A 51,634-nucleotide genomic window follows, 5' to 3' on the forward strand; every position below is an offset into this window, starting at 1 on the left:
GTTCGTACCCGGGTCCGGCGGGGCGCGGCGGCTTGTCCGGGGCCTTCGCGGACTCAGGCCGACTGCCGTTCGCGGCCCACTTCGCGCATGCGGCCGAAGGAGTAGACGCAGCCGGCCAGGGCGAGGTCGGAGAGCAGCATGAAGCCGATGGCGTAGGAGCTCTTGGCGCTGTAGACGGCGCCCATGACGAGGGGCGGGACGAAGCCGCCGAGTCCGCCCATCGCGCCGACGATTCCGGTGACGCTGCCGACCTTCGGCGGCGGGGTGACCCGCGCGACCATGGCGAACACGCTGCCGCTGGTGGTGCCGAGACCGGCCGCCATCACCAGGAGGAAGATCGTTCCGCCCGGGACGAGCTGGGGCTCGAAGGCCTGGCAGACCGCCAGGAGCCCCACGAGGCCGAGGGCCCAGGCGGTGACGACGGCGGGGTGGACGCGGTCGGACAGCCAGCCGCCGATCGGCCGGAAGATCACGGTGATGAGCGCGAATCCGGCGGCCCGGGTACCGGCGTCGGTGGGCGACAGGCCGTACCAGGTCTTGAGGTACGTGGGCAGGTAGACGCCGAACGCGACGATGCCGCCGAACCCGATCGCGTACAGGGCCGCGAGCTCCCAGGTGACCCGCAGGCGCCCGGCGTCGCCCAGCCGCTTGCCCAGCGAGGTGGTGGGGACGACGCGGTCGGGACGGTCGGTGAGGAGGAAGAACTCCACGACGGCCATGACGGCCAGGGCGATGGCCAGCACCACGAACGGCAGGCTCTCGCCGTGCTTGTAGATACGGGGGGTGAAGTAGCCGGAGAGGGCGACGCCGCCCATGCCCGCGCCGAACACGCCGACGGCGAAGCCGCGACGGGCGGGCGGGAACCAGGAGTTGACGAGGGGGACGCCGATCGCGAAGGTCGTGCCGCCCAGGCCGAGGAAGAAGCCGACGACGAGGAGACCCGCGTAGGAGTCCTTCACGACGATCAGCAGCAGGACGGGCACGATGGTCAGCGCGCTGACGAGCGGGAACATGAGCTTCGCGCCGAGGCGGTCGGTGAGCGCGCCGACGGGCACCCGTCCGAGCGAGCCCACCAGTACGGGGACGGCGACCATCAGCGACTTCTCGAAGGAGCTCAGCGAGAGCTTCTCGCCCAGGGACGTCGCGAGCGGCGAGATCAGGTTCCACGCCCAGAAGGAGATGGCGAAGCCGATCGTGGCGACGACCAGGTTGCAGTAGGCGGCGCCGGGCACCGCGGGGCTCTCGGTGGTCCGAGGGGTCCGGGCCGTCCGGGCGGTCACTGCACACGCTCCCATCCGGGCCGCTCGGAACGGGTGCCGAGCTGACCGCGTTCACGGCTGCGATAGACGATGTAGGGGCGGAAGAGGTAGGGCACGGGGGCGCTGAACATGTGGATCAGCCGGGTGTAGGGGACGAGGGCGATGAGCAGGCACCCCACGACGACGTGGATCTGGTAGGTGACCGGCACGCCGTCCATCAGCGCGTGGTCCGGATGCAGGGTGAAGACACTGCGCAGCCACGGGGCGACGGTGGTGCGGTAGTCGTAGCCGTGGCCTCCCGCGTGGGTGAGTTTGGCGATCATGCCCAGCAGGATCGCGGCGAGCAGCACGACGTACATGAGCTTGTCGTTGCGGGTGGTGGCGAGGAAGACCGGCCCGTTGGTGCGGCGGCGGTAGATCAGCAGCGCGATGCCGGCGACGGTGGCCAGGCCCGCGAGCGTGCCGGTGTACAGGGACAGGTAGTGGTACGCGGACTCGCTCACCCCGAGCGCGCTGGTCCAGGAGTCGGGGACGAACAGTCCGACGAGGTGGCCGACGAGGACGAAGAGGATGCCGTAGTGGAACACCGGGGACGCGATCCGCAGCAGCCCGGACTCGTAGAGCTGCGAGGAGCGGGTGGTCCAGCCGAACTTGTCGTAGCGGTACCGCCAGATGATCCCGCCGACGAGCAGGACGATCGTGACGTACGGCATGGCTGTCCACAGGAGACTGTCGGCGAGGCTCATCGGGGGACGACCTCCAGCAGCGGGGTGCCGAACGGTGCGAGCCCCACGTCCTCGCGCGGCGGCCCCTTGCGTGCCATGGCCCGGGCGGCGGCACGGTCGCGCGGGGAGGCACCTGGCAGGGTGGCGACGAGCGCCCGCAGGACATCGGTCCAGGGGGACTCGGCGTCGGCGAGGGCGAGGCGCAGCAGTTCCAGCGCCGGGCGGTGCTCGCGCAGGAGGGTGTCGGTGCCGGTGAGGGCGCAGAACTCGCAGACGGCCGGGAGGAAGTCGGGGAGTTCGCCGGTGTCCGCGTACTCCCATCCGTGCTCCCGGTAGATCTCCTTGAAGCGCACCAGGGACCGGCCGCGGCGGCGGGTGTCGCCGTCGGTCCACCAGGTGAGGTACAGACAGCGGCGGCCCGAGAAGTCGAAGGTCCGGACGTAGTCCTGCCGGAGCCGTTCGGGGTCGGTGCTGCCCGCATGGTCGAGGAAGGCGCACAACTCGCTTCTGCCCGGCCCGGGTTGTTCGTCCAGGGCGGCACGCAGGACGCTCAGCCCGGCGTGGAACTCGCCGTCGGGGTAGACCAGGCAGCGGGCGGCCGCCGCGTGGACCACGGCGTGCGGGGTGGTCATCTCTCCTCCTCGTCTCGCTTGTCGTGCCTGTCGTGCCTGTCGTGCCTGTCGTTCTCGTCGTTCTCGGGTGAGGGCGGGGCGGCGCCGGGCTCTCCCGGTTTTCCGGGGAACAGGCCGGCGGGGTGGCCCCGGCCGTCCCAGTTGAGGAGGTTGACGCGGCTGTGGGCGGGGTCGGCGGGCGCGTCGGCGCTCTGGCGGTCGCGCAGGACGTGGAAGTTCTCCACGGACATCGGCCGCGGCCCGCCGGACCCTTCGCCGTAGGGGCCGGAGCCGACCGTGCCGGAGCCGCCCATACCGGGCCCGCCCGCGTAGTCGAGGCTGCACCCGTCGGGCAGGACGGACTCCTCCAGGCGCCGTGCGTCGCCGACGGCGGCGGTGGGGATCACGTACCGCTCCTCGTACTTGGCGAGGGCGAGCAGCCGGTACATCGCGTACATCTCCTCCCCCGACATGCCGACCGACCGGGCGGTCTCCTCGTCGACCGGGGCCGGCCCCGAGGTCTCGCCGGCGAGCAGCCCGGGGCGCATCGCGCCGCGCATGGCCGCGAGCTTCTCCAGCGAGGCGCGGACGGGAGCGGTGTCGCCCGCGGTGAACAGCTCGGCGAGGTACTCCAGGGGGATGCGCAGGGTGTCGATCGCGCCGAAGAGGTTGCCGGTGTCCTCGCCGTCGAAGCCGGTCTCGGTGAGGGCCTCGACGACCGGGGAGAGCGGTGGGATGTACCAGACCATCGGCATCGTGCGGTACTCCGGATGGAGCGGCAGCGCCACCTTGTACCTGCTGATGAGCGCGTGCACGGGTGAGCGGCGGGCCGCGTCGATCCAGTCCTGGGCGATACCGGCGCGTTCGGCCTCCCGGCGTACGACGGGGTCCTCGGGGTCCAGGAACACGCCGAGCTGGGCCTCGTACAGGTCGGTGTCCTCGGGGGCGGAGGCCGCTTCCAGGACCTTGTCGGCGTCGTAGAGCATGACGCCGAGGTAGCGCAGCCGTCCGACGCAGGTCTCCGAACAGACGGTGGGCAGGCCGACTTCGAGGCGCGGGTAGCACAGCGTGCACTTCTCGGCCTTGCCGGTGCGGTGGTTGAAGTAGACCTTCTTGTACGGGCAGCCGGTCACGCACATGCGCCAGCCCCGGCACTGGTCCTGGTCGACCAGCACGATGCCGTCCTCCTCGCGCTTGTACATCGCGCCGGACGGGCAGGAGGCCACGCAGGACGGGTTCAGGCAGTGTTCGCAGATCCGCGGCAGATAGAACATGAAGGTCTGCTCGAAGGCGAACCTGACCTTCTCGGAGGCCTGTTCACGGACCTTGGCCACCATCGGGTCGAGCGCGCCGTGCTCGCTGACGCCACCGAGGTTGTCGTCCCAGTTGGCGCTCCACTCGATCTCGAAGGGCTTGCCGCTGAGGAGCGAGCGCGGTGCGGCGACGGGGATGTCGTCGCCGAGGGGTGCGTCGGTGAGGTCGGCGTACTCGTACGTCCACGGCTCGTAGTAGTCGCTGATGGTGGGCAGTCTGGGGTTGGAGAAGATGTGGGCGAGCTTCGAGAACCTGCCGCCGCCCTTCAGCTTCAGCCGGCCGTTGCGGTTGAGCTCCCAGCCGCCCTTCCAGGTCTCCTGGTCCTCGTAGCGGCGCGGGTATCCCTGTCCGGGGCGGGTCTCGACGTTGTTGAACCACACGTACTCGACGCCGCCGCGGTTGGTCCACGCCTGTTTGCAGGTGACGGAGCAGGTGTGGCAGCCGATGCACTTGTCGAGGTTCATGACCATCGCGATCTGTGCCATGACGCGCATGTCAGTACTCCACCGGTTCGGTGCGGCGCCGGACGACCGTGATCTCGTCGCGCTGGTTGCCGGTCGGCCCCAGGTAGTTGAAGGCCCAGCTCAACTGGGCGTATCCGCCGATGAGATGGGTCGGCTTGAGCAGCAGCCGGGTGAGGGAGTTGTGGGTCCCGCCGCGCTTGCCGGTGGTCTGGGTCCTGGGGGTGGCGACGACCCGGTCCTGCGCGTGGTGCATGTACACCGTCCCCTGTGGCATGCGGTGGCTGACGACCGCGCGGGCCGCGACGACGCCGTTGCGGTTGACCGCCTCGATCCAGTCGTTGTCGCGTACGCCGATCGCCTCGGCGTCCTGCGGGGACATCCAGATGTTCTGGCCGCCGCGGGAGAGCGACAGCATGAGGAGGTTGTCCTGGTACTCGGAGTGGATGGACCACTTGCTGTGCGGGGTGAGGTAGCGGACGGTCACCTCCGCCCGGCCGTCGCCCCCGGTGGAGACCCGTTCGCCGAACAGCCGCCGCATGTCCAGCGGCGGCCGGTAGACGGGCAGCGCCTCGCCGAGTTCGTGGATCCAGTCGTGGTCGAGGAAGAAGTGCTGGCGGCCGGTGAGGGTGTGCCAGGGCTTGGCGTGCTCGGTGTTGAGGGTGAAGGCGGTGTAGCGGCGCCCGCCCGACTCGCTGCCGGACCACTCCGGGGAGGTGATGACCGGCACGGGGGCCGCCTGGGTGTCGGCGTACGTGATCCGCTTGCCCTCGTGCTCGGCGGCGAGGTGGGCCATCGGCTGTCCGGTGCGGCGCTCCAGGGTGCGGAAGCCCTGGGTGGCGAGGTGGCCGTTGGTGGTGCCGGACAGGGCGAGGATCGTGTTCGCCGCCTTGACGGCGGTGTCGAGGAGCGGCCGTCCCACCGCCGGTCCGGCCAGCCGCATGCCGTGCCGGTCGGCGAGCAGCCGCACCTCCTCCGCCACGTCGAACGCGATGCCCTTGACCGGCAGGCCGAGCTTCTCCGCCAGCGGGCCGAGGGTGGCCATCTTCTCGCCGATCGCACCGTAGTCCCGCTCCACGACGGTCAGTTGAGGCATGGTCCTGCCCGGTACGGGTTCGCACTCGCCCTTGCGCCAGTCCAGCGCGACGCCCCCGGGCTGTGCGGTCTCGCCCGGGGTGTCGTGCTGGAGGGCGGTGGCGACGAGGTCGCGGCGCACCCCCAGGTGCTTCGCCGCCATCGCGGAGAAGGCCTGGGCGAGGGCGTGGAAGGCGGCGAAGTCGGTACGGGCCTGCCAGGGCGGGTCGACGGCCGGGGTGAAGGAGTGGACGTAGGGGTGCATGTCGGTGCTGGACAGGTCGTGCTTCTCGTACCAGGTCGCGGCCGGCAGGACGATGTCCGACATGAGGGTGGAGGACGTCATGCGGAAGTCCAGTGACAGCAGCAGGTCGAGCTTTCCCTCGGGCGCCTTCTCGTGCCAGCGCACATCGCGCGGCCGCTCCCCGGGCCCGGCCTCCTGGGCGCCGAGCGAGGAGGTGGTGCCGAGCAGGTGCTTCTGGAAGTACTCGGCGCCCTTCGCCGACGAACCGAGGAGATTGGCCCGCCAAAGAGTCACGATCCGTGGCCAGTTGGCGGGCGCGTCCGGATCCTCTCCGGCGAACCCCAGTTTTCCTTCCCGGAGTTGGTTCACCGCGTATCCGACCGGGTCCTCGTCGCCCGCCTCGTCGCACAGGTCGAGCGGGTTGCGGTCGAACGTCGGGTAGGAGGGCATCCATCCCGAACGGGTCGCCTGGGCAAGGCAGTCGGCGGCCGCCATCCCGGCGAAGGCCCCGCTGCCGAGCGGGGAGGCGAGGGTGTCGGCGCGGTAGTGGTCGTAGCGCCACTGGTCGGTGTTCAGGAACCAGTAGGCGGTGCCGATCGCCTGGCGCGGCGGACGGGACCAGTCGGACGCGGCGGCGAGGGTGGCCCAGCCGGTCGCCGGGCGGCACTTCTCCTGGCCGACGTAGTGCGCCCAGCCGCCGCCGTTGCGGCCCTGGCAGCCGGTGAGCTGGAGCAGGGCGAGGAAGGCCCGGTAGATGGTCTCGGAGTGGAACCAGTGGTTCGTGCCGGCGCCCATGAGGATCATGCAGCGGCCCCGGGACCGCTCGGCGGTGTCCGCGAACTCCCGCGCGGTACGGACGGCCGCCGCGGCCGGGACGGACGTGTGGACCTCCTGCCAGGCCGGGGTGCAGGGGACGGAGGCGTCGTCGTACCCCTTCGGCCAGGTGCCGGGCAGTCCGAGGCGGCCGACGCCGTACTGGGCGAGCAGCAGGTCGTAGACGGTCGTCACCAGACGGCCGCCGACCCGGACGGCAGGGACGCCGGCGACCCGGACCGCCCCGCTGCCCTGGCCGTGCGGCCCGCCGTCGGTGTCGAAGCGGGGCAGCAGCACCTCGGCCGGGACGGCTCCGCCCCGGCCGTACAGGGAGAGCCGGGGCTCCAGGTCCCCGAGTTCCAGGTTCCACCGGCCCTCGCCCGACTCGGTCCAGCGGAAGCCGAGCGAACCGCCGGGGACCTCCGGGCGGCCGGTCCGGTCGTCGAGGACGACGGTCTTCCACTCCGCGCCCTCCGCGGTGTCGCCGAGGTCGCGGGCACGCAGGAACTTGTCCGGGACGTGCCCGCCGTCGTGCTCCCGCAGGGTGACCAGGAACGGCAGGTCGGTGAAGCGCCGGACGTAGTCCGTGAAGAACGGCACCTGCCGGTCGACGAAGAACTCCTTGAGCACGACATGGCCCATCGCGAGGGCGAGCGCTCCGTCGGTGCCGGGGTGGGGGTGCAGCCACTCGTCGGCGAACTTCGTGTTGTCGGCGTAGTCCGGGGAGACGACCACGACCTTCTGGCCGCGGTAGCGCGCCTCGGCCATCCAGTGCGCGTCCGGGGTGCGGGTGACCGGGACGTTGCTGCCCCACATCATCAGGTACGCGGCGTCCCACCAGTCCCCCGACTCGGGGACGTCGGTCTGGTCGCCGAAGACCTGCGGGGAGGCGACCGGCAGATCGGCGTACCAGTCGTAGAACGACAGCATGGGAGCGCCGATGAGCGAGTGGAACCGGGCCCCGGCGGCGTGCGAGACCATCGACATCGCGGGGATCGGCGAGAAGCCCGCGATGCGGTCGGGCCCATGGGCCTTGATGGTGTGGACGTGCGCGGCGGCGGCCAGCTCCACCGCCTCGTCCCAGCTCGCCCGCACCAGACCGCCCTTGCCGCGCGCCCGCTGGTAGCGGCGGCGGCGCTCGGGGTCGGCCTGGATGTCGGCCCACGCGGTGACGGGGTCGCCGGTGCGCGCCTTCGCCTCCCGGTACATCTCCAGCAGCACGCCGCGGACGTACGGGTAGCGCACCCGGGTCGGCGAGTACGTGTACCAGGAGAAGGCGGCCCCGCGCGGGCAGCCGCGCGGCTCGTACTCGGGGCGGTCCGGGCCGACGCTCGGATAGTCCGTCTCCTGGGTCTCCCAGGTGATGATGCCGTCCTTGACGTACACCTTCCACCGGCAGGAACCGGTGCAGTTGACGCCGTGCGTGGAGCGCACGACCTTGTCGTGGCTCCACCGGTCCCGGTAGAAGACGTCACCGCTGCGCCCGCCCTCCTTGGAAAGGGTGCGCAGATCGGCGGAGGTCTCACCCCGCCGGAAGAACCGCCCGGTACGCAGCAGCAGGTCACTGGCCCTGCCGTCCATCCCGCCGGCGCCCGGGGTCTTGGTCGCGGGCACGGATGCTCCTCTCGGCCGGTGCCACCCCAGCGCACCACCGCCGCACGGTGTCCGCACGCGCGCGGAGCCGAAAGGGTGATCACCGCGCGGGCGGAGAGGCGGCTGCCGTCGGCGGATCGGCATCGTCCGTCCCGGGGACGTCCGAGAGTTGTCCTGGTGCTGTCACGCTTCGCGGCGGACTGTTCCGCTCGGTGCGCCGCGCGCGCATGGTCTTCTCAGGCGAGGGCGACGACAGCGCCGCCGACACTCCTCGCGTCCCAGGTGGAGGTGCACCATGTGTTCACACCGGTCCTCGTGCCCGTCCGCGGACGCCGCCGCGCACATCGTCTCGGCCCATCCCGAGCAGGGCTGGAGCCTGCTGTGCAACGGCGCGATCGTCTTCGACGACAGCGGCGAACTGCTCCCCGACGGCAGCGTGATCGCACCCCACCGGGTGTTCGCCGACGACTTGACCGTGGCGGCCTGATCCACGCCGGTCTCCGGTCTCCGTCGCCCCTACGGCGCTACACCAGCACGGCGAAGCCGTCGAGTTCGACCAGCGCCTGTTCGTCCCACAGCCGCACGGCGCCTACGACGGCCATCGCCGGGTAGTCGCGTCCGGCCAACCGCCTCCAGATGCGCCCGAGTTCGGGGGCGCGGGCGCGGTAGTCGGCGAGGTCCGTGGTGTACACGGTGACCCTCGCCAGGTCGGCGGGGGTGCCGCCGGCGGCCTTGAGCGCGGTCAGCAGGTTGGTGAGCGCCCGCTCGAACTGCTCGGGCAGGTCCGCGCCGACGACCGTGCCGCCCGGGTCCAGCGCGGTCTGGCCGGCCAGGAAGACCAGGCGCGACCCGGTGGCGACGACGGCGTGCGAAAAGCCGGTCGGCGGGGACAGTTCGGGCGGATTGACGCGCTCGGCGGTCACTGCACCTCCAGTTGGGCGTACAACTCCTTGGCGATGATGCCTCGTTGGACCTCGCTCGCGCCCTCGTAGACGCGCGGGGCGCGCACCTCGCGGTAGAGGTGCTCCAGCAGGTGGCCGCGCTCCAGCGCCCGTGCGCCGTGCAGCTGGACGGCCGTGTCGACGACGTACTGGGCGGTCTCGGTGGCGAGCAGTTTCGCCATGGCGGCACGCCGGGGGATGTCCGGGGCGCCTTCGTCGTACGCCGTCGCCGCCGCGTACACCATCAGGCGGGCCGCCTCCGTGCGCAGCGCCATCTCGGCGACCTGGTGGGCGACGGTCTGAAGGTCTCTCAGTTTGCCGCCGAAGGCGTCCCGTCGGGCCGTGTGCAGCACGGTCGCGTCCAGGGCGGCCTGGGCCATGCCGACGGCGAAGGCACCGACGCTGGGCCGGAACAGGTTCAGGGTGTCCATGGCGACCCGGAAGCCGCGGTCGGTCCCGCCGAGCACGTCGTCCGCGGTGACGGGTACGGCGTCGAAGCCGAGGGCGCCGATGGCGTGCGGGGAGATCATGTCCAGGGCGGTTCCGGTGAGGCCGGGGCGGTCGGCGGGGACGAGGAACGCGGTCACGCCGCGGGCGCCCGCGCCGGGGGTGGTGCGGGCGAAGACGGTGTAGAAGTCGGCTTCGGGGGCGTTGGAGATCCAGCACTTCTCGCCGGTGAGCCGCCAGCCGGAGGAACCGTCGGGCTCGGCGGCGAGCGCGGCGCCGTCCCGCACGGCACCGTGCCTCGCATCGCCGTCCCGCGCATCGCCGTCCCGCACGGCACCGTGCCTCGCACCGCCGTCCCGCGCATCACCGTCCCGGGCATCACCGTCCCGCGTGCCCCCGTCCGGCACAGCACCGCCCCGCACATCGCCGCCCCGCGCATCGCCGTCCCGCGCATCACCGTGCCGCGCGCCGCCGTCCCGCACGCCGCCGAGCCTCGCGCCGCCGTCCCGCGCATCACCGCCCCGCGCGCCGCCGTCCGGCACAGCACCGCCCCGCACATCGCCGTCCCGCGCATCACCGCCCCGCGTGCCGCCGTCCCGCACGCCGCCGAGCCTCGCGCCGCCGTCCCACGCATCACCGCCCCGCGCATCACCGCCCCGCGTGCCCCCGCCGGAGGCGGCCACCGCGCCCACCTCGGCGGGTTCCGTCGGCCGGGGCGACGCCGTCGCGCGCGCCCCGACCCGTTCCGCCCGCAGGGCCGTCGCCATCGCGGTCGTACCGACCGGTTCCGCCCGCAGGGCCAGCGCCGCCGCGTCCGAGCCCGCGCCGGGCTCGCTCAGCGCGAACGCGGCCACCGCGCTGCCGTCGGCCACCCGGGGCAGCCAGCGCTCGCGCTGGGCGGGGGTGCCGTGGGCGTGCACCGGGTGGGCACCCAGGCCCTGGAGGGCGAGGGCCGTCTCGGCCTCGGTGCAGGCGTACGCCAGGGACTCCCGCAGCAGACAGAGGTCGAGCGCGCCGGCGGTGAACAGGCGGGCCAGCAGGCCCAGTCGGCCGAGCTCCGCGACGAGCGGCCGGTTGACGCGCCCCGGCTCACCCCGGTCGGCGATCGGACGCAGCCGTTCGGCGGCCAGGGCGCGCAGTTCGGCACATCGGACGGTATGTTCCGGTTCGAGCGCGAATGCGGGCATCGCCGGTCCTCTCTCCTGACCTGTACGGCCACTCCCACCCCCGACGGTATCGCGTACCGTTGACTGTCGTCACCAAGGCGATACGCTCCTTGCGCGAGCCCAAACGACGCCCACGACGGCAAGGGGGCGAACCGCCCATGGCCGGCCCGATCCACTCCGCGCACGTCGACACCTTCGCGCGCGACCATCTCCCGCCGCCCGAGCAGTGGCCCGAACTCCACTTCGACCTGCCGGAGCTGTGCTACCCCGAACGGCTGAACTGCGCCGCCGAGCTCCTGAACCACGCCGACCCCGGCCGCCCGGTGTTCCGCACCCCCACCGCCGGGACCTGGACCTACGGGGAGCTGCGCACCCGGGTGGACCGTCTCGCCCATCTGCTCACCGGTGACCTCGGCGTCGTCCCCGGCAACCGCGTCCTGCTGCGCGGCCCCACCACGCCGTGGCTGGCCGCCTGCTGGCTGGCGGTGCTGAAGGCGGGCGCGGTCGCCGTCACGGTGCTGGCACAGCAACGCCCGCACGAGCTGCGCACGATGTGCGAGATCGCGCAGGTCCGGCACGCGCTGTGCGACATCCGGGCCGTCGACGACCTGGCCAAGGCGGAGGTGCCGGGCCTGCGGATCACGACGTACGGCGGTGACGGGCTCGACGACCTGCTCAACCGCCCGGCGCCCGGCACCCCGTACCGGGCCGTGGACACGGCGGCCGACGACGTCGCGCTGATCGCCTTCACCTCCGGCACCACCGGCCGCCCCAAGGGCTGCATGCACTTCCACCGGGACGTCCTTGCCGTCGCGGACACCTTCTCCCGGCAGATCCTCCAGCCCCGACCGGAGGACGTCTTCGCGGGCAGTCCCCCGCTCGGCTTCACCTTCGGGCTGGGCGGTCTCGTGGTCTTCCCGATGCGGGCCGGCGCCAGCACCCTGCTGCTCGAACAGGCCGCCCCCCGGCAGCTGTTGCCCGCGATCGCCGAGCACCGGGTCTCCGTGCTGTTCACCGCGCCGACCGCGTACCGCGCGATGCTCGCCGAGCTGGACGGGCACGACGTGTCGTCGCTGCGCCGCTGTGTCTCCGCGGGCGAGAACCTGCCCGTGGCCACCTGGCGGGCCTGGCACGAGCGGACCGGGCTGCGGGTCATCAACGGCATCGGCGCCACCGAGCTGCTGCACATCTTCATCTCGGCCGCTGACGAGCACATCCGGCCCGGCACGACCGGGGTGCCGGTGCCGGGCTGGCACGCGCGCGTGCAGGACGGGAGCGGGAACCCGGTGCCCGACGGGGAGCCCGGACTGCTGGCGGTGCGCGGCCCGGTCGGCTGCCGCTACCTCGCCGACCCGCGGCAGCGGGAGTACGTGCGCGACGGCTGGAACATCACCGGCGACACCTATGTCCGCGACCCCGACGGCTACTTCCGCTATGTCGCCCGCGCCGACGACATGATCATCTCGGCCGGGTACAACATCGCTGGACCGGAGGTCGAGGACGCGCTGCTGCGCCATCCGGACGTCGTCGAGGCCGCGGTGGTCGGGCGGCCCGACGAGGCGCGCGGACAGGTCGTGGTGGCGTACGCCGTGCTGCGGGAGGGCGCACGGGCGGACGCGGAGGCGCTGCGCGCCTTCGTCAGGGAGGAACTGGCCCCGTACAAGTGTCCGCGCGAGATCGTCTTCCTGGACGCGCTGCCGCGCACGGCGACCGGCAAGCTCCAGCGCTTCCGCCTGCGCACCGAGGGTGACCAGCAGTGATGCACCCGATGGTGCCCCGCGACGGCCGCGACGACCTAAGATGATCAACGTGTCCGAGCAGCACGCCCCCCGGTCCCTCATCGTCACGCTCTACGGCGCGTACGGCCGCTTCATGCCCGGCCCGATGCCCGTCGCCGAGCTGATCAGACTGCTGGCCGCGGTCGGCGTGGACGCGCCCTCCGTGCGGTCGTCGGTGTCCCGGCTCAAGCGGCGCGGTCTGCTGCTGCCGGCCCGTACGGAGCAGGGCTCGGCCGGGTACGAGCTGTCCCCGGAGGCCCGGCAGATGCTGGAGGACGGCGACCGCCGGATCTACGCCACGGCCCCGCCGGCCGACGAGGGCTGGGTGCTGGCCGTGTTCTCCGTACCGGAGTCGGAGCGGCAGAAGCGGCACGTCCTGCGCTCCCGGCTGGCCGGTCTCGGCTTCGGCACCGCCGCGCCGGGCGTGTGGATCGCCCCGGCCCGGCTGCACGAGGAGGCCCGGCACACGCTCCGGCGGCTGCACCTCGATCCGTACGTCGACTTCTTCCGCGGTGAGCACCTGGGCTTCGCGCCCACCGTCGAGGCGGTCTCCCGCTGGTGGGACCTGGCGGCGATCGCCAAGGAGCACGAGGAGTACCTCGACCGGCACGCGCGCGTGCTGCACGACTGGGAGCGCCGGGCGGAGGCCCCGCCCGAGGCGGCCTACCGCGACTATCTGCTCGCCCTGGACTCCTGGCGCCGGCTGCCCTACACCGACCCCGGACTGCCCGTGCGGCTGCTTCCCGCGGACTGGCCGGGCGAGCGCTCGGCGGCGGTGTTCCGGGAGCTGCACGCCCGGCTGCGGGACACGGGCGCGGAGTTCGTGGGTCTCTGACCGGCCGGAGGCCGCGCACCGCCGCAAGAAGGTCCGCGGCGACGACGGGCTCCGCCGCCTCCCGGCCCGCCGCCGCCCGGTGTTCCGTACCTCCTCAAGTACCCAGCGACAGACGGGGCTTGGGGGCGTCCGTGCGTCCGGTCCGCGGGGGCCGGCTGCCCGCGCGGTAGGGGTCGGGCCAGGCGACGCCCGGACCCTCGTACCCCTGCTCGGCGGCGGCGTGCAACGTCCAGTGCGGATCGTAGAGATGCGGGCGGGCCAGCGCGACGAGGTCCGTACGCCCGGCCAGGATCAGGGAGTTGACGTCGTCCCAGGAGGAGATCGCGCCGACCGCGATCACCGGGATGCCGACCTCGTGCCGGATCCGGTCGGCGAACGGTGTCTGGTACGACCGCCCGAAGTCCGGCTCCTCCTCGGCCACCACCTGGCCGGTCGACACGTCGATCGCGTCGGCGCCGTGCGCGGCGAAGGCGCGGGCGATCTCGACCGCGTCCTCGGCCGTGGTGCCGCCCTCGGCCCAGTCGGTGGCCGAGATGCGTACGGTCATGGGCCGTTCCTCGGGCCACACCCCGCGTACGGCGTCGAAGACCTCCAGGGGGAACCGCAGCCGCTTCGCGAGCGAGCCGCCGTAGGCGTCGGTGCGCCGGTTGGTCAGCGGGGAGAGGAACCCCGAGAGCAGATAGCCGTGGGCGCAGTGCAGTTCGAGCAGGTCGAAGCCGGCCCGGGCGGCACGCCAGGTGGCCGCCGTGAACTGCTCACGGATGTCGGTGAGTTGCGCGCGGGAGAGCTGGCGCGGGGTCTGGCCGTCCGGCCGGTACGGCAGCGGCGAGGCGGCCACGAGCGGCCAGTTGCCCTCGGGCAGCGACTGGTCGATGCCCTCCCACATCAGCCGGGTGGAGCCCTTGCGGCCGCTGTGGCCGAGCTGCACCCCGATGGCGGCGCCCGGCGAGCGCGTGTGCACGAAGTCGGTGATCCGCCGCCAGGCCTCGGCCTGCCGGCCGGTGTAGAGGCCGGTGCAGCCGGGGGTGATCCGGCCCGTCTCGCTCACGCACACCATCTCGGTCATCACCAGCCCCGCCCCGCCCAGCGCCCGGGCGCCCAGGTGGACCAGGTGGAAGTCGCCCGGCACGCCGTCGACCGCCGAGTACATGTCCATGGGGGACACGACGACCCGGTTGGGCAGGGTCAGACCGCGCAGCCGGAAGGGGGTGAACATCGGGGGTGTGCCGGGCGGGCAGCCGAACTCGCGCTCCACGGAATCGGTGAAGTGGGCGTCGCGCAGCCGCAGGTTGTCGTGGGTGACCCGGCGGCTGCGGGTGAGCAGGTTGAAGGCGAACTGGCGGGGCCGCTGGCCGAGGTACAGGCCGACGTTCTCGAACCACTCCAGGCTGGCGCGGGCGGCGCGCTGGGTGGAGGCGACGACGGGCTTGCGCTCCTGCTCGTAGGCGGCGAGGGCCGCTGCCGTCGTGTCCTGTTCGGTCAGGCAGGCCGCCAGGGCCAGGGCGTCCTCGACGGCCAGTTTGGTGCCGGAGCCGATGGAGAAGTGGGCGGTGTGGGCGGCGTCGCCGAGGAGGACGACGTTGCCGTGCGACCAGCGCTCGTTGACCACCGTACGGAAGGCGGTCCACAGGGAGTTGCGCGAACGCAGCGGCCGGCCGCCGAGCGCTTCGGAGAAGATCTTGGCGCAGCGCTCGACCGACTCGCCCTCGCCGAGTTCGCCGAAGCCGGCCGCCCGCCACACCTCTTCGCGCATCTCCACGATGACCGTCGAGGCGTCGGGCGAGTAGGGGTAGCCGTGCAGCTGCATCACGCCGTGCTCGGTCTCGGCGACCTCGAAGCGGAAGGCGTCGAAGGCGAAGTCCGCGGCGAGCCAGATGTAACGGCAGCGGTGGCCGGTCAGGCTGGGCCGGAAGACGTCGGCGTAGGCCTCGCGGGTGGTGCTGTGCACGCCGTCGGCGGCGACGACGAGGTCGTACGCCTGCGCCAGCCGGGCCGGGTCGGGCGCCTCGGTGCGAAAGCGCAGCTCCACGCCGAGCGAGCGGCACCGCTCGTGCAGGATCTCCAGCAGCCGGCGCCGGCCCAGTGCGGCGAAGCCGTGGCCGCCCGAGCGGTGGCGCACGCCCCGGTGCACGATGTCGATGTCGTCCCAGCGTACGAACTCGGCCTTGAGCGCCTCGTGGACCACCGGGTCCGCGTGCTCGATGCCGCCGAGCGTCTCGTCGGACAGCACGACCCCGAAGCCGAAGGTGTCGTCGGGGGCGTTGCGCTCCCACACGGTGATCTCCCGGGTGGGGTCGAGGCGTTTGAGCAGGGCCGCCGTGTACAGGCCGCCGGGCCCGCCGCCGACGACGGCGACCTTGCGGACCGGCCCGGCCGTCCCGCCCCTCGCCTCGGCGGTCTCCCTTCCGATGGCCTCGCCGGACACCCCGCGAGGCGTCGCGTCGGCCGTTTCGCGCGTCATCGCGGTGCTCACCTGCCGCGCCACTTCGGAGCGCGCTTCTCGGTGAAGGCCGCGTGGAACTCGGCGTAGTCCTCGCCGTTCATCAGCAGGGCCTGGGTCGAGGCGTCCAGCTCCACCGCCGCCGCCAGCGGCATGTCCAGTTCCGCGGTGAGCAGTGCCTTCGTCTGGGCGTGGGCGAGGGCGGGGCCGTCGGCCAGCCGGCGGGCCAGCGCGTGGGCGGCCTCGGCCGTGCGGCCCTCCTCCGTCAGCTCGCTGATCAGGCCGATCCGCTCGGCCTCGGGTGCGCGCACCGGCTCGCCCAGCATCAGCAGCCGGGTCGCGTGTCCGAGGCCGACGATCCTGGGCAGCAGATAGGCCGCGCCCATGTCGCCGCCGGACAGGCCGACACGGGTGAAGAGGAAGGCGAAGCGAGCGGAGGGGTCGGCGATGCGGAAGTCCGCGGCGAGCGCGAGCACCGCTCCCGCCCCGGCCGCCACCCCGTGCACCGCCGCGATCACCGGGAACGGGCACTCCCGTACGGCCCGGACGACCTGCCCGGTCATCCGGTTGAAGTCGAGGAGCTGGGCGGTGTCCATCGCCAGGGTGGCGCCGATGATCTCGTCGACGTCGCCGCCGGAGCAGAAGCCGCGCCCCTCACCGGCCAGCACCAGCGCCCGTACCGACCGCTCCCGGGACAGCTCCGCGAGCAGGTCGCGCAGGTCGGCGTAGGCGCCGAAGGTGAGTGCGTTGAGCTTGTCGGGGCGGGAGAGGGTGACGGTGGCGACGCCGTCGGCGTGCTCGACGCGCAGATGCCGCCAGTCCGGGGTGCGGGCGGCGGAGCCGGTGAAGGGACTCATGGGGCGGCCTCCTCGGGCGGGAGCGCGGGCACTGCCTGTCCGGTCTCTACCTCATGAAGTTATCACCGATATCTGACTGCCGTCACGAGTGCGCGATAGCCCGATGTGGTGTCACCGTGTGACCGGATGCCGCCTCGTCCGTCACAACCGTCACGGTGGTCACAGGGAATCAATAGCGCGGTAACAATCGGGGCAGTCGTGGGAGACCGGGGGCCGGTCCGGGTAAGCCGCTCGTTGTCGGGGCGCTGGCCCCGGGCGACGCCCGTCGTACGTACCTGACGGAGGGCGCCGTACCATTCCTGAGGATTGAAAGCAGGCCGGCCTGATGTCGATCACGAGGTGGCCTGCGCCATGAACGGACTCGCCTTGCAAGAACGCCCTTCCGCCTCCGCCTCCTGGCGCATCGCGCTGCCGCACACCGCCGCGGCCGTGCCGGTGGCCCGCGCCCTGGTCCGTACGGCGCTGGCCGAGGCGCCGCACGGCGCGGACAGCGACACGGCGGAGCTGCTCACCGCCGAGCTGGTGGCGAACGCCGTGGAGCACACCGCCGGGTCCGCTCCGATAGAGCTGGTGGTGGAGCTGCGGCCGTCCGGCTGCCAGGTCGAGGTGCACGATCCCGACCCGGCGCCGCCGCGGGATCTCACCCGGCCCGGCGTCGCGGCACCGGACCCGTGGCAGGAGCACGGGCGCGGTCTGCTGCTGATCCGCGCCCTGAGCTCGTCCTGCGGTCACCGCCCCACCGACTCCGGCAAGGCGGTCTGGTTCCGCCTGGCTACCGTGCCGCCTCAACGACGTCCGCGGTGACGTCGGCCGCCGGCCCGCCGATCGGCACGACCTCCGCGGCCTCCGTGGCCGCGGGGGCCGCCGCGGTCGTGGCCAGCCGGGAGTGCCGGCGGCCGTAGGCGGCGTACACGGCGAGTCCGGCCGCGAGGAACGCGGCGAACTGGAGCCAGGTCGTCCAGCCCGTCTCGTACATCAGGTAGAGGCAGAAGCCGATGCCGAGCAGGGGCGCGACGGGGTAGAGCGGGACCCGGAAGGTGCGCTTGAGGCCCGGCTCGCGGCGGCGCAGCGCGAGAACCGCCAGGTTGACGACGGCCATCACGGCCAGGGTGCCGATGGTGCACAGGTTGACCACCGCGTCCAGCGAGGCGAAGGCCGCCGGGATCGCGAACACGACCGCGATGATCAGGGTGCCGGCCACGGGGGTCGAGGTCCGGGGCGACACCTTCTCGAAGACGCGCGGGACGAGCCCGTCCCGGGACATCGACATCAGGATGCGGCTCTGGCCGTACATCACCGCGAGCACGACCGAGGCGATGGCGACGACCGCGCCGAAGGCGATGACGGCGCCGCCGACCGTGGAGCCGGTGACCTCGTTGACGACGTACGACAGCGCGGCGGGCCGGCCGCCCACCTCGCCGGCGCCGATCGCGCCGATCGCGGCCAGGGCGACCGCGCAGTACAGCAGGGTCACCACGCCCATGCAGACGAGGATCGCCACCGGGATGTCCCGGCGGGGGTTCTTCGCCTCCTCGCCGGCCGTGGTGATCGCGTCGAAGCCGATGTAGGAGAAGAAGGCGGCCGTCGTGCCCGCGCCGATACCACCGAGCCCGGCCGGGGAGAACGGGGTGAGGTTGCCGTCCTTGAAGGCGCTGTAGCCGATGACGCAGAACGCGAGCAGGATGGTGAGCTTGACCGCGGCCATGGCGGCGGTGGCCCGGGCGCTCTCGCGCACCCCGCGCACCAGCAGCACACAGGCCATCGCGATGACGATCACGGCGGGCAGGTTGACGACCCCGCCGTCGCCCGGCCCGGCGGACAACGCGGCGGGGAGCTGGTGGCCGAACAGGCTGTCGAGCAGTTCGTTGACGTACTGGCTCCAGCCGACCGCGACGGCCGAGATGGAGATGCCGTACTCCAGCAGCAGGCACCAGCCGACCAGGAAGGCGGTGGTCTCGCCGAGTCCGGCGTAGGCGAAGGAGTACGACGACCCGGAGACCGGGATCGCGCCGCCCAGCTCGGCGAACGACAGCGCGGTGAACACGCAGGTGATCGCGGCGAGCACGAAGGAGACGACGACGGCCGGTCCAGCCTGTGCCACCGAGTCGGAGAGCCCGACGAAGATGCCGGTGCCGACGATCGCGCCCACACCGAAGCAGATGAGCTGGAAGAGGCCCATGGTGCGCTTGAGGCCGTGGCCCGCGCGGTCGGCGCCGGATTCGGCGACGAGGAGGGCAGGGGACTTGATGCGAAGCTTGGTCGCGGGAGCGGGCATGCGGGTGGTGCTCGTTTCTGGTGGTGCGGGTGCGACCGCAGGGGTGCCCCCCACCCGGCCGGACCGGGAGTTCGGGGGAGGTCGCGCGACGGCCACGGAAGGGGTGATTCCGGGCCGCCGGTCAGAATAGGGGCAGATGAGCCGGGGGGCGATGACGGGCGCCACAGGCCCTGGGACGGGTCCTAGCGGGCGAGGGTCGCGACCAGGATCGCCTTGATGGTGTGCAGCCGGTTCTCGGCCTCGTCGAAGACGACGGAGTGCTCCGACTCGAAGACCTCGTCGCTCACCTCCAGGTACTCCAGGCCGTGCCGCTCGTGGATGTCGCGCCCGACCTGGGTGCCCAGGTCGTGGAACGCGGGCAGGCAGTGCAGGAACCTCACGTCGGGGTTGCCGGTGGCGCGCAGCACGTCCATCGTCACGGCGTACGGGGCGAGGGCCTCGATCCGCTCGTCCCAGACCTCCTTGGGCTCGCCCATGGAGACCCACACGTCGGTGGCGACGAAGTCGGCGCCCGCGACGCCCTCCGGGACGTCCTCGGTGAGGGTGACCCGGGCACCGCTGGCGTCGGCCAGCTCACGGGCCCGGTCGACGATCTCCTGGGCGGGCCAGTACGCCTTCGGCGCGACGATCCGTACGTCCATGCCGAGCAGGGCGCCGGTGATCAGATAGGAGTTGCCCATGTTGAAGCGGGCGTCGCCGAGGTAGGCGAAGGCGATCTCCGTCAGGGGCTTGCTGCTGTGCTCCGTCATGGTCAGCACGTCGGCGAGCATCTGGGTGGGGTGCCAGTCGTCGGTGAGGCCGTTGTAGACGGGCACGCCGGCGTACCTCGCCAGTTCCTCGACCCCGGCCTGGCTGTCGCCCCGGTACTGGATCGCGTCGAACATGCGGCCGAGGACGCGCGCGGTGTCCCGTACGGACTCCTTGTGGCCCATCTGCGAGCCGGACGGGTCGAGATAGGTCGTCGAGGCGCCCTGGTCGGCGGCCGCGACCTCGAACGCGCAGCGGGTGCGCGTCGAGGTCTTCGCGAAGATCAGCGCGATGTTCCGGCCCTGGAGGTACCGCGTCTCGGCCCCGGCCTTCTTGGCGGCCTTCAGCTCGGCGGACAGCTCGATCAGACCGCGGAACTCGTCCTCGGTGAAGTCCAGCTCCTTGAGGAAGTGGCGGCCGGCGAGGGCGGTCGGGACTGTCGCCATGGGGGCGCTCCAACGGGTGCGGGGGCAGGGACAGGGACGGATGGAATTCTATACGAAATTCAGCATTTCTATACACACCCTGTTCCGCACCCTGTCACGCCCCCGCTCCACCCCGCCCGCGCCCCCCTTCCCACGCCTCCTCCGTACGGCTATACGGCGTCCCGCTCCACCGGGCAGCTCATGCAGCGCGGACCGCCCCTGCCCCGCCCCAGCTCGCTGCCCGGGATCTCGATCACCTCGAGCCCCTGTTTGCGCAGATGGGTGTTGGTGGTGGCGTTGCGCTCGTAGGCGACGACCACACCCGGCTCGACGGCGAGGACGTTGCAGCCGTCGTCCCACTGCTCGCGTTCGGCGGCGTGCACGTCCTGGGTGGCGGTCAGCACCCGGATCTCGCTCAGCCCGAGGGCGGCGGCGATCGCCCGGTGCATGTGCTCGGGCGGATGGTCGGTGACCTTCACCTCCTTCTCGCCGGAGCCCGGTTCGATGGTGTACGAGCGGAGCATGCCGAGTCCGGCGTACTGGGTGAAGGTGTCGCCGTCGACCATGGTCATCACGGTGTCGAGATGCATGAAGGCGCGCCGCTTCGGCAGGTCGAGCGCCACGATCGTGCGGGCGGAGCCGGCGGCGAACAGCTTGTGCGCGAGCATCTCCACGGCCTGGGGTGTGGTGCGCTCGCTCATGCCGATGAGCACGGCGCCGTTGCCGATCACCAGGACGTCCCCGCCCTCGATGGTGGAGGGATAGTCGGCCTGCCCCTCGGACCACAGATGGAACCCCTCGTCGCGGAAGAGCGGGTGGTGCCGGTAGATCGCCTCGAAGTGGACGGTCTCGCGCTGCCGGGCCGGCCAGCGCATGGCGTTGATGGAGACGCCGTCGTAGATCCAGGCGGAGGTGTCCCGGGTGAACAGGTGATTGGGCAGCGGGCCGAGCAGGAAGTCGTCCAGCTCCATGGCGTGGAAGCGCACGGAGGCCGGCTCCTGGTGCGCCTGGAGGAACTCCCGTTTGGTCGCCCCGCCGACGAGGGCCTCGGCCAGCTCGCGGGCGGGCAGGGTCGCGTAGGCGGCGCGCAGATGGTCGGTGGCGAGCGGGCCGTACTCCTTCTCGTCGAAGACGCGGTCCAGGACCAGCTCCCGGGCCTGCGGGATCGCCAGGGTCTCGGCGAGCAGGTCACCGAAGAGATGGACGGCCACCCCGCGGTCGCGCAGCACGTCCGCGAACCCGTCGTGCTCGGCGCGCGCCCGGCGCACCCACAGCACGTCGTCGAAGAGGAGGGCGTCCTTGTTGCTGGGGGTGAGCCTCTTGAGCTCTAGATCCGGCCGGTGCAGGATGACGCGGCGCAGCCGTCCGGTCTCGGAGTCGACATGGAATCCCATGCCTCCATCCTGACCATCGCGGGCCGCCCTGACCCTCCCCTCCCCCAATTCCCCTCCCCTTCTTCTCGTCCCCTTGACGATAAACAGCCTCTCCGTTATCGTCTCGATGACGAGAAAACGGGAGGGGATCGACCATGGCCGACATCACCCGGCGCCTGGGCTGGCGCCATCTGCGCGGCGCGCCGACGGCGCACATCCGGTACCACCGCTCGGGCAGGCCCGTGCACGACGGCCCTGGACTCAGCTTCTGGTTCCGGCCGCTGACGGCCGCGATATCCGAGATCCCGGTCGACGACCGGGAACTGGCCATGACGTTCCACGCCCGCACCTCCGACTTCCAGGACGTCGCGGTCCAGGCGACCGTCACCTACCGGATCGGCGACCCGGCCGTCGCGGCCGCCCGCCTGGACTTCTCGATCGACCCGGACACCGGCGGCTGGCGGGGTGCCCCGCTGGAGCAGCTCGGCACGCTGCTGACCGAGACGGCCCAGCAGCACGCGCTGGACGTACTGGCCCGTACGCCGCTGTCGTCGGCGCTGGTCGACGGGGTGGCGGCGGTGCGCGAGCGGATCGCGGCGGGGCTGGGCGCCGAGCCGCGGCTGCCCGCCACCGGCATCGAGGTGGTGGCCGTCCGGGTGATGGCACTGCGCCCGGAGCCGGAGGTGGAGCGGGCGCTGCGCACCCCGGCGCGCGAGCAGATCCAGCAGGAGGCCGACCGGGCGACCTACGAGCGGCGGGCCGTGGCCGTCGAACGCGAGCGGACCATCGCCGAGAACGAGCTGGCCAGCCAGATCGAACTCGCCCGCCGCGAGGAGCAGTTGGTCGACCAGCGCGGCACGAACGCACGGCGCGAGGCGGAGGAGCACGCGGCCGCCGACGCGGTGCGGGCCGGCGCGGAGGCGGCCCGTGCGGTACGCCTGGCGGAGGCCGAGGCGGCCCGCACGGTCAAGCTCGCGGAGGCCGAGGCGACCCGTGCGGTACGGCTGGCCCGCGCCGAGGCCGAGGGCGCGCGCGAGGTCGGCGAGGCACGGGCGCAGGCCCAGGCGGCCTGGCTGCGGGTGCACGCCGAGGTGGACGTGGCCACGCTGCACGCGCTCACCGGGACGCGGCTGGCCGAGAACCTGCCGCGCATCGACAGCGTGACGGTGTCGCCGGACGTGCTGACGGGCCTGCTCGCCCGGCTCGGTTCGCAGGACCGGGAGTGAGTCTCGCCCCGCGCGCCGTGATCGTCCACCGCACCACGGAGTACGAGGAGTTGGTGGCCCGGCACGGCACGCACGGCCAGGCCGCCTTCTTCCTCGCCTCCCGCGGCCGTGACATCGAGGAGGTCGCCGAACGGCACCGCCGGACCCGGCGGGCCCTGGCCGAGGTCGCCGCGGCCGTACCGCTGACCTGGCGTCAGGCCCGGGTGGAGCGGGCCGACCTGGACCGCTTCCTGTTCGCGGCCGAGGACGTCGTCGTGGTGGTCGGGCAGGACGGGCTGGTGGCGAACGTCGCCAAGTACCTCGCCGGGCAGCCCGTGGTGGGCGTCGACACCGACCCCGGACGCAATCCGGGCGTGCTCGTACGGCACCGGGCGCCGGACACCGCCGCACTGCTGCCGGCCGCCCTCGCCCGGGGCGCCGGTTCCGGCACCGAGGAACTCACCATGGTCGAGGCCGTCGCGGACGACACCCAGCGCCTGGTGGCCCTCAACGAGATCTATCTGGGTGCGCCCGGTCACCAGACCGCCCGCTACCGTCTGGGGCTCGACGGCGACGGGGGTGCCGTCGAGGCCCAGGCCTCCTCCGGAGTGCTGGTGGGAACCGGGACGGGGGCGACCGGCTGGCTCCGGTCGGTGTGGCAGGAGCGCGGCGCGGACCTGCGGCTGCCCGGCCGTACGGAGGAACGCCTGCTGTGGTTCGTCCGCGAGGCCTGGCCCTCGCCCGCCACCGGCACCTCAATGATCGCGGGCGAGCTCACGGCCGACGGCCGGCTGCGGATCACCGTCGAATCGGAGCGCCTGATCGCCTTCGGCGACGGCATGGAGACGGACTCGCTGGAACTGACCTGGGGACAGTCGGTGCGGGTGGGGGTGTGCGGGGAGCGGCTGCGGCTGGTGGGGTGAGCCGGAGCCGCCCGGTGGATGCCCGGCGGGTGGGGCTCACCCGCCGGGCGTTCGGCCCCCACCCGCCACGACCGCGGCACCACGGCTCACAGCCGCGGGTCGACCGGCTCCGACTCCAGGGCCAGCACTCCGAACACCGCCTCGTGCACCCGCCACAGCGGCTCGCCCTCCGCCAGCCGGTCCAGGGCCTCCAGACCGAGCGCGTACTCGCGGATCGCGAGGGAGCGCTTGTGGTTCAGGAACCGCCCGCGCAGCCGGGTCAGGTTGTCGGGGCGCGTGTACTCCGGACCGTAGATGATCCGCAGGTACTCGCGTCCCCGGCACTTGATGCCGGGCTGCGCCAGACGCCCCTCGCCGGTGCGCACCACCGCGCCGAGCGGCTTGACGACCATGCCCTCGCCGCCGCGGCCCGTCATCTCCAGCCACCAGTCGACACCGGCCCGCACCGACTCCGGGTCCCCGGTGTCGACGTACAGGCGCCGGGTGGTGCGCAGCAGTCCGGTGCCGTCGTGCTCGACGAGCCGGTCGAGCAGAGCGAGCTGTTCGTCGTGCGGGAGCGCGGCGAGGCTGCGGCCCTGGACGGCCAAGAGCTGGAACGGCGCCAGCCGCACGCCGTCGAGACCGTCCGTGGTCCAGCAGTAGCGCCGGTAGGCGTCGGTGAACGCGGCGGCGTCCGCGGCCCGTTCACGCTGGCGGGCCAGCAGGCCGGTGACGTCGACGCCCCGGGCGGCCGCGCCCTCCAGCGCGGCCAGCGCACCCGGGAACACCGCCCCGGAGGCGGCGCCCACCGCCGCGTACTGGCTGCGCAGCAGTCCCTGCGCCTTCAGCGACCACGGCATCAGCTCAGCGTCGAGCAGCAGCCAGTCGGTGTCGAGCTCCGCCCACAGCCCGGCCGCGTCGATCGCCGACCGCAGCCGGCCGAGGACCGCCTCGGTGACCGAGGGGTCGTCGAAGAACGGGCGGCCGGTACGGGTGTACAGGGAGCCCGTCGGACCCGCCCCGACGCCGAAGCGCTTCTGTGCCGTCCCCGCGTCCCGGCAGACCAGGGCGACCGCCCGCGAGCCCATGTGCTTCTCCTCGCACACGACCCGCTCGACACCGTCCTCGCGGTACTGCGTGAACGCCTCGACGGGGTGCTCCAGATAGCCCTCGACGTGCGAGGTGGCCGTCGGCGCCATGGTCGGCGGGAGGTACGGCAGCAGCCGCGGGTCCACCGCGAAGCGGCTCATGACCTCCAGGGCGGCGGCCGCGTTCTCCTCGCGGACCGCCACCCGGCCGGCGTACCGGGTCTCGACCGCCCGGCGGCCGTGCACGTCCGCCAGGTCCAGCGGGCGTCCGTCGTGACCGCCCGGCGCCTCGCTGCGCAGCGGCTTCGTCGGCTCGTACCAGACCTGTTCGGCCGGTACGTCGACCAGTTCGCGCTCCGGCCAGCGCAGCGCGGTGAGCTTGCCGCCGAAGACGGCACCGGTGTCCAGGCAGATGGTGTTGTTCAGCCAGGTCGCCGTCGGGACGGGGGTGTGGCCGTAGACGACGGCCGCCCGGCCCCGGTAGTCCTCGGCCCACGGGTAGCGCACCGGCAGGCCGAACTCGTCGGTCTCGCCGGTGGTGTCGCCGTACAGCGCGTGCGAGCGGACCCGGCCGGAGGTGCGGCCGTGGTACTTCTCCGGCAGACCGGCGTGGCAGACGACCAGCCGGCCGCCGTCGAGGACGTAGTGGCTGACGAGTCCGTCGATGAACTCGCGTACCTGCTGCTTGAACTCCTCGCTCTCGCCCGTCATCTGGTCGATCGTCTCGGCCAGGCCGTGGGTGTGCTGGACGTTGCGGCCCTTGAGGTACCGCCCGTACTTGTTCTCGTGGTTGCCGGGCACGCACAGGGCGTTGCCGGAGCCGACCATGGACATCACCCGGCGCAGCACACCGGGGCTGTCCGGGCCGCGGTCGACGAGGTCGCCGACGAACACCGCCGTACGGCCGTCCGGGTGCACGCCGTCGACATAGCCCAGCCGGGTCAGCAGGGACTCCAGTTCGGCCGAGCAGCCGTGGATGTCCCCGACGATGTCGAAGGGGCCGGTGAGGTGGGTGAGGTCGTTGAACCGCTTCTCGGTGACCACGGTGGCGTGGTCGATCTCCTCCGCACCGCGCAGCACATGCACCTTGCGGAACCCCTCGCGCTCCAGGTGGCGCAGCGAACGGCGCAGTTCGCGGATGTGACGCTGGATCACCCGGCGCGGCAGGTCCGCCCGGTCGGTGCGGGCCGCGTTGCGCGCGGCGCACACCTCCTCCGGGACGTCCAGCACGATGGCGATGGGCAGCACGTCGTGCTCCCTGGCGAGCTCGATCAGCTGACGCCGGGAGTCCTGCTGCACGCTGGTGGCGTCGACGACCGTGCGCCGGCCCGCCGCGAGCCGCTTGCCCGCGATGTAGTGCAGGACGTCGAAGGCGTCCCGGCTGGCGCTCTGGTCGTTCTCGTCGTCGCTGACCAGGCCGCGGCAGAAGTCGGAGGAGAGGACCTCGGTGGGCTTGAAGTGGCGGCGGGCGAAGGTGGACTTGCCCGAGCCGGAGGCACCGATCAGGACGACGAGGGAGAGGTCGGTGACGGGCAGGGTGCGCCCCTGTCGGATCTCGGTCATGCCGCCTTCGCCTCCTTCTTGTCGGTGTCCCGCATCCGGAACACGGCCAGCTGGGTCGGCGGCCCCACCTCGGGGTCGTCCGGTCCGACGGGCCTGAACTCCACTTCGTAACTGTGCCGTTCGGCCACGGCGTGCGCCCAGGAGCGGAACTCCTCGCGCGTCCACTCGAAGCGGTGGTCGCCGTGCCGGACGTGTCCGGCCGGAAGGGTCTCCCAGCGGACGTTGTACTCGACGTTCGGGGTGGTCACCAGGACCGTGCGCGGACGCGCCGCGCCGAACACCGCGTATTCCAGGGCGGGCAGCCGGGGCAGGTCGAGGTGCTCGATCACCTCGCTCAGCACGGCGGCGTCGTACCCCTTGAGCCGGTTGTCGGTGTAGGCGAGCGAGCCCTGGAGGAGCTGGACGCGCGCGGCCTGCCGCTCGCCCATCCGGTCCAGCTTCAGCCGCCGGGCGGCGATGGTCAGCGCCCGCACCGAGACGTCCACGCCCACGATCTGCGTGAACCGCGGGTCCTTCAGCAGCGCCTGCACCAACTGGCCCTGCCCGCAGCCGAGGTCGAGGACCCGGGCCGCACCGGACTCGGTCAGCGCGGCGACGATCGCGTCGCGGCGCTGCACGGCCAGCGGGGTCGGCTTCTGCTCCGTCTCGGCCTCGGCCGCCACGGCGTTGTCGATCTCCTCGACCGCGCTGTCGTCGGCCTCCGCGAGCCGCACCAGCTCCAGTCGCTCCATCGCCTCGCGGGTCAGCGACCAGCGACGCGCCAGATACCGGCTGGTGATCAGCTTCTGCTCGGGGTGGTCGGACAGCCAGCCCTCTCCGGCCCGCAGCAGCTTGTCGACCTCGTCGGGGGCGACCCAGTAGTGCTTGGCGTCGTCCAGGACGGGCAGCAGGACGTAGAGGTGGCGCAGGGCCTCGGCGAGGGTCAGCGTCTGCGAGGCGAGGACCAGGTGCACGTACCGCGAGTCGCCCCACTCCGGGAACTCGCTGTCCAGGGCCACCGGCTCGGCGGTCACCGTCCAGCCGAGCGGCTCGAAGAGGCGTCCGACCAGGCCGGGGCCGCCGCGGGCGGGCAGCGCGGGCACCTCGATGCGCAGCGGCAGGGGCTGCCCTGCCCGCTCCGGGAGGGCGGTGCACACACCGCGCATCGCGCTGGAGAACACCGCGCTCAGCGCGACCGCGAGCAGCGAGGAGGCCGCGTACGGGCGGTCGTTGACGTACTGCGCGAGCGCCGCGTCGGGAGCGCCGCCCCGCCCCTTGCCCTTGCCACGCCGCACCAGCGCCACCGTATCGACCTCCAGCAGCAGCGCAGCCGTGCAGCGCTCGTCGTCCGCCTCGGGGTAGAGGACGTGCGCGGTGCCGTAGGAGGTCGAGAACGCCTGCGATTTCCCCGGATGCTTGTGCAGCAGGAATCCGAGATCGGTCGCGGGGCGCTCCTTGGTGCCGGTGGTGCTGATCGTCAGGAACATATGGTCGAGTCTCCCGGGCGAAACGGCTCACGACCACCGGTTTTCCCACGCGGTTGGGCACCGGGGGGGCGTGGCGCCGGGCGACGGCGAGCGCGGTGCGACCGGCGGCCGCACCCGACGTCCGCGCGGGCATGGCGACCGGCGGAGGCGAGTGCGGGGCGACCGGCGGCCGCGGCCGGCGTCCGTGAGTGCGTGGCGCCCGACGGCTTTCCAGGAGCCATGACCGGAGGCAGCGCTGCGTCACTCTTGCTCACTGTGCCAGTGGGACGCAATCTCGCATGACCTTGCGCGTCAATGCCTGTCTGGGAAGGCGCAGTTCGTCTTCGATGCGGTTCCGGTCGTACTCGTCGAGCGTGATTGTCGCGGTGCGTCTCGGGATGCGGGACAGTCGTGCCGTACGCAGGGATTCGGACGGGAGGCCGGCGAGGTCGACCACCGTCCCGATGTCCTCAGGCGCGGTGGTTCTGTCGCACCTCCGCTGTTCGCGCAGACTCTCGGAGTAGCGGGCCGCCTTGTCCCAGAGTTCCCCCTGTGCGGCTGCCGCGGAGCGGCCGCCCTTACGCGTCCGGGTCGCGATGGCCAGGCGATGCACTTCGATACCCACCGCGCGGACCAGCTGCCGGTCCTGCAATGCGGCGATGGCTGCCTCGGTGGAAGCGATACGAGCGGCCAAGTCGTCCGCGTCGAACTCCGCACGGCGCGTGGCCGGCAGGGTGAGCCACTGCAGCAGGCGGGCCGTCGCAGCTGCCGCCGTCCTCGGGATCCACAGCAACCACTCGCCCTTCCGGGTCCGGGCGTTGAAGCGCGCTGCCGCCCCTGCCACATCGCCCGCGCGCCAGGAATGTGCGGAGACACTCGATGGGACGGACGCGTTGTTTCTGGCTCGCATCGTGCGGGCCGCAGCGTTGAGGGACTCGAGTGCGGTACCGACGAATGCGTCGCCTCGGAGATCGTGACCGGAGAGATGGCCCAGCGCGTGGGCAACGGCGGCAATCGGCTTCCGGCTGGGGTGGGCGGCCCAGAGAGGGAGGCCGAGGACAAGGCACCGCTTGCGGCGTACCCCGTAGCGGGTGACGGTGACGGAGAACTCCGGACCGAGCTGGATCGCGTCGATGCGTCGCACCCCGGCCGCGTCCGCCATGCGGTCCACCAGATCGAACAGGGCCGGGGCGTCCGCGTGCCGCAACGTGGGCAGATCAGCATCCAATCTGCCCGGACGGGGGCGCAGCGACAGAGCCACGCCCAGCAGCACAAGGCCCACCAGCGGCTGAACAACCGTGCGCAACCCCAGCACGATCAACAGCACACCACCGATGAACAGTCCCGCCGTCACGAGATGGACCACGGCGGCGACGGTGTACGCGGCGACAGTCGCGCACCTGATCAGGGCAGGACTTTCAGGCGGAATCCGTCGATCACTGTCCATGGGACCCCCTCCGGCGATGAGCGCTCGGTGTCGCTCAGGCGTGCGTCGAGCTGACCAGCACGGCAGCCGACCGGCAAGCGGTCTGAGCAACATCTGAGCTCGGCCACGCCCATCGCGCGCCGCTCTCCGCGAGGTTCCCTGCGGAGGCTCGGTCAAGCGATGCTCATGCACCCATGACATCGGGACGACGGTCCCCTCCGCAGGAATGCGACTTCTACGCGGCCGCGTACCGCCACCAGCAGCAACAACAGGACCGCATGACGTGGATCAATCGACTGCTCCCATGGATGACCTGGCCAGGCGGCGCGAAACAACGACGGGGCGGTCAGCCGCGCGGCGAGAATGCAGCCACGCTCCCGCGCCTTCGACTGTGCCGTCCGGCCCCAGTACGACACGTGGCCACAACTGAGCAACAGCGCCATGCCCCGTGCCGGGCCGGTCCCGCGAGATTGACATGGACGGGCCGCCTGCGGCTGGCGTATCTTCCCTCAGCGCGCGCTCTTCCGCGGGCGAATCCTTTTCTGTGCCTGTGGGGGTCCACCGTCATGTCCGCATCCAGCGATCTCCGTCCGCGGCCCGCGCTGCCCAACCGGGCACCGCGCTCGCCGCGCGGCCTCCTGGCCGGTCTGTCGGCGCTGCTCGCGGCCGTCGCCCTCAGCGACCTGTTCGCCGTCTATGCCGGCGTCCGGGCATACACACTGATCGACGAGGACCGGGGCCTCGCTTTTGCCTCTCAGCAGGAGCTGGACGGCGCCGACGCGCTGTACCAGACGGCAGAACAGCTCCAGATGATCACGTTCCTTGCCTGCGCAGTCGTCTTCATCGTCTGGTTCCACTGGATGCGCCGGGACGCCGGAGTGCTCGGGCCGGACCGGTTCCGCAACGGCCCCGGCTGGGCGATCGGGTCCTGGTTCATACCGCTGGCGAACTTCTGGATGCCCTATCGGGTCGCCGTCGACATGTGGGGGGCCAGCACGCGACTGCCGGCCGCCGGCGAGCCGTACAAGGTCTCTTTCTGGCCGGTGAACCTGTGGTGGGGCCTGTTCGTCACCACGACCCTGTTCAACCGATACGCCTGGCAGCGCCACCAGGACGCCGAAACCCTCGGTGAGGTCCGGGACGCCGTGCTTCAGGTGATAGCGGCCGACATCCTGGACATCGCCGCCGCGGCGGCCGCGGTACATTTCGCGGTCCGACTGACGGCCATGCAGCGACTGAAGGCGGCCGAGGGGCCGTACGGCTCGGCCTGAGCCGATTCGGGGTAGAACCAAAACCCAGATGATTCCGAGCGCTTCAGCCGGCGGGTCCTGGTCGGGGTGCGGGTACGACCACCGTTGATCATCGTGACTCGTGTGAAGTAACGACGAACCGATGGGGGCAAGTTCCATGCCGACACGCTCGCGGCGAAGATGCCCATACGGGCCTGGCGGAAGCTGTCAGCAGGCGCGGGAGCCAAGGGCAACCGCTTCAATGACTGGGCCGTCATCGACCTCCCCGAACCAGGCCCCGGCCACTGGCAGCTGCTGATCCGCCGCAGCCGCCGCGCCGGTGAACTCACCTACTGCCGCTGCCACCCCACCGGACCGCTCCCGCTCACCACCCTGGTCAGGGTCGGTCAAGCAATGTTCATGCACCTACGACATCGAAGCGGAAGCCCCTTCCGCAGGGGTGCGACTTCATCGACTGTCGTACGGCTTCGCGCGGCACATCGGTCAAGTCTGGCTCATGCGGCAATAACTTCGCCGGCTGGGCGGTTGGATGTGGCTCTCAGGTGCGCTGTGGCGTCGTCCGCCCCCATGCGGCCGAATTCAGACTCCTGCACCGATCGCGCGCCGGGCTCGTTCGTACGAGGCGAGAAGAAGTGTGTCAGCGGTGCCGGGAGGGGTCCGACCTCAGGATTCGCTCAGCTCTGCACACAGCGCACTCGTCTTTCCATAGTATCCCTGATCAAGGGCCTGACCAGCCGCTTTCATCTGCAACAAACAGGGGGAAGAGTGCGCCTACTCGCAAGCTCGATAGTTTTCACCAGTGCCATGGTCTTAGGGATATCGACACCGGCGCTGGCTGCCGGCCCGACCGGGTCTCCCGCGACGGCCACCGCGACACCTCAAGACGGCAATTCCGACAGTGACGGTCTGCTCAACTCAGCGCCGCCGGCCACTCCGACGGAGTCCCTGAGCGATGCCCCGACCGACCCTGCGCTTGACGATGAGCCCGACATCTCCGGAGGCACCCGCGAACCTGGGCAGAAATGCCCCGCTTCTGACGACTGCGACGAGAGTCGATGGTTCAAGCCCACTTCTCTCGCCGGCAAGTATCACCAGGCGGTAGGTGCCAGCCAGTCGAACTACAACGGCATTCACGAAAATGAAGACATGGACTTCACTGCGGAAGTCTCGGGGACTGTCGGTGCCAGCTTCACCGGTCAAATCACGACCAAAGTCAGCACTGTGCTGGCCGAAGTGAGCGAGCAGTGCAGCGTCACATTGCATGCTTCGGTGACCGCCAAACTCGGCAACGTGATTCACGTCAAAAACGTTCCTCCGAACAAAACCGTATATGCCCAATACGGCGTGTGGCGTCGCAAATTCACCGGCACTACTTACTACCAACGTCACACCTGCCGTCTCACGGCAAACCACGTGACAGGCTATGGGCCCATGCATGTCGGGTGGTACACATGGGACGCATAGGAGTGGTCATTCCGGTGGCTCTCCTCGCGTTGGCGGGGTGCACCAATGCGACGCCGGCCTCAAGCCGAGCCCCCGAGAGGGAGACGCCAGTCGAAGCAAATTCGTCTGGAACTCCCTCCATCACACCTTCCACCAGCGCAGACCCTGGCGCCGCACCCGAACTTCCAGACGCACAGAAGAGATTCATCGAAGCGGGCGGAAAGACCGGACCTCACTCGTTTCCCGAGATACCTCAAATCCAGAAGGGCACCCTGGAAGTTGCGGTGATCTGTTCGGGCACCGGGACGATCGAGGTCAACGTCGGCTCTCTCGTGAGCTATACCGTCGTCTGCGCAAACGGTGACCCCGGACAATACAACGAAGTGGGCCTTAGTCGCGGCCACAAGAACGTCTCTGTGACGGTCACCAGCAAGACGACCGGGTCCTGGGGGCTATCAGTGGGATGGACCAAAGTCGTCGCTCCGCCCGGATAGCTTCTGTCGCCCAAAGTGGCCCGCCGGTTTCCGGCGGGCCTTTCCGGCTTGCCGGGATCTGGGCTACAGCCCAGAACGGAAGTTCTGGCCGTGCCCCGGCGACGTCACAGCGAAGCTGGCCGGCGAGCTGGTGGCCTGCTACCTGTTCGCGTTCCGGCTGTCGCACTCGGGCAAGGTCGTGACCTCATCTTCGCCTCGGTGAAGATGCGAAGATCCATACCTCCGTCCTGCACTCCACGGGGCCCACCGGTCCCATCGGACCCACCGTCGGCTCTGCGACGTCAGCGCTCCGGCAGTACCTGGTCCCGGTCCGCCAGTTTGCGCAGCATCTCCCGGACCCGGTCCCGGGATTCGTCCGCCGCGTCGATCGCCTCCATGCACTGCCAGTACGTCCCCTCGTCGTCCGCACCGCTGGCGATGCCGACCAGGGCGATACCGACCTCGCCCAGCAGGACGCCGAGGCCGAGCAGCGCCTGACGGGCGTCGTCCAGTTCCGTCAGCTGAGCGGCACGCAACTCCCCGGGATCGAGTTCCGGCGCCTCGAGGACGCCGCAGCCTCTGCCCGCCAGTTCGGTCAACCCCAGTGCCTCACCGCGCAGTTCGGGCGGACCCGAGACCGCCAGCCGGCTGCCGATCGCCTGCGCCAGAGCCTGGGCCTGCCACACCTCCGTCAAGATCTCCGGTACTCCGCTGCTCCCGGCGAGAGCACGTCTGCTCGTCAGGATGAGCCGCACCGCCTCCATGGCCTTCCCCCGTCCGCCGGGACGTGTTGTCAGCACGTCCGCCCGAACTTCGTTGTCCACTACCCAGAGTGAGGTGCCGTGGGACGAAAAGCCAGAGGAAGACGGAAATCTGCGGACAACAAATCGATTTCGAGCAGGCGAACAACTCCGGAGAGTGAAAGCGGATCGAGCGGCTCCTGCATGCCCGGGTCTGCCGCGGTCACCGCTCCCCCGGCGCCGGGAACCGCCCCTCGTTCCGGTCGATCTTCGCGTCCAGCGCCGCCAGCGCGTCGATCCCGAGCACCTCGCACAGTTGCAGCAGATAGGCGAGCACGTCGGCGACCTCGTCCGTGACCCGGTGCGCGGTGTCCGGGTCGTCCATGACGCGCGCCGACTCCTCCGGTGTCAGCCACTGGAAGATCTCCATCAGTTCGGAGGCCTCCACACTGAGCGCGGCGACCAGGTTCTTCGGGGTGTGGTACGGCTGCCAGTTGCGGGCCGCCGCGAACTCGGCCAGTCGGCGCTGCAGTGCGGCCACGTCCAGGTGCTGGGGCTCATTCGTCACGGGTCCAGATGTACCACCGTCACGCCCGCCGTCCCGACGGCCCACGAGGCGTCGCTCACCGTCCCGACGCAGCGCAGATGCCCGCTCCCGCCCGTCCGCACCGCCAGCCGGAGCAGTTCGGCGCGCTGCCGCCCGTCCAGGTCCCGGTCGAAGCCGTCGGCGAGCACCGTGAGCGTCTGGAACGCGGCGGGCACCTCGCCTGCGGGGTCGACCTCGAGCACGCCGGGACCGGTCAGCAGCACCAGGGCGAGGGCGGCGTAGCGCAGTTCGCCGTCACCGAGCCGGCCGAGGCCGCTGCGGATGCCGTCGCCCCGGTCCAGCAACGCGTGGACCGCACCGCCGGACAGCCGTTCGGCGACGACCCCGGCGACGGGTCCCGCGCACCCGGCCCGGACCGCCGCGACGAACTGCCCGTGCCGCCGCCCGCATTCGGCCTGGGTACGCCACAGGACGTCGGCGAGGTTGGCGCAGTCGCCGAGCAGCCGTCCGGGACCGGCCGGCACGGGGGTCCGCATCCGCTCCGGCCGGGGGTCGCAGGGGAAGACGGAGCGCAGCGCGACCACCATCTGTTCGGCGGCGGCGAGCACTTGGCGCTGTCCGTCCGTCTTGCCGGCCACCCGCAGCGGCAGCAGCGCGGTGCCGAGCCGGTCGTCGGGGAGCGGGGCGCGGGTCACCGGCGCGGACCCGGCCGTGTGCCACGCGGCCTGCACGGTGCGCCGTCCGGGGTCGCGCAGGGCGGTCTCCAGCAGGACCAGCCCGCCGGCCGTCAACCGCTCCCCGACGATGCGCAGTTCGGGCTCGGCCTGGACGGCCAGGTCGAGCCGGACCGGTCCCTGCGGCCCGTCCGCCGTACAGCCGATACGAAAGCCGCGGCGCCGCTGGGCGTCCGGCCGGGCCCGTTCGGGTACGCAGGCGGCCGGGTCGGCGAACACCTCGCCGAGTTCGGCGCCGCCACCGAGCCGGGCGAGCGCCTCGTAGGCCCGTAACGCCGTCGACTTGCCGCTGCCGCTCGGCCCGGCCAGGAGGGTGACCGGCCCCAGCGGGAATCCCGCGCGCCGATGACCCGCGAAGGCGGACAGCCGCAGTTCGGTCAGGTGCGGTCGGTCCACAGAGCCCACGGAGGGGCGGGCGGACGGAGAAGGAAGAGAGCCCACAGAGGATGCGGAGGACTCGGAGAACGTGGAGTCGACAGAGGGCGTGCGGGGAGCGGAAGGTCCCGGAGGCAAGGACGGCAGGGAACGCGGAGCCATATCCGGACCGTAGGACTCCGCGGCCGGCGGAACCGTTCCGCCCGGAACGTCTTCCCACGATCGGGGGACCGTCCTCAGTGCTCGGAGACGCCCGCGCCCTCCATGAGCCCGCTCACCTCGGTCCCGGGCGGGGTCAGCAGGAACACGTTCCGGTCGACCCGGTGCATCCCGCTCGCCAGGCCGAAGACGACACCCGTGCTGAAGTCCAGCACCCGCTTGGCGACCTCGGTCTCCGCCCCGGTCAGGTCGAGCAGCACCGGGATGCCCGACATCAGCGTCTCGGCGACCTCGCGGGCGTCGGCGAAGACGCTGATCCTGAGGACGACGAACCGGCGCCGGGTCTCCGTCTCCGCGTCGGGCAGCGCCCGGTGGCCCACGGCGGACGGCCAGGCGTCCCGGCCTCTCAGCGGAACGACCTGGGCGAGACCCTCCCACTGCTCATCGGTGGCGTCGTAACGGCTCACCGGATCCCCCCGATCTCACTCGTAGTCGTTGCCTGCACCAGCCATTCTTACTCCAAGTCACCCGTTCGGCCCAACTACGACACGGTGCGCGACCGGTCGATTCCCGCCAGGTGCGGCCTCTTACCGGCCTCACACCCGTCTCTTCACGTCCGGCGACCCTCCGCTCACCCGGAGCGACTACGGTCCAGTGGCGTGCATTTGGCAGAAAAACAGCTGGTGACACCGGGCCGGCGGACACAGTCGGCGGTGTCCGCCGCTCCGGAATCTCCCGCACCGTGGCACCGCGTACTCACCCTCCTGGCCGATGTGAGTCTCTTCATCGGAACCCGGTCGGTGTGGACGAGCGCGGCGAGCCACCGCCTGGCCGTGGCCGCCGTCATCTCGGTCTGCTACGCGTCGATCCTGGCGTGCGGGGTGCTGGTGCTGGTGGTGCGCCGGACCCGGACGCTGGCCCGGGTGGACCTGTGCGTGCTGCTGACCGCGGTGACCCTCACCCTGTGCGCGTGGAGCATGAACCACAACGGTGGCGACGAGGCGGTCCTCACCACCCAGGCCGCGCGGGCACTGGCCGCGGGCCACGCCGTCTACGGGCAGCCCTGGCCGTGGCTGTTCACCCACGGGGTCGCGGTCACCCCGACGGTGACCGGCGGCTACGACTTCACGTACGGCTATCCGCCCCTCGCCCCGCTGCTGACCGCACCGCTGTTGTGGCTGGGACACGCCGGCACCCCGGCCACCGCCATGACCACCTGCGCACTCATCGTCTCCGCGGCGACCACCTGGCGGATGCTGCCGGTGCCGTGGCGGTCGGCGGCGACCATGCTGTTTCTGGGCTTCGCCTTCCTGCCGTCGTACGCCCGGCTCGGCTATCCGGCGATCCTGGCCCTGGTCCTGCTGGTGCCGGTGGTGGTGCGCTGGCCGCGGATCGGGCAGGGCGGCCGGCTCGGGGCCGCGGGGATCGCCCGGGCCGCCTGTCTCGGCGCGGCCTGCGCGGCGCAGCAACTGCCCTGGTTCCTGGCGCCGTTCCTGCTGGCCGGGATCTACGCGGTGCGCCGCGGCGAACTGGGACGACGGGCGGCCACGGCGGTACTCCTGCGGGTGAGCGGGATCGCCGTGGCCGTATGGCTGCTGATCGACACGTACTTCGTCGTGCGCGAGCCCGGCGCGTGGCTGGACGGCATCGCCCTGCCGCTGACCCAGGGCGCGGTGCTGCACGGCCAGGGCCTGGTCGGTGTGTCGCTGTACCTGACCGACGGCAGCGACCGGCTCGACTGGTACGGGTACGCGAGTCTGCTGCTCGCCGCCGCGCTGCTCGCGCTGTTCGTGCTGTTCGTGCGGCGGCTCGGCCCGGCCGCCACCGTGCTGCCCTGGTGCGCGTTCTATCTGGCGACGCGCTCCCAGGACGGCTACTACCTGATGATGACGCCGCTGTGGCTGGCGGCGGCGATCACCGCGCCCCCGGCGGAGTTCACCCGTGCGTGGCAGCCGCGCCCGCTGCGCCGCCTGCCCGGCAGGCCGACGCGGGCCGCCGTCGCGCTGCTCGTGCTCGCCCCGGCGCTGGTGTGCGCGCTCTGGGCGGCGACCGGGGCGCCGCCGCTGCGGATGCGGGTCATCGCGGAGCGGCGGGCCTCCGCAACCGCGGTGTCCCTGCTGCGGCTGCGCGTCACCAACACCGACGACAGCGCGCTCAGTCCGCACTTCACCCTGACCACGGGCCAGGGCATGAGCAAGTACTGGTCGATCACGCGGGGGCCGGCGACCCTGGCCGCGCACACCACGGCCGAGTACGAACTCCGCCCGCCCGGCGGCCGGTTCGCCCTCCCCCGACCGGGCGTACGGATCCGGTTGCGCGCCTTCACACCCGCGCCGCAGACCCTGTCGAGCGCGGACGTACGGCTCACGCGGGGCGGGTGAGTTCGAGCACGGCCTCCGGCCGGCAGGTCAGGAGGCCCGGGTGAAGCGGAGCGTGGTGGTGACCGTGGTCAGGCCGCGGATCATGCCCAGTTGGTTCCAGCCCATGCCGAACTCCGCCCGGTCCACGGTGAACTCGGCGTCCAGCGTGAGCGCCCCGGCGTCCGCCGCGGTCACCCGGGCCGGGAAGGACAGCGGCCGGCTGATGCCGCGCACGGTCAGCTGACCGGACACCTCCACCGTGTCGCCGTCACCGCCCCGCTCGACGTGGCGTGCCACGAAGGTGATCTCCGGGTGGTTGTCGGCGTCGAAGAGGTCGGCGGACCGCAGGTGGGTGTCGCGCTTGGCGTTCTTGGTGTCCAGGGAGGCGACGTCCAGGGTGAGGGTGCCGGTCGCGGTGCCGTCGGCGGCGACCTCGCCCTGGCCGGCCACAGCGCCGAAGACGCCCTTGACGTTGACCAGGCCCCACATCGTCCGGTGCCGGAGCGCGACGGCGGACGCGCTCGGGTCGAGCTGCCAGAGTCCGGTTTCCACGGCGACGGTCATGATCCTTCTCCAGGTGGTCCAAATTTGGATGTTCGAGATCCGCCACAGTAGCCGGACATCCAAATTTGAACAACCAGCTAATCCAAAAATGGACAACAGGTAGACTCGACCCCATGGCAGTCCCCGATGAGCAGCCCGCCGACCTGCCTGCCGACCTGCCCGAATGCCCGTCCATGCAGGGCACGGGGCTGCTCCCCGCCGAGCTGCGCGCCTGGATGCTGCTGCTCGCCGCGACGGGGGCGGTGGAGCAGCGGCTGCGCACCGTGGTCAAGGAGCGGCTCGACGTCTCGCACGACGAGTTCCTGGTGCTGTGCCTGCTGGCGGAGCAGCCCCGGGAGGGCGTCCGGATGACCCGGATCGCGGACCTTCTGGGCCGCCCCAAGACCCGGCTCACCTACCAGATCGCCTGCCTCCAGCACGCCGGGCTCGTCACCCGCAGGTCGGTCCACGACGACCGGCGCGGCGTCGAGGTCGCCCTCACCGACAAGGCCCGCCGGCTGCTGCGGGAGGCCTCGGACCAGCTCGCCGAGACGGTGACCCAGGCACTCGCAAGCGTCATGGGACCGGAGCAGCGCGAGGCGGCGTGCGGACTGCTGCCCGGCCTCGCCGGGGACGGCCGGGGCGCCACGACACCGTAGGCACCCCGCCCGCCCCTCCGGACACGACTCGCACGACTCAGGCGGCCGCCTCGGCCAGCAGGTCCAGCAGGGTCGCCCTGGCCCGTGCCACCCGGGACCGCACGGTGCCGACCGGACAGCCGCTCAACGCGGCCGCGTCCGCGTACGGCAGACCGAGCAGCTGGGTGAGGACGAACGCCTCGCGCCGCTCGGCCGGCAGCAGCTCCAGCAACTCCAGCAGACCGACGCCCTCTTCAAAACCGGGCAGGTCGCGAGGCTGGGCGCGCTCGACCGCCGACTGCCAGTCCGGTACGTCGCTCAGCCGGGGCCGGGCGGCGGCGTACCGGTAGCTGTCGATCACCGCGCGGCGGGCGATGGACAGCAGCCAGGACCGGGCGGAGGACCGTCCTTCGAAGCGGTGCAGACTGCCCAGCGCCCGCAGGAACGTGTCCTGCGCCAGATCGTCGACCGCCTGCGGATCGGCGCACAGATGGGCGACATAGCGCAGGACATCGCGTTGCAGCGCGCGTACGAGTTGTTCGACCGCCCGCGCGTCACCGCCCCGGGCGGCCAGCGCCCAGGCGGTGACCGACTCGTCGGTCGATATCGCCCTGTCGTTCGTGCCGTACGAGGCGGGCGGGGAGCCGGGCAGGGTGGAGGAGATCACCTGGTGTCCTTCTCGGATCGTCCGGCGCACCACGGGCAGCCCGGGGTGCCCCGGATCCGGACCTCGGCGCATACGACGGCGCGGACGGTCCGGTGAGCGGGGAGACACGGCCGCGGCGCCTGCGCGCACGTACGACCGTGGCCCGGGGCGCACAGGGGCGGCCCCGGGTTGCCGGCTGCCGTCAGGCGGCAGCGGTCCCCGCGGGCGGCCCCCGGGAGGTGATCGCGTGGACGAGAAGGAGAAGACGGGGAGCCCGGTCCGAGCGGGGACGGCCCACACCGAGGCGCGGCCGGTCCGCCGGGGCGGGCAGGGCGAGCAGCAGCCGCAGGGGCGCCGCGAGCCGGCCGGCCACGGTCCGCAGGATGCGGAACGCGGCCTTCTCCCCGTACGCCAGCCAGAGCCCGCACAGCGCGGCGGCCAGCAGGTGGGCGACGAGCATGCCGTACGAGGACGATCCACCGCCCATGAGGGGATCGCCACCGAGGAACTGCCCCATGCGGTCCACATGGTCCATATGGACCGCATGCCCCATCGAGTTCATGCGATCCATGGACCCCATGGATCCCATGGATCCCATGTCCATACCGCCCATGCCCATACCCATATCCATGCGCATGTTCATGTTGATGAGGCTGGCCGTGTCCGCGGACGTCGACTGGGCGAGGGCGAATGCCGAGTGCAGTGCCGTCTGGGCGGCGACGACGGCGGTCACGACCAGCGGCAGCCCACGCTCACGGCCCGTCAGACACCAGCCGAAGGCACCGGTGACGACCACGGCGGCGGTCAGCACCCGACCGGGCACGTCCGAGCCCGACATCATGACGTGGCCCAGGGCGGCGAGCAGCACACAGACGGCCGCGAACACCGCGGCCCGTACCGTGCGCGAACACCACCCCGCCGTCATGCCGCCCCATCCTTGCACCCGGGTTTCAGGTCGTCGGACGTGAATACGGATTTTCCCGGCCGGGACTCGGGTCCGGCTCGACCGTTCTGCTCGGCCGGCCGGTCGGTCCAGTCGGCCGGGTCGGCTCCGACGGTCGGTCGGCTCAGGCGGAGGGCTTCTCGTCGAAGCTCGCGAAGTACGCGGCGGCCATGTCCTCGTCGGCGTGCCCCTGCGCGGCAGCGCGCTCCAGGCGCTCGGCGCTCGCGGCGGCCACGTCGAGCCGGACACCGTGGCGCGCACCGGCCTCGACGATCAGCCGGGCGTCCTTCGCCGCGGTCGTCACCGCGAAGGACGCCGGGGACAGCCGCCCCTCCAGCACGAGTTCGGACTTGGCCCGCAGATAACCCATGTCGAGCGGGCCCCCCGCGATCAGGTCGAAGAAGCTCTGCGGGTCCACCCCCAGCCCCTCCGCCAGGGCCAGCACCTCGCCGGTCGCGGCGGTGGCCGCGATGACCCAGCTGTTGGCGACGAGCTTCAGCCTGCTGGCGCTGCCGGCCGCGCCGTCCTCGCCGGTCCACACCGTACGGGCGCCCACGGCGTCGAACACCGGCGTCACCAGGTCCCGCGCCTCGGCCGGACCGGCGGCCAGCACGGTCAGCTGCCCGGCCTCCGCGGGCTGACGGGTGCCCAGCACGGGGGCGTCGTAGAAGTGCAGGCCGTTCTCGCGGGCGAAGGCGGCCAGCTCGTCGATCGCCTCGACACCGGCGGTGGTCGCCTGCACCCAGGCGGTGCCGGGCCGCAGCGCGGGCGCCGCCCGGCGCATCACGTCCAGGACCGCGCGGCCGTCGTACAGCATGGTCAGGACGACATCGGTGCCCTGGACCGCCTCGGCGGGGTCACCGGCGACGTACGCGCCGTCGGCGGCCAGCGGTTCCGCCTTGTCCCGGCTGCGGTTCCAGACCCGCACGGCATGTCCGGCACGGGCCAGGTTGCGGGCCATCGCGGCACCCATGATGCCGGTGCCCAGGACACTCACGCTGCGCTGGTCAGTCATCTTCGGGGTTTCCTGTTCGTCGGGCCGGGGGGCCACGCGGGTCTCGGACTGTGCGAGTCTCGCACCGTGCGGGTCTCGGACTGTGCAGGTCCTGGGCTGACTACCCCGGGTGGCGCGGACCGCGCCGTCCAGCCACGCCTGGTGGTCGTCGAGCATCGGGGCGGGGCGCCTGCCGGCCAGGCGTGCCACGGCCCGCAACCGAAGGCGGACGGATCACGTCAAGGACTTCGGCAGCCTCCGCACCCACCGCACGGGGAGACACACGATGACGCAAGCGGGTCCGCCGGGCCCTCCGCCACCCCGGTCCGGCGGGATCCTGCTCGGTGTCCTCTTCGGGGGCCTGACCGCGGTGGTCTCCCTCACCGCCATCGGGAGGGTGTGGGCGACGTGCGACATCGGTATCAACGCGGCGGCCGACAGCCTGACCCTGGTCTTCCTCGCCCCGCTCATCTGGATCGCCACGGCCGTCGCGTGGGTCGTCCTGTACGGCACCCTGGGCAGGCGCCACCCCGGCCCGGCACTGACTGCCGGGATCGCCTTCACCGTCTGGTTCACGTGGTTCCTGGTGACCTGGCTGGGGATCGCGGACTCCTACCCCGACCCGATCTGCCCGGGCAACGTCCCGCCCTGGTGGCCGGATCACCTCCCCACCTGACCGTGCGTGGCAGCGTCACGCGTGGCCGTACGGCGAAGCGGCTCGCCGCGCTCACACCGTCAACCAGCCCCGCATCGCCGCCTGTACCCCTGCCTGGAACCGGGTCTGCGTGTTGAGCAACTGCATCAGACGGGTGATGCGGCGGCGGACCGTGTGGACGTGAATGTCGAGGCGCCGGGCGATCGCCTCGTCCTTCAGACCGGAGGCGAGCATGGTCAGCAACTCCCTTTCCTCGTCCGTGATCTGACTGTCCGACACTGATCCGATGGGTACGGCGCGTTCCCAGATCGCCTCGAACAGCGGCACCAGCGCGTTGCTCAGGAGCGAGTCGCTCACCACCAGCGCCGAGGCCGTCGGGTCCGCCGCGTCGGTCGGCGGCAGCAGCGTCACCCGCCGGTCGACCGTGATCAGTTTCGTCGGCAGATCCGTGCCCACCCGGATCTGCACGCCGTGCGCGGAAAGGTCGCCCAGGCCGCGGGCGCGGCCCGGGAAGCGCAGGCCCTCGCGGTCCACCACGGTCCGCACCCGCACCCCGCGCCGCACCGGTTCGGTCACGTCGAGCGGGGAGGGCATCCCGTCCGGTTCGCTCGACGCGTAGGGCGGCCGGTCGAGGAGCGCCACCTCCTCCGTGGCCGAGACGAGCAGCGAGGCCACCCGCGAGGCGATCGCCTCGCCGCCCCGGACCGTCTCGATGCCGAGCGTGGGAGCGCCGTGCGCGGAACTCAGCAGGTGGGCGGCCATCCGGTCCACCGCTCCGGTGAGTTCCTCCAACTCTGCCGATCTGCGCAGCAGTTCGGCCTGGTGCAGATGGATCAGGCTGCGCAGCGCGGTGGCGGGGGCGACCGCGGCGGGCACTGCGGCCGCGCGGCCGGGCCGGGTGAACCCGCGTTCGGAGAGGTGGTCGAGGACGGCGGCCAGCCGCGGGACGGAGAGTCCGACGGACCGGGCGAGGGCTTCCGCGGACGGGTGTTCAGGGACGTTCAGCAGGGCCTCGTAGACCCGGAGTTCCTCCGTTCCCAGCCCGAGAGCCTGCCACTGCGCGTCCAGCCTGCCCCGCTCCACGCCGGAATTCTCACCCGATACGTGCAGGCCACACAAGTGTGCACGTACACAAGTGCACACCTGGAACGCATTGTTCACACCCCTGGTCCGGTACTTGCATGTCCGCATCCGATATCCGTTCACGCGTCAGTGACACCGGAGGGGCACCGTGCGGAGTGCAGCACGCAGGAGATCAGCCAGAGCGGGACAGGGGTCCGGCGGCATATCCGTCGGCCAGGGCACAGCGGCGTTGCTGGCCGCCGCGGGCCTGTTGGTGACGGCCGTGCCGGCCGCCCACGCGGACACCGCCACCACGTCCGCCACGTCCGCCGCGTCCGATGTGACGCCGGGCACCGAGACCGACACCCCCTCGCTCGTCACCGGACTGAACGAGGAGGCCGACGCCGGCGTGTCCGCGGCCGACGCCGCCCGCGACCACATCAAGGCCAGGAAGAGCCGCTACCACATCGCGGACACCTCGGCGAAGGACCTGGCCTCGGCCGGAACCACGACCGACAAGGGCGGCCGGGAGACGGTCCGCCTCCAGCAGAAGTACAAGGGTGTCCCGGTCCTCGGCGGCCAGTACATCGTCCGGATGACGAAGAAGGACGGCAGGCGCACCGTCACCGGCACCTCCGGCAACTACTTCACCGCGCTGAAGCTCGGCTCGGTCACCCCGGAGGTCTCCGAGAAGACCGCGATCGCGCGTGCGGTCGACGCCGTCACCGCGCAGCTCGGCGGCGGCCTGCTCAGGGCTCCGGCCGAGGGCGGGCGGGCCGGTGCGGACGGCACCCTCACCGGCAGCGCCGAGGGCGTGACCGTCCTGCCCCAGGGCGCCGGTGTGCTGACCCGGCACATCACCGTCACCGGCACCAGCCCGGCCGACGGCACGCCCGTACGGCAGGAGGTGTACGTCGACGCCCACTCCGGCTACGCCGTGATGCAGTACAGCGACATCCAGACCTTCGGCTCGACGGGCGTGGCCACCGGCGACACCGGTGCCACCGACGGCACGGCGGCGGCCGGCGACACGGCCGCCACCACGGCCGCCGACCAACTGGTGGTCAAGGGCACGGGCGTTCGCTACAACGGCGAGAAGACCGAGATCAACCTGTACAAGGACACCACGGGTGTCTACCAGATGATCGACTACAGCAAGCGGCCCGCGGACACCCCGTACAAGGGCGAGATGATCGCCACGTACGACGCCCGTGGCCGTGACGTCTCCGCCGCGTCCGGCGTCTGGCCGAGCGGCATCAAGACGTTCCGGTCGGACACCACCGACCTCGGCGCCGACTTCACCGACTCCGGCGCGGTCGACGCCCACTGGGCCGCCGGCAAGGTCTACGACTACTACAAGAACCACTTCGGCCGGAGCGGCATCGACGGCAAGGACGGCTTCATCTACTCCCTGGTCGGCGTGACGTCGAACGGGCAGCCGTACGACAACGCCTTCTGGGACGGCACCAAGATGGTGTACGGCCAGGGCGGCGGCGACTACCGCACCTTCTCCGCCGACGCCGACGTCGTCGGCCACGAGATGACGCACGGCGTCACCGAGCACACCGCGGGCCTGGTCTACGCGGGCCAGTCCGGCGCGATGAACGAGGCAATCTCCGACTACTTCGGCAACGCCATCGACCTGGAGGCCAACGGCCAGTCGATGGACGACCCGGACTCGGGACTCCTCGGCGAGGACCTGTGCACCACCAAGACCCCGCGCGAGTGCGCCCTGCGCGACCTCAACGACGGCGCCACCACGTCGAAGGACTTCATCGGCGTCACCTTCCGCGGTGACAACGGCGGCGTGCACCTCAACTCCACCATCTTCTCCGGCGCCCTGTGGGACATGCGCCAGGACCTCGGCGGCGACCTCGCCGACCAGATCGTCTACCGCGCGCTGTCCGCGTACATGACCCCGCTGGACGGCTTCACCGAGGGCCGCGCCGCGGTCATCGCCGCCGCGCAGGAACTGGGCGTCACCAAGGCCCAGTTGAAGAAGGTCAAGAGCTCCTTCGACGCGCACGGCATCGTGCCCGGCTGGGAGAAGGCGATCGGCATCGACACCGACACGATCCTGTCCGAGGTCAACGTGGCCGGTACCGGTGTGAGCGCGGGCAACGGCACGTACGCGCTCTCCCGTTCCAACGAGGACGGCAGCGAGCCGTACTCGGTGTGGGTCGGCAACACCAGCGGCAAGGGCACGCCGGTGCAGAAGAGCCCCAACAACGGCGACTACAACGTCTACGCCACCACGGACGGCAAGAACGTCGCCTGGGCCGAGTTCGCCTCGACCTCGGTCTACTTCCATGTGCGCCCGGTCGGCAGCGGCGTCGACAAAGTCGTCGGCGGGACCGCAGCCAACGTCTCCGGGCTCGTGCTGAACGGCGACATCCTCGCCTACACCGTGCCGGACCCGTACTACGGCCTCCAGCACGTCTGGTACCTCAACATCAAGACCGGCGACATCAAGCAGGTCAACAACAGCTACGTCGTCGCCACCGCGCTGCCCTCGGTCCGTGACGGCAAGATCGCCTACGCGAAGATGTGGCCCGAGTCCGACGGCTACAAGCTCGGTGTCGAGGTCCTCGACACCGCCACCGGCAGGACGACGCTGATGCCGGTCGACAAGTCCACGGCGGTGGGCATCGGCCAGACCGCCCTCACCGACGACGGCGTCACCTGGATCGAGGACGACGACATCACCGACTCCGGCCAGGCCGCGGTCAGGCGCGCCGGGCTCGACGGCTCGGGACCGACGACCCTCGCCCCGGAGTCCGGCGCCGGCTCGCTGTACGCCTACTCCCTGACGGCCTCGGACGACGCGGTCACCGTGACCACGCTGCCCCCGGCCACCTGGTGGGCCAACGACACGCTGCCGAAGCTGTACCAGGTGGCGTCCGACGGCAAGGGCGGCGCGCAGCGCGTCTCCTGCAACCGCGGCGACCAGGTGTACGCGGCCGCGGACAGCGGGCAGCGCGTGCTCTGGCTGGACGGCACCACCGGCTACACGAACCTCGTGAAGCGGGACCGTCCGGCGGGCTCCTGCTGAGCCTGCCCACCGCGGAACGGGAGCGGCCGGACTCCGATGGGGGAGCCCGGCCGCTCCTTGCGCATCCGCTCGGCCGGTGACCGGCAGAAGCCGGTTCGCGCCCAGGACCCGCCCATGCCGGCCGCGACGGAGGGACCACCGCCGGGACGGTGGTACCGGGCGTCACGGACATCGTTCCGTCGGCAGGCCGCCGACGCTCGCAGCGTCGAACGAGCGTCATGGCCTGACGGCAACCGCCACCGGGCGATGAGGTCCGGCGACCTCGGGTTCTCCTATCGGCGCCGCCAAGGGAATGCCGAGGGCTACTCGGGGCGTCCATATCCGCCGGACGACGACCGACCCACGACCGGCACGCAGCCGGCCGGGACATCGCGACGCTCCGGAGTCGGCCCGCCCGGGGACAAATTCCAGGGAGGCTGGAATGCCGCCTCGGGCTCAGGCGTGGCGTGACTCCCCATCGGAACGAGCGTCAATTGAGCGTCGAGACACCTCGGAGGGCGTCGTTTCGGCGTCAGGACATCGCCCGTAACGTCCGCACCGCACACCGTGCGCACCGGCAGCGCCGCAGGTCAGCGACCCTTCCCCGCAGGCTCCAGGATGGCCACGCACTCCACATGGTGTGTCATCGGGAACAGGTCGAACGCGCGCAGTGTGCGCACCTTGTAGGCGTTGTCGCGGAAGTACCCCAGGTCGCGGGCCAGGGCCGCCGGGTCGCAGGCCACGTACGCGATGCGGCGGGCACCCAGCGACGCGAGGTGTTCGACCGTCTTCCTGCCCGCGCCCGCTCGCGGCGGGTCCAGGACGATGAGGTCGACCTCGGTGATGCCGGTGCGGGGGAGGACGGCTTCGACCTTGCCCTGTTCGATGCGGACGCGGTCGAAGGCGGCGAGGTTGTGGCGGGCGTCCTCGACCGCGCGCTTGCCGGACTCGATGCCGAGGACCGCGCCCGTCTCGCCGAGGCGGTCGGCGAGGGCGCCGGCGAAGAGGCCGACGCCGCAGTACAGGTCGAGGGCCATCTCGCCCTTGCGGGGCAGCAGGCCCTGCATGACTGCCTTGACGAGGGTGTCGGCGGCCATCGGGTGGACCTGCCAGAAGCCGCCGCTGCCGACGCGGTAGGTGCGGCCGTCGGCGCGCTCGCGCACGAACGCGCGGCCGTGGACGCGATGGATGCCGCCGTCCTGTTCGGCGACCCGCATCACGGAGACCGGCCTGTCGAGCTCGACGAGGGGCAGGCGGGCGCCGGGGCGGGGCTCCAGGATCACCATGCGGTCCTGGGAGCCGGTGGCGGCGATCGCGTCCACGGACGCCATGCCGGACCAGTCGCGCTCCTCGATGCCGAGCTCGCTGACGCCCGGCGCGGCGATCATGCAGTGCTCGACCGGCTCGACCTCGTGCGAGCGGTGGCGGCGCAGTCCCGCGTTGCCGTCGGCGTCCACGGCGTACTGGACGCGGGTGCGCCACTGCGGCACCTCGCCGGCGGGAAGCTTGTCGCCCTCGGCCGGCATCACGGTGCCGTCCCAGCCGGCCTCCTCGGGGGTGAGGCCCGCGAGCCGCTGGAGCTGCTCGGCGATCACCTCGCCCTTGAGGCGCCGCTGGGCGCCGGGCTTGGCGTGCTGCCAGTCGCAGCCGCCGCAGCGGCCGGGGCCGGCGTAGGGGCAGGGCGCCTCGACGCGGTCCTTGGAGGCCTCCAGCACCTGGACCGCGTCCGCGCGAAGGAAGCGGGCCCCCTCCTCGCCCTCGGTCACCCGGGCCACGACCCGTTCGCCGGGCAGCGTGTGCCGGACGAAGAGCACCTGGCCCTCGGACGTACGGGCGATGCAGTGCCCGCCGTGGGCGACGGGGCCGACCTCGACCTCGTACTCCGCCCCGACCAGCGACTTCTTCGGTTCTGCCTGCATGGCGGGGTGACTCCACAACATCGAGAGAGGAACGGCCGGACAACAGCCCACCAGTCTACGTGGGTGTCGTCCGGCCGCTCACCACGAGGCGCACACCGGTCGCCCGGCCGCCCGGTCTCCCGGTCGTCCGGTCAGCTCTCGACCGTCGTGGACTCCTTCTGGCGCTCCTCCGCCGGACCGCGTCGGACGGCACCCGGAGCGTTCCACTCCTGCCGCTTGCGGGCCCGGTTGCGGGCCGCCTCGGAGGACTCCAGCTGGTACGGCACCGAGGTCACCATGATGCCCGGCGTGAACAGCAGGCGGCCCTTGAGCCGCAGCGCGCTCTGGTTGTGCAGCAGGTGCTCGTACCAGTGGCCGACCACGTACTCGGGGATGATCACGGAGACCACGTCGCGCGGGGACTCCTTGCGCAGGCCCTTGACGTACTCGATGACCGGCCGCGTGATCTCGCGGTACGGCGAGTCGAGCACCTTCAGCGGTACGTCGATGCCGCGCCGCTCCCACTCCTCGCGCAGCGCCTTGGTCTCCGCCGGGTCGACGTTGACGGTGAGCGCCTCCAGGGTGTTGGAGCGCATCAGCTTGGCGTAGGCCAGGGCGCGCAGTGTGGGGCGGTGGATCTTGGAGATCAGCACGACCGAGTGCACCCGGGACGGCCGCAGACTGTCGTCGCTCGGGCCCTCCGGGGCCGCGATCTCCTCGGCCACCCGGTCGTAGTGGCGGCGGATGGCCGTCATCGTCACGAAGAAGATGAACATGCCGAGCAGGGCGACCCAGGCACCGTGCGTGAACTTGGTGACGAGGACGACGACCAGGACCAGGCCGGTGAAGAACGCGCCGAAGGTGTTGATGGCGCGCGAGCGGAGCATGTGACGGCGCTGGTCGGGGTTCCGCTCGGTGGCCAGGTGGCGGTTCCAGTGCCGGACCATGCCGATCTGGCTCAGCGTGAAGGACACGAACACGCCGACGATGTACAGCTGGATCAGCCGGGTGGAGTCGGCGCCGTAGATGACGACCAGGAGGCTCGCCGCGCCGGCCAGCAGCACGATGCCGTTGGAGAAGGCCAGGCGGTCGCCGCGGGTGTGCAGCTGGCGCGGGAGGTAGCGGTCCTGGGCGAGGATCGAGCCGAGCAGCGGGAAGCCGTTGTAGGCGGTGTTCGCGGCCAGGAACAGCACCAGGGCGGTTGCGGCGGCCAGCACGATGAACAGGAAGCTGCCCTTGCCGAACACGGCCTCGGCGACCTGCGAGATCACCGGGTTCTGCACGTAGCCGGAACCGACCGGGATGCCGTTGTGGATCAGGTCGGTGGCGGGGTTCTCGGCCATCCGGACGTTGGTCGCCGTGGCCAGCGCGATGATGCCGCAGAACATGGTGACGGCGAGCAGGCCCATCATGGCCAGCGTGGTCGCCGCGTTCTTCGACTTGGGCTTGCGGAACGCCGGGACACCGTTGGAGATCGCCTCGACGCCGGTGAGGGCGGCACAGCCGGAGGAGAAGGCGCGCAGCAGCAGGAAGACGAGGGCGAAGCCCGCGAGGCCCTGGTGCTCGGCCTTGATGTGGTAGTCGGCGGTCGGCGCGCTCATGGTGTCGCCGAGGACCAGGCCGCGGAAGGCGCCCCAGGCGATCATGATGAAGACGCCGGCGACGAACACGTACGTCGGGATCGCGAAGAGCGTGCCCGACTCCTTCACACCGCGCAGGTTCATCAGTGTCAGCAGCACGATCACGGCGACCGCGCAGAACACCTTGTGCTCGACGACGAAGGGGACGGCGGAGCCGAGGTTCTCGATGCCGGAGGCGATGGACACCGCGACGGTGAGGACGTAGTCGACGAGCAGCGCGCTGGCGACCGTGAGACCGGCCCGGGGGCCGAGGTTGGTGGTCGCCACCTCGTAGTCCCCGCCGCCGCTGGGATAGGCGTGGACGTTCTGACGGTACGAGGCGACCACGGTGAACATCAGCACGACGACCGCGACGGCGATCCAGGGGCTGAAGTGGTACGCCGACACGCCCGCGATGGACAGGACCAGCAGTACCTCTCCGGGCGCGTACGCGACGGAGGACAGCGGGTCGGAGGCGAAGACGGGGAGGGCGATGCGCTTCGGCAGCAGGGTTTCCCCGAGCCGATCACTGCGCAGTGCGCGCCCGATCAGGATCCGTTTGGGCACGTCGGTCAGTTTGGACACAACAGAGCATCGTAGGCCTTCGAACACAGACTCGCCCACCTGGCACCCCGGATATGCCTCACGGGTGAACTCGGGGACCCGACGGGCTACTGATTCCGCAGGTGGCGCGGCCCCCGTGCCTAGATGTCTGGACCCCTGCCGTCGCCCGCCCCCGGAGGTTCCATGTCCACGACCGCAGAGCTGATCGGCGCCGCCGTGAGCCTTGTCGGCCTCGGATTCCTGACCCTGTGCAGCGTGCGCAGCATCACGCGCCGCTGAGCGCCGCCGGCCGCCGCTCCCGGACGGCGGCGAGCGGCCCGCAACGCGATGACTGCGCGGACCGCACCGCGGGTAGGACCGCGGAGTGACTGCACAGGGGTGCCCCACGCGCACCGCGCGTGTGTAGCTTGGGCGGCGGTCTGAGACCCTGTTCAAGCCATAGTCAACAACCCTTGACCTCGGAAGGACGTCGTGCACATCGTCATCATGGGCTGCGGCAGAGTGGGTTCCGCTCTCGCGCAGACCCTGGAGCAACAGGGGCATACGGTCGCCGTGATCGACCAGGACCCCACCGCCTTCCGACGACTGGGCTCCTCTTTCGGCGGCCGTCGGGTCACCGGCGTCGGCTTCGACCAGGACACCCTGCGTGAGGCCGGCATCGAGGAGGCCGGCGCATTCGCCGCGGTGTCCAGCGGCGACAACTCGAACATCATCGCGGCCCGCGTGGCCCGCGAGATGTTCGGCATCGAGAACGTCGCGGCCCGCATCTACGACCCCCGGCGCGCCGAGGTCTACCAGCGCCTGGGCATTCCGACGGTGGCCACCGTCCGCTGGACGGCCGACCAGATGCTGCGCCGGCTGCTGCCGTCCGGTGCGGAGCCGCTGTGGCGCGACCCCACCGGCGGTGTGCAGCTCGCCGAGGTGCACGCCGCCAGCTCCTGGGTCGGTCACCGGATCAGTGAGCTCCAGGAGGAGACGGGCGTGCGGGTGGCGTTCCTGACGCGCCTGGGCGAGGCGATCGTGCCGACCTCGCTGACCGTGCTCCAGGAGGGCGACCTGGTGCACGTGATGATGCGCACCGACGACGTCGAGAAGGTCGAGGCGGCGTTCGCCGAGGGCCCGAAGGAGGGCGGTCACCGATGAGGGTCGCCATTGCCGGTGCCGGTGCGGTCGGCCGTTCGATCGCGGGCGAGCTGCTGGAGAACGGCCACGAGGTCCTCCTCGTCGACAAGGCGCCGACCGCCATCTCGGTCGAGCGGGTACCGCAGGCGGAGTGGCTGCTCGCCGACGCCTGCGAGATCACGTCGCTGGACGAGGCGGCGCTCCAGCGCTGCAACGTCGTGATCGCCGCGACGGGCGACGACAAGGTCAACCTGGTCGTCTCTCTGCTGGCGAAGACGGAGTACGGCGTTCCGCGGGTGGTCGCCCGCGTCAACAACCCGAAGAACGAATGGCTCTTCAACGAGTCGTGGGGCGTTGACGTGGCCGTCTCCACCCCGCGCCTGATGTCGGCCCTGGTCGAGGAGGCGGTGAGCGTCGGCGACCTGGTCCGGCTGCTGCGCTTCAGCCACGGCGACGCCAACCTCGTCGAGCTGACCCTGCCGGAGGAGTCGGCCCTGGCCGGCACCCAGGTCGGCGATGTGGAGTGGCCGGAGGACACCTCGCTGGTCACCATCATCCGCGGGAACCGCGTCCTCACCCCGACCCAGGAGGACTCCCTGGAGGCAGGTGACGAACTGCTGTTCGTGGCCGCGCAAGCCCGCGAGGAGCAGCTGGAGGACCTGCTGTCGGTGCGCCGCGACGGCAGCACGTCGAGCTAGCGCCGCCGACACCGCTGGTCCACGACGATGGGGGCGCCCGGAGATGTACGGGGGCCCCCAAAAGAGGAAATGTGTGCACGGGTGCCAAACGGGGGTGGCGTACCCCCGGGGCCTCAGAAAGGTGAAGCGTCGG

The 51,634-nt window shown here is 71.6% G+C and carries 39 protein-coding genes and 3 pseudogenes; 15 read left to right on the forward strand and 27 right to left on the reverse strand.

Features of this window, described 5'->3' with window-relative positions; translation table 11 throughout:
- Positions 1-53: 53 nt before the first annotated feature.
- Genes ABT085_RS06885 through ABT085_RS06905 form a run of 5 tightly spaced genes read right to left on the reverse strand, consistent with a single transcriptional unit; the run spans position 54 to position 8,082 of the window.
- The gene (locus ABT085_RS06885; protein WP_351602953.1) at positions 54-1,280 is read right to left on the reverse strand and encodes a nitrate/nitrite transporter; all 1,227 of its coding nucleotides are present in this window, start codon (positions 1,278-1,280) and stop codon (positions 54-56) included.
- Entirely contained in the window at positions 1,277-2,005 is a 729-nt protein-coding gene (gene narI / locus ABT085_RS06890) for a respiratory nitrate reductase subunit gamma (protein ID WP_351602955.1), read from the reverse strand. The genes ABT085_RS06885 and narI overlap by 4 nt, the downstream gene beginning before the upstream one ends.
- Entirely contained in the window at positions 2,002-2,616 is a 615-nt protein-coding gene (gene narJ / locus ABT085_RS06895) for a nitrate reductase molybdenum cofactor assembly chaperone (protein ID WP_351602957.1), read from the reverse strand. Before narJ ends, narI begins: the two co-directional genes overlap by 4 nt.
- Positions 2,613-4,403: a nitrate reductase subunit beta gene (gene narH, locus ABT085_RS06900; RefSeq protein WP_351602959.1), complete on the reverse strand. Its 1,791-nt coding sequence runs from the start codon at positions 4,401-4,403 to the stop codon at positions 2,613-2,615. The genes narJ and narH overlap by 4 nt, the downstream gene beginning before the upstream one ends.
- Before the next feature lies 1 nt (position 4,404).
- A complete protein-coding gene (locus ABT085_RS06905) occupies positions 4,405-8,082 on the reverse strand; it encodes a nitrate reductase subunit alpha (RefSeq protein ID WP_351603033.1) in 3,678 nt (1,225 codons plus the stop codon).
- A gap of 307 nt (positions 8,083-8,389) precedes the next feature.
- Between ABT085_RS06905 and ABT085_RS06910 the strand changes: the two genes are divergently transcribed.
- Positions 8,390-8,581, forward strand: coding sequence for a DUF5999 family protein (locus ABT085_RS06910; RefSeq protein ID WP_351602961.1), 192 nt, complete (start codon positions 8,390-8,392; stop codon positions 8,579-8,581).
- A gap of 37 nt (positions 8,582-8,618) precedes the next feature.
- Here the strand turns inward: ABT085_RS06910 and ABT085_RS06915 are convergent, their stop codons facing one another.
- The 3 genes and pseudogenes from ABT085_RS06915 to ABT085_RS06925 form a co-directional block, all read right to left on the reverse strand.
- Positions 8,619-9,017 carry a RidA family protein gene (locus ABT085_RS06915; RefSeq protein WP_351602963.1) on the reverse strand — a complete coding sequence of 133 codons (399 nt, stop codon included), beginning with the start codon at positions 9,015-9,017 and terminating at the stop codon, positions 8,619-8,621.
- Positions 9,014-9,775, reverse strand: a pseudogene (locus ABT085_RS06920) (acyl-CoA dehydrogenase family protein); the annotation flags it as partial. The pseudogene ABT085_RS06920 and the gene ABT085_RS06915, both read right to left, overlap by 4 nt.
- Before the next feature lie 483 nt (positions 9,776-10,258).
- Positions 10,259-10,669 (reverse strand): annotated as a pseudogene (locus ABT085_RS06925) (acyl-CoA dehydrogenase family protein); the annotation flags it as partial.
- A 137-nt stretch (positions 10,670-10,806) separates the two neighbouring features.
- Here ABT085_RS06925 and ABT085_RS06930 point away from each other — a divergent pair.
- A complete protein-coding gene (locus tag ABT085_RS06930) occupies positions 10,807-12,408 on the forward strand; it encodes an AMP-binding protein (RefSeq protein ID WP_351602965.1) in 1,602 nt (533 codons plus the stop codon).
- A 40-nt stretch (positions 12,409-12,448) separates the two neighbouring features.
- A complete protein-coding gene (locus tag ABT085_RS06935; protein WP_351602967.1) occupies positions 12,449-13,261 on the forward strand; it encodes a PaaX family transcriptional regulator in 813 nt (270 codons plus the stop codon).
- Positions 13,262-13,355: 94 nt separating this feature from the next.
- Here ABT085_RS06935 and ABT085_RS06940 read toward each other — a convergent pair whose 3' ends face one another.
- Both ABT085_RS06940 and ABT085_RS06945 read right to left on the reverse strand, forming a co-directional pair.
- Positions 13,356-15,722 carry a bifunctional salicylyl-CoA 5-hydroxylase/oxidoreductase gene (locus ABT085_RS06940; RefSeq protein ID WP_351602969.1) on the reverse strand — a complete coding sequence of 789 codons (2,367 nt, stop codon included), beginning with the start codon at positions 15,720-15,722 and terminating at the stop codon, positions 13,356-13,358.
- 8 nt (positions 15,723-15,730) lie between these two features.
- Entirely contained in the window at positions 15,731-16,558 is an 828-nt protein-coding gene (locus ABT085_RS06945; protein ID WP_351602971.1) for an enoyl-CoA hydratase family protein, read from the reverse strand.
- 351 nt (positions 16,559-16,909) lie between these two features.
- Here ABT085_RS06945 and ABT085_RS06950 point away from each other — a divergent pair, with 351 nt between their 5' ends.
- Positions 16,910-17,362: an ATP-binding protein gene (locus tag ABT085_RS06950; RefSeq protein WP_351602973.1), complete on the forward strand. Its 453-nt coding sequence runs from the start codon at positions 16,910-16,912 to the stop codon at positions 17,360-17,362.
- Here ABT085_RS06950 and ABT085_RS06955 read toward each other — a convergent pair.
- The 3 genes from ABT085_RS06955 to ABT085_RS06965 form a co-directional block, all read right to left on the reverse strand.
- Entirely contained in the window at positions 17,331-18,833 is a 1,503-nt protein-coding gene (locus ABT085_RS06955; RefSeq protein ID WP_351602975.1) for an amino acid permease, read from the reverse strand. The genes ABT085_RS06950 and ABT085_RS06955 overlap by 32 nt on opposite strands.
- A 182-nt stretch (positions 18,834-19,015) precedes the next feature.
- Entirely contained in the window at positions 19,016-20,026 is a 1,011-nt protein-coding gene (argF, locus tag ABT085_RS06960) for an ornithine carbamoyltransferase (RefSeq protein WP_351602977.1), read from the reverse strand.
- Between the two features lie 149 nt (positions 20,027-20,175).
- Complete coding sequence (locus tag ABT085_RS06965) at positions 20,176-21,399, reverse strand: arginine deiminase (RefSeq protein WP_351602979.1); 1,224 nt, start codon at positions 21,397-21,399, stop codon at positions 20,176-20,178.
- 134 nt (positions 21,400-21,533) lie between these two features.
- Between ABT085_RS06965 and ABT085_RS06970 the strand changes: the two genes are divergently transcribed.
- Together ABT085_RS06970 and ABT085_RS06975 are read left to right on the forward strand one after the other, a co-directional pair.
- The gene (locus ABT085_RS06970) at positions 21,534-22,604 is read left to right on the forward strand and encodes an SPFH domain-containing protein (protein ID WP_351602983.1); all 1,071 of its coding nucleotides are present in this window, start codon (positions 21,534-21,536) and stop codon (positions 22,602-22,604) included.
- Positions 22,601-23,506: a hypothetical protein gene (locus ABT085_RS06975; protein WP_351602986.1), complete on the forward strand. Its 906-nt coding sequence runs from the start codon at positions 22,601-22,603 to the stop codon at positions 23,504-23,506. Before ABT085_RS06970 ends, ABT085_RS06975 begins: the two co-directional genes overlap by 4 nt.
- A gap of 86 nt (positions 23,507-23,592) precedes the next feature.
- Here ABT085_RS06975 and ABT085_RS06980 read toward each other — a convergent pair whose 3' ends face one another.
- The 3 genes from ABT085_RS06980 to ABT085_RS06990 all read right to left on the reverse strand — a co-directional run bounded on the left by ABT085_RS06980 (position 23,593) and on the right by ABT085_RS06990 (position 29,028).
- A complete protein-coding gene (locus tag ABT085_RS06980) occupies positions 23,593-26,136 on the reverse strand; it encodes a polynucleotide kinase-phosphatase (protein ID WP_351602988.1) in 2,544 nt (847 codons plus the stop codon).
- Positions 26,133-27,602 carry a 3' terminal RNA ribose 2'-O-methyltransferase Hen1 gene (locus ABT085_RS06985; protein ID WP_351602990.1) on the reverse strand — a complete coding sequence of 490 codons (1,470 nt, stop codon included), beginning with the start codon at positions 27,600-27,602 and terminating at the stop codon, positions 26,133-26,135. The genes ABT085_RS06980 and ABT085_RS06985 overlap by 4 nt, the downstream gene beginning before the upstream one ends.
- A gap of 250 nt (positions 27,603-27,852) precedes the next feature.
- On the reverse strand, positions 27,853-29,028 hold the full coding sequence (locus ABT085_RS06990) for a M48 family metallopeptidase (RefSeq protein ID WP_351602995.1): 1,176 nt from the start codon (positions 29,026-29,028) through the stop codon (positions 27,853-27,855).
- A 545-nt stretch (positions 29,029-29,573) separates the two neighbouring features.
- Here ABT085_RS06990 and ABT085_RS06995 point away from each other — a divergent pair.
- The 3 genes and pseudogenes from ABT085_RS06995 to ABT085_RS07005 all read left to right on the forward strand — a co-directional run bounded on the left by ABT085_RS06995 (position 29,574) and on the right by ABT085_RS07005 (position 31,721).
- Positions 29,574-30,278 (forward strand): DUF4328 domain-containing protein, encoded by a 705-nt coding sequence (locus ABT085_RS06995; RefSeq protein WP_351602997.1) that lies wholly within the window; start codon positions 29,574-29,576, stop codon positions 30,276-30,278.
- Positions 30,279-30,395: 117 nt separating this feature from the next.
- A pseudogene (locus ABT085_RS07000) lies at positions 30,396-30,641 on the forward strand (IS701 family transposase); the annotation flags it as partial.
- A gap of 420 nt (positions 30,642-31,061) precedes the next feature.
- Positions 31,062-31,721 (forward strand): hypothetical protein, encoded by a 660-nt coding sequence (locus tag ABT085_RS07005; protein ID WP_351602999.1) that lies wholly within the window; start codon positions 31,062-31,064, stop codon positions 31,719-31,721.
- A 754-nt stretch (positions 31,722-32,475) separates the two neighbouring features.
- Here the strand turns inward: ABT085_RS07005 and ABT085_RS07010 are convergent.
- From ABT085_RS07010 to ABT085_RS07025, 4 genes are all read right to left on the reverse strand, one after another.
- Complete coding sequence (locus ABT085_RS07010) at positions 32,476-32,937, reverse strand: DUF6099 family protein (protein ID WP_351603035.1); 462 nt, start codon at positions 32,935-32,937, stop codon at positions 32,476-32,478.
- Between the two features lie 199 nt (positions 32,938-33,136).
- Positions 33,137-33,481, reverse strand: a complete 345-nt coding sequence (locus tag ABT085_RS07015; RefSeq protein WP_351603001.1) for a nucleotide pyrophosphohydrolase — start codon at positions 33,479-33,481, stop codon at positions 33,137-33,139.
- Positions 33,478-34,731 (reverse strand): AAA family ATPase, encoded by a 1,254-nt coding sequence (locus ABT085_RS07020; RefSeq protein WP_351603003.1) that lies wholly within the window; start codon positions 34,729-34,731, stop codon positions 33,478-33,480. Before ABT085_RS07020 ends, ABT085_RS07015 begins: the two co-directional genes overlap by 4 nt.
- A gap of 74 nt (positions 34,732-34,805) precedes the next feature.
- Positions 34,806-35,195, reverse strand: a complete 390-nt coding sequence (locus ABT085_RS07025; protein WP_351603005.1) for a cell division protein SepF — start codon at positions 35,193-35,195, stop codon at positions 34,806-34,808.
- A 246-nt stretch (positions 35,196-35,441) separates the two neighbouring features.
- On the opposite strand from ABT085_RS07025, the gene ABT085_RS07030 reads away from it, so the two are divergent.
- Positions 35,442-37,109 carry a hypothetical protein gene (locus ABT085_RS07030; RefSeq protein WP_351603007.1) on the forward strand — a complete coding sequence of 556 codons (1,668 nt, stop codon included), beginning with the start codon at positions 35,442-35,444 and terminating at the stop codon, positions 37,107-37,109.
- Positions 37,110-37,136: 27 nt separating this feature from the next.
- Here the strand turns inward: ABT085_RS07030 and ABT085_RS07035 are convergent, their stop codons facing one another.
- Entirely contained in the window at positions 37,137-37,652 is a 516-nt protein-coding gene (locus ABT085_RS07035; RefSeq protein ID WP_351603009.1) for a YceI family protein, read from the reverse strand.
- A 113-nt stretch (positions 37,653-37,765) separates the two neighbouring features.
- Between ABT085_RS07035 and ABT085_RS07040 the strand changes: the two genes are divergently transcribed.
- Positions 37,766-38,290, forward strand: a complete 525-nt coding sequence (locus ABT085_RS07040; protein WP_351603011.1) for a MarR family winged helix-turn-helix transcriptional regulator — start codon at positions 37,766-37,768, stop codon at positions 38,288-38,290.
- Positions 38,291-38,327: 37 nt separating this feature from the next.
- Here ABT085_RS07040 and ABT085_RS07045 read toward each other — a convergent pair whose 3' ends face one another.
- The 3 genes from ABT085_RS07045 to ABT085_RS07055 form a co-directional block, all read right to left on the reverse strand.
- On the reverse strand, positions 38,328-38,936 hold the full coding sequence (locus tag ABT085_RS07045) for a sigma-70 family RNA polymerase sigma factor (RefSeq protein WP_351603013.1): 609 nt from the start codon (positions 38,934-38,936) through the stop codon (positions 38,328-38,330).
- A 181-nt stretch (positions 38,937-39,117) separates the two neighbouring features.
- A complete protein-coding gene (locus ABT085_RS07050) occupies positions 39,118-39,840 on the reverse strand; it encodes a hypothetical protein (protein ID WP_351603015.1) in 723 nt (240 codons plus the stop codon).
- 142 nt (positions 39,841-39,982) lie between these two features.
- Positions 39,983-40,873, reverse strand: coding sequence for an NAD(P)-dependent oxidoreductase (locus ABT085_RS07055; RefSeq protein ID WP_351603017.1), 891 nt, complete (start codon positions 40,871-40,873; stop codon positions 39,983-39,985).
- Between the two features lie 265 nt (positions 40,874-41,138).
- Here ABT085_RS07055 and ABT085_RS07060 point away from each other — a divergent pair, with 265 nt between their 5' ends.
- Positions 41,139-41,528 (forward strand): hypothetical protein, encoded by a 390-nt coding sequence (locus tag ABT085_RS07060; protein ID WP_351603019.1) that lies wholly within the window; start codon positions 41,139-41,141, stop codon positions 41,526-41,528.
- Positions 41,529-41,579: 51 nt separating this feature from the next.
- Here ABT085_RS07060 and ABT085_RS07065 read toward each other — a convergent pair whose 3' ends face one another.
- Entirely contained in the window at positions 41,580-42,590 is a 1,011-nt protein-coding gene (locus ABT085_RS07065) for a helix-turn-helix transcriptional regulator (RefSeq protein ID WP_351603021.1), read from the reverse strand.
- Between the two features lie 148 nt (positions 42,591-42,738).
- Here ABT085_RS07065 and ABT085_RS07070 point away from each other — a divergent pair, with 148 nt between their 5' ends.
- Positions 42,739-45,621 carry a M4 family metallopeptidase gene (locus ABT085_RS07070; protein ID WP_351603023.1) on the forward strand — a complete coding sequence of 961 codons (2,883 nt, stop codon included), beginning with the start codon at positions 42,739-42,741 and terminating at the stop codon, positions 45,619-45,621.
- Positions 45,622-46,190: 569 nt separating this feature from the next.
- Here the strand turns inward: ABT085_RS07070 and ABT085_RS07075 are convergent.
- Entirely contained in the window at positions 46,191-47,519 is a 1,329-nt protein-coding gene (locus ABT085_RS07075; protein WP_351603025.1) for a class I SAM-dependent RNA methyltransferase, read from the reverse strand.
- A gap of 131 nt (positions 47,520-47,650) precedes the next feature.
- Complete coding sequence (locus ABT085_RS07080; protein WP_351603027.1) at positions 47,651-49,702, reverse strand: APC family permease; 2,052 nt, start codon at positions 49,700-49,702, stop codon at positions 47,651-47,653.
- A gap of 450 nt (positions 49,703-50,152) precedes the next feature.
- On the opposite strand from ABT085_RS07080, the gene ABT085_RS07085 reads away from it, so the two are divergent.
- Together ABT085_RS07085 and ABT085_RS07090 are read left to right on the forward strand one after the other, a co-directional pair.
- Positions 50,153-50,824 carry a potassium channel family protein gene (locus ABT085_RS07085; protein WP_351603029.1) on the forward strand — a complete coding sequence of 224 codons (672 nt, stop codon included), beginning with the start codon at positions 50,153-50,155 and terminating at the stop codon, positions 50,822-50,824.
- A complete protein-coding gene (locus tag ABT085_RS07090) occupies positions 50,821-51,501 on the forward strand; it encodes a potassium channel family protein (RefSeq protein WP_351603031.1) in 681 nt (226 codons plus the stop codon). The genes ABT085_RS07085 and ABT085_RS07090 overlap by 4 nt, the downstream gene beginning before the upstream one ends.
- Positions 51,502-51,634 lie beyond the last annotated feature (133 nt).

Origin of the sequence: Streptomyces sp. NPDC002265 (assembly GCF_040296125.1) — a bacterium.
Lineage (GTDB): Bacteria > Actinomycetota > Actinomycetes > Streptomycetales > Streptomycetaceae > Streptomyces.

Bases quoted from the DNA above. Each gene is read 5' to 3' on its own strand.
- narI (WP_351602955.1), bottom strand. From the start codon at position 2,005: ATGAGCCTCGCCGACAGTCTCCTGTGGACAGCCATGCCGTACGTCACG.
- narJ (WP_351602957.1), bottom strand. From the start codon at position 2,616: ATGACCACCCCGCACGCCGTGGTCCACGCGGCGGCCGCCCGCTGCCTG.
- narH (WP_351602959.1), bottom strand. From the start codon at position 4,403: ATGCGCGTCATGGCACAGATCGCGATGGTCATGAACCTCGACAAGTGC.
- ABT085_RS06905 (WP_351603033.1), bottom strand. From the start codon at position 8,082: ATGGACGGCAGGGCCAGTGACCTGCTGCTGCGTACCGGGCGGTTCTTC.
- ABT085_RS06910 (WP_351602961.1), top strand. From the start codon at position 8,390: ATGTGTTCACACCGGTCCTCGTGCCCGTCCGCGGACGCCGCCGCGCAC.
- ABT085_RS06930 (WP_351602965.1), top strand. From the start codon at position 10,807: ATGGCCGGCCCGATCCACTCCGCGCACGTCGACACCTTCGCGCGCGAC.
- ABT085_RS06935 (WP_351602967.1), top strand. From the start codon at position 12,449: ATGATCAACGTGTCCGAGCAGCACGCCCCCCGGTCCCTCATCGTCACG.
- ABT085_RS06940 (WP_351602969.1), bottom strand. From the start codon at position 15,722: ATGACGCGCGAAACGGCCGACGCGACGCCTCGCGGGGTGTCCGGCGAG.
- ABT085_RS06945 (WP_351602971.1), bottom strand. From the start codon at position 16,558: ATGAGTCCCTTCACCGGCTCCGCCGCCCGCACCCCGGACTGGCGGCAT.
- ABT085_RS06950 (WP_351602973.1), top strand. From the start codon at position 16,910: ATGAACGGACTCGCCTTGCAAGAACGCCCTTCCGCCTCCGCCTCCTGG.
- ABT085_RS06955 (WP_351602975.1), bottom strand. From the start codon at position 18,833: ATGCCCGCTCCCGCGACCAAGCTTCGCATCAAGTCCCCTGCCCTCCTC.
- argF (WP_351602977.1), bottom strand. From the start codon at position 20,026: ATGGCGACAGTCCCGACCGCCCTCGCCGGCCGCCACTTCCTCAAGGAG.
- ABT085_RS06965 (WP_351602979.1), bottom strand. From the start codon at position 21,399: ATGGGATTCCATGTCGACTCCGAGACCGGACGGCTGCGCCGCGTCATC.
- ABT085_RS06970 (WP_351602983.1), top strand. From the start codon at position 21,534: ATGGCCGACATCACCCGGCGCCTGGGCTGGCGCCATCTGCGCGGCGCG.
- ABT085_RS06980 (WP_351602988.1), bottom strand. From the start codon at position 26,136: ATGACCGAGATCCGACAGGGGCGCACCCTGCCCGTCACCGACCTCTCC.
- ABT085_RS06985 (WP_351602990.1), bottom strand. From the start codon at position 27,602: ATGTTCCTGACGATCAGCACCACCGGCACCAAGGAGCGCCCCGCGACC.
- ABT085_RS06990 (WP_351602995.1), bottom strand. From the start codon at position 29,028: ATGGACAGTGATCGACGGATTCCGCCTGAAAGTCCTGCCCTGATCAGG.
- ABT085_RS06995 (WP_351602997.1), top strand. From the start codon at position 29,574: ATGTCCGCATCCAGCGATCTCCGTCCGCGGCCCGCGCTGCCCAACCGG.
- ABT085_RS07005 (WP_351602999.1), top strand. From the start codon at position 31,062: ATGGTCTTAGGGATATCGACACCGGCGCTGGCTGCCGGCCCGACCGGG.
- ABT085_RS07010 (WP_351603035.1), bottom strand. From the start codon at position 32,937: ATGGAGGCGGTGCGGCTCATCCTGACGAGCAGACGTGCTCTCGCCGGG.
- ABT085_RS07020 (WP_351603003.1), bottom strand. From the start codon at position 34,731: ATGGCTCCGCGTTCCCTGCCGTCCTTGCCTCCGGGACCTTCCGCTCCC.
- ABT085_RS07035 (WP_351603009.1), bottom strand. From the start codon at position 37,652: ATGACCGTCGCCGTGGAAACCGGACTCTGGCAGCTCGACCCGAGCGCG.
- ABT085_RS07040 (WP_351603011.1), top strand. From the start codon at position 37,766: ATGGCAGTCCCCGATGAGCAGCCCGCCGACCTGCCTGCCGACCTGCCC.
- ABT085_RS07050 (WP_351603015.1), bottom strand. From the start codon at position 39,840: ATGACGGCGGGGTGGTGTTCGCGCACGGTACGGGCCGCGGTGTTCGCG.
- ABT085_RS07055 (WP_351603017.1), bottom strand. From the start codon at position 40,873: ATGACTGACCAGCGCAGCGTGAGTGTCCTGGGCACCGGCATCATGGGT.
- ABT085_RS07060 (WP_351603019.1), top strand. From the start codon at position 41,139: ATGACGCAAGCGGGTCCGCCGGGCCCTCCGCCACCCCGGTCCGGCGGG.
- ABT085_RS07075 (WP_351603025.1), bottom strand. From the start codon at position 47,519: ATGCAGGCAGAACCGAAGAAGTCGCTGGTCGGGGCGGAGTACGAGGTC.
- ABT085_RS07090 (WP_351603031.1), top strand. From the start codon at position 50,821: ATGAGGGTCGCCATTGCCGGTGCCGGTGCGGTCGGCCGTTCGATCGCG.